Source organism: Dubosiella muris (assembly GCF_004793885.1).
Lineage (GTDB): Bacteria > Bacillota_I > Bacilli_A > Erysipelotrichales > Erysipelotrichaceae > Dubosiella > Dubosiella muris.
Genome location: NZ_SRYG01000022.1, coordinates 1 through 44,364 on the forward strand (window position 1 = coordinate 1; position 44,364 = coordinate 44,364).

The following is a 44,364-nucleotide window of genomic DNA, read 5'->3' on the forward strand; positions in this document are numbered from 1 at the left end:
CCGAGGACTTGATCAGAGCCCATGACTTGCCAAGACCAAGGGGTTGTGGAAAGAGGGAGAAGGCGTGTTTCTGGTTTTGAGAGATCGAACAAGAGAAGAGAACGAGTGGCAAGAGCGGAGAGGAAATACCTGTCAAGCATGCCGAACACAGAAGTCAAGCTCTCGAGCGCCGAAGATAGTTGGCAAGACGCCTGCGAAAATAGGACGTTGCTCGGCTCTTTTTTTTTATTTGGCAAACAAAAAAGTGAAGCAAAGTGGTGCTTCACCTTTTTATCTCTGCATCATTGGGATAAAAAAGGAATAGAGCAATACTCTATTCCGGAAGGAGGTCAAAATCTTTAGCAACATCTTTTGGATAATGCGCATCGCTTGCAGAAACGATGGCCACACCTTCTTTTTGTAAAATGGAACGAAACGTTTCATTCAAGCCAACATCGGCATGGTGATAGCGATAATGGGCTCCGGTGTTGTCTTCCATTTTTACATGGTGTTCTTTGGCCGTTTTCGCAAGATGTTGGTAAGTCGGGACGAGATCGTAGCCCGGATCGTAATTGTACATTTTGATCACGTCCGGATGACCGATTTGTGTAAACAAATCCGATTCAATCGCCGCTTGCAGTCGCTCGAAGTAACGACGGTAAATCGTGGACGGATCCTGTTTTTCCCAAAGAAGTTCTTTGGAGAACGCATCCATATCATATAAGAGACCGTCAATGGAATGCACGCTTCCAACGAGAAAATCGTACGGATAGGAGGATAAGGCACGACGAAGAAACTCTTCATTTTCCGGGCTGTAGCATACTTCCAAACCAAATTTGACCGTAATCGGAAAGTCTTCCTTTTTCATTTCCTCAATCAAGGCTTGATACTCTCGAATGGAGTTAACTTGTTTTTTTTCGAACCATTGCTTTTGGACGTCGGCACTTTGGCAGACGCCTCGATACATGTCGCGAAATTCGAAAAAGCGATGGGTATGATCTAAAATATGTAATGTTGTGATTCCCTGTTTTTGCGCACTTCGAACAAATTCCCAAACATATTCTTTTGTGAGCGGACCGTTTTCTAAATGAACATGGCCGTCTATATTATTTTTCATACACTTCCACACGATGGACGCCACTGATTTTTTTCATTTTCTCAATCGACTCTTTCGAGGCTTTGTGATCGAGATCCAAAATCGTATAGGCGATTTCTTTTTTTGACTTATTCAGCAAATTCTCAATGTTCGCATCCTCCTGCGCCAGGCAGTCTGTAATTTGCGAAATCATTTTCGGCTTGTTGTCGTGCATCACGCAAATCCGGTAGCTGCCGCTAAAAGGTGCCGACGCGTTTGGCATGTTGACCGAGTTGATAATGTTGCCGTTCATGAGATATTCCATTACTTCATCCGCCGCTTTGATCGCGCAGTTTTCTTCCGATTCGTCGGTGCTGGCACCAAGATGCGGAATCGGGACTACGTTTGGATGGCTGGCCAAAAGCGGCGAAGGGAAGTCGGTCACGTAGACAGCGACCTTTCCGCTATTGAGCGCTTCCAGCATATCTTCATCATTGGCAAGACCGCCTCTGGCAAAGTTCAAAATCTTCACGCCATCTTTCATGAGAGCCAACGTGTCTTTGTTTATGGTGTTCTTCGTCGAATCCATCAAAGGCAGATGAAGCGTGATGTAATCGGCCGTGGAGAACAATTCTTTTTCATCCTTCACATGGTTGACCCATCGCGACATGCTCCACGCGTTGTCGACAGAAATATATGGATCGTATCCTTCGACTTGCATCCCGAAACGAAGAGCCAGATTGGCGACTTGAATACCAATCGCGCCAAGGCCCACAACGCCGAGCGTTTTTCCGGTAATCTCGTTGCCGGCATATTTTTTCTTTTGTTTTTCCACATCTTTCGCCAAATTGTCGTTGTCGGCTTGCGTCTTGCACCATTCAATGCCGTGGTAAATATCGCGGCTAGCCAGAAGCAAGCCGGCAAAAACGAGCTCTTTTACGGCGTTGGAGTTGGCTCCGGGCGTGTTGAATACGACGATTCCTCGTTGGGTGCACGCATCCAAGTCGATGTTGTTCACACCCGCACCGGCTCGTGCGATCGCTTTTAGCGTATCTTTATAGTCCAAGTCGTGCAGGTTGGCGGAACGGACGATAATCGCGTCTTCCGCCTCGACATCCGTTCCGACTTCAAACTGGTCGTTAAAACGATCCAGTCCTTTTTGAGCGATATTGTTGTAAAGTTTAATTTTATACATAGCTTTTTATCCCTTCGTATTTTCGCTTTCGAATTTTTTCATAAAATCAACGAGCGCTTCCACGCCTTCGACAGGCATCGCGTTGTAAATGCTGGCGCGCATACCGCCGACGCTGCGGTGACCTTTGATATTGACAAAACCCGCTTCTTTGGCTTCTTTCACAAATTTCGCATCCAGATCCTTATCGCCGGTGACAAACGGGACGTTCATATACGAGCGGTCTTCTTTGGCGACAGGATTGGAGTACAACGTGGACTGGTCGATGTAATCGTAAAGCAAAGCCGCTTTTTGATGGTTGATTTTTTCCATCGCCTCCAAACCGCCGATTTGCTCTTCCAGCCATTCAAAGACAAGCCCGCACACGTAAATGCCGTAAGTTGGCGGCGTATTGTACATGGAGTTGTTGTCCGCGTAGGTTTTATAGTTGAGCATGCTTGGCAGCGCTTCGTTTTCCGTCAGCAAGTCTTTTCGAATGATGACCAAAGTCACGCCAGCCGGCCCGATGTTTTTTTGCGCGCCGGCAAAAATCAAATCGTACTGGCTGACATCGACAGGCTCGCTCAAAATGCAGCTCGACATATCCGCCACCAAAAGCTTTCCGTCATGCGGAGGCAGCGTTTTATATTTTGTGCCGTAGATCGTGTTGTTTTCGCAAATGTAAACGTAATCGCTGTCCGGACTCAAATCCTCTTGCTTGATTTTTGGGATGTACGTAAAATTATCTTCCGCGCTGGAGGCGACAACATGGGTATCGCCGAGCTTTTTATGTTCGGCAATCGCTTTTTTTGTCCATTGGCCTGTATTGATAATGTCCGCGCTGTGCTTCAATAAATTCATAGGAACCATTGAAAACTGCAAAGAAGCCCCGCCTTGCAAAAACAAGATTTCGTAATCTTCAGGAATGTCCATTAAACGACGCAGCCTATCTTTCGCCGTATTCAAAATGTTTTCGAATTCACTGGATCGGTGGGACATCTCCATTACGCTCATCCCGCTTGAGTGAGCATCCAGCATTTCCTGGCTGGCCTTGTTTAAGACCCACTCAGGTAAACAGGCCGGGCCTGCACTGAAATTGTAAACACGTGTCATATTTTTTCACCTTGGTGAACTGTATCCACCTTTCCTTTCATAATATTAATCATTATACGATTCTTTCGAGAGATTGCAAGGGGATTCGTTCAAAAAATATAGGCAAATGTTTCTTGTCAATAAACAATCGTGGGAGAAAATGGTGAAAATTTAAGAAAATGGAATATTTTTGTTTCAATTCATTTCAAAGGATTTTCAGGGTTGCATCGCGTTTGCTTCCTCTTTCTGTTTCCCATATGATGGGATTAGAAGAATATAAGAGTCAGCAGACTCGCATACAAGGAGGACAATCAAATGGCAGATTTTTTTAAAAAAGCAGCGGAAGACATTAAAGAAGGCTGGGAAGATTTGAAAGACGATGTAGAAAAGGAAGCGGCGAAAGTCAAAGCGGAACACGACGCCAAAGAAGCGGAACGCAATTTGAAAGACAGCGCTGAGAAAGCGAAAAAAGATTTGAAAAATGGCGTAGAAGACGCGAAAAATCAGGCGGCCGCTACACTCAATGTCGCAAAAGACAAAGCGGGCGACGCGATTCAAGCCGTCAAGGACAAAGTCAGCGAAGCAACGAAAAAATAAAGTGAAATAAAACAGAAAAAGCCGCAATGGCCGGATGTGAAACCGGACGCATCGCGGCTTTTTCGTTTCCAATGAAAAAAAGCCTTGTTTCCAAGGCTTGAATATCGAAAATCCTTTCATCAAGGACGTTATTTACTTTGGTGGAGGTGAGGAGAATCGAACTCCTGTCTAAGCAAGGCTCCACGATCCAACGTTTACAGCTTAGTCCATCTATATATCCTATGCGATCGGTGGACAGAACCAGCATAGGTTTTGATCTGCGTTTTTAGGAATAAGGAACAGATCCACACTTATTCCGATCTTCTTTGTTTGACACGTGATCCGCTATAAGAAAGCAAACTCGCGGATCCGGGCTGCAAGACAAACTTAGTCTAAATTAGGCAGCAAAAGCCATGCTTTGGTTTGCACCAAATACATTAGCAATTCTAGTTTTAGCGTTTAAAATTAAGTGGTTTTAACGTGTTCCTTCACGGCTGTGGTTGGATCCAAACACTTACTTATCGAATGCCAAAAACACCCCCGTTCCGGATATTATACAGAATTCGCTCCGGAGTGTCAATATTTATATTTCATCGCTTTTTCGATTTCCCGTTTGGCGTCTTTCGCTTTTTGAGATTCCCGCTTGTCGTGAAGGTTTTTTCCTTTTGCCAGCGCGATCTCCATCTTCGCTAAGCCATGGGCGATATACATCTTCACCGGCACGATGGTATAGCCTTTGATCTTGACCGCCTGAGCCAGTTTTAAAATCTCGTTTTTGTGCAGCAGAAGCCGGCGCTCTCTTGTTTCGTCGTGATTGAAGCGATTGCCAAACTCATACGGTGAGATGTGCATTTCCTTGATATACGCCTGCTGGTTGTGAAAGGAAATATAGCTGTCTTTCATTTGCACTTTGCCTTTGCGGATGCTTTTGATCTCGGTTCCTTTTAATTCGATGCCCGCCTCGTACCGGTCAAATAATTCATAGTCGTGCCGGGCTTTTTTGTTCTCGGCAATAGTCTTATAGGTACTCATATTCGCCTCCTGATGTTGTATGGGATAATTTTAACACATTTGGGCTTGATTTTTTTTTGATTTACGTTAAAATAATAACAGATGTGGGGTGTTAGCTCAGCTGGGAGAGCACCTGTTTTGCACGCAGGGGGTCAGGAGTTCGATCCTCCTACGCTCCACCATTTGAAAACAGATCGAACACATTCGGATGAAAGAGTGTGTTCGTTTTTTTTTGTTTAAAAATCCATTTTTTCGACTTGTTTTTCCATCTGCGCGGATCTTTTCGCGATTCGTGCTAAAATGAAAATGTAAAAAGTGGTTAACACATAGAACGATCTATGTGGGTCGAACGACAATTCAGAAGTGTTCCCCGTCAACGAAAGACGATAAAATGGGCAAGACGGATCAAAAATACGCGAGCGAAACGGTGTATGAAATCAAGGTAGAACGAACGCGGAATGACAAGTAAATGGCATGACGACCGGTAAAGCGTCAATCCAAAAGGACAGCAAAGAGATCCGATGCAGAAGGAACAAAGAGCGATGAAAATATGGTTTTGAAAAGTCGTTTGACAATAACAAAGAGGGCTTTCCGTGGTGAAAGCTCTTTCTTTTTAGACAAAAGATGGTAATATAGAGGAAATAAAGGAGAATATTCTATGTTGGAAATAGGAAGCCCGGCACCGGATTTTACTTTGAAAGATCAGGACGGAAACGAAATCAAACTATCGAATTTGCGAGGGAAAAAGGTCATTTTGTATTTTTATCCAAAAGACAATACAAGTGGCTGCACGAAGCAGGCGTGCGCGTACATGGATTTGTATCCGCAGTTTACCCAAAAAGACGCAATCGTGCTCGGCGTTTCAAAAGACAGCGTGAGCTCGCATAAAAAATTTCAGGAAAAATACGGTTTTCCGTTCCCGCTGCTGTCGGATCCGGATCACGAAGTGATCGAAGCCTATGACGTATGGAAGGAAAAGTCCATGTACGGAAAAAAGTATATGGGCGTCGTTCGCAGCACGTATTTGATTGATGAAAATGGAATCATCGAAAAAGCGTTTGAGAAAGTGAAACCGGGCGAAGATCCGCAGCGCATGTTGAAAAGCATAGAATAAAAGGGAGTATGAATAAAATTATTACAATTTCCAGAGAATTTGGAAGCGGAGGCCGTGAAATTGGAAAGCGGCTGGCCGACGAACTCGGATTCGCTTATTACGATCAGGAAATTATCAAAGAAATCTGCAAGGAAACGGGAATGCACGAAGGGTATGTCGAAGGGGTGGCGGAAAAAGCCATTTCGCTCATTTCCACGCAATTTGGACATACGTTTTACAATCAGCAGCAAATCGACGTTTTAGTGTCCCAGCAAAAGATCATTCAAGAGCTGGCATCCAAAGGAAACTGTGTCGTTGTCGGCCATGGCTGCGCGGAAATCCTGGCGGAACGCAATCCGTTCAGCATCTTCGTCTACGCCGATATGGAAGCGAAAATCAAACGTTGCCGGGCCAAAGGGCCGGAAGAGGAAAAACTCACGGAGAAAGAACTTGTCCGGAAAATCAAAGATGTGGATAAGAACCGGAAAAAAATTCATGAAATGATCGCGCCGACCCGCTGGGGCGAGAAGGAAAACTACGATTTATGCGTCAACACGACAAACGTTGAAATCAAAAAAGTGATTCCTGGTCTGGCGATGTACGCGATGGAATATTTTGGAAACGAGTAAAAAGAACGAAGAGGATGGCATTGCGCGCCATCTTCTTTTTTATCGGAGGAAAAGAGAAGGGAATCCGGAAGCGGGCGCCTGCACAAAAAAAGCAGGAAAGCCTGCTTTTAGAAGTTAATAGTTCGAGGACAAGTTTCCAATGTAGCGGGAACTTCCAAAACCAAGGATCAACGTGAATAAGAACGGGAAGAAATACAAGCCCAGAGCGAACCAGATCCCGTGTCCGAACGCTAGCGACACTTTGAACGCCAGATTACATAAAATCAAGAGCTGGATAAAACCGATGATCCAGGCGGCGTAATACATGAAACCGTTGACGCTGTTGGCGTTTGAACCCATGAAAAAGGAAATGACAGTCAATCCAAGCCAAACCCAGAAATACATGGTCTGCCACGAGAACTTGAATACGATATAAAGATTGTACACCGGAATCAAAGCTTTCCATCCGCTTTCGCCGGCTTTTTGAAACATTTTCCAGCTGCCGATCACGACAAAAACGTACCAGACGAGACCGATGATGGAATATGTGGTTGAAAAAAACATAATACTACCTCCTTTCTTCAATATACGTGGATGTGGTTTGGCCCGTCCAATTATTTGCATAAAAGTAAGGAAGGAAAACGAGAAAACTACACTTCTTTACAGCTGAATTTCCAAGCCCATTATGGTATAGTAAAACTAATGAAATCTATAGCCTGATGGAGGTTGAAGTATGGTAAAAAGAATAGGCATTTTAACTTCTGGCGGCGATTCGCCAGGGATGAATGCGGCGATCCGCGCAGTGACGCGCGTTGGATTGAACGCAGGTCTTGAAGTGTTTGGAATCTACAACGGGTACAAGGGGATGGTCGAGGGATATATCGAACCGTTGACCCGCGAGGATGTCAGCGAGATCGTCAATCGGGGAGGGACGATTCTCGGGTCTGCAAGACTTCCGGAGTTCAAAGATCTCGAAGTTCGTCAAAAAGCGATTCGGCAGCTTGAAAAAAGAGGAATCGAAGCGGTTGTCGTCATCGGCGGGGATGGTTCCTATCGCGGGGCGCTTTCTTTGACGGAAATGGGAATCAACTGCATCGGTTTGCCGGGTACGATCGACAACGACATCAACTGCACCGATTTTACGATTGGATTCCAGACCGCGCTGGAAACGGTGGTCGACGCGGTCGATAAACTGCGGGACACATCCAACTCCCACCATCGCTGCTCGATCGTGGAAGTCATGGGAAACCGCTGCGGGGATCTGGCGTTGTGGGCCGGCATCGCCTGCGGAGCGGAAATCGTCGTAACGAGCGAAACCGGATTTGACGAAAACGAGATTTTGGATCGTTTGCGGGATCTGGACTTGATCCGAAAGAAGAAACACGCGATTATCGTCATCAGTGAAAAAATCACCGATGTGCATCAACTTGCCAAGAAAATCAGTCTAAATACTGGTTTTTCCGGACGCGCCACGGTGTTGGGCCATATTCAACGTGGCGGTTCGCCTTGTCCGTTTGATCGTATGCTCGCCTCCCAAATGGGAGAAAAAGCCGTTGATTTGCTTATGCAGGGTATCGGTGGACAGTGCGTCGCGATCCACGACAACAAAATCGTATCCTACCCAATCGAAAAAGCGTTGTGTATGCCGGCAGAGTCAAGAAAACCATTGACAAATCTGTTTGAACGATTAGGATAGAATAGGCTTAAGTTTTTTAAGGAAGGAACTATTTGAGGAAAGGAACAGTATGGAAAAAAAGACAAAAATTGTTTGTACGATCGGGCCGGTTAGTGAAAATAAGGAAACACTCACGAAACTGGTCAAAGAAGGCATGAATATCGCCCGATTGAACTTCTCGCATGGAAGCTACGAAGAGCACGGGGAACGAATCAATCTGATTCGCGAAGTATCGCAGGAAACGAAAAAGCCAATCGGTATTTTATTGGATACCAAAGGGCCGGAAATTCGTCTGGGCGACTTTGAGAACGGCGGCGTCGATTTCGCGGAAGGCGACGAGGTGACAATCGTCAAAGAGGAAGTACTCGGAAACCACGACCGGTTCACTTTGCGTTGTCCGGAAGTGTTCAACGATGTGAAAAAAGGCGACTACATCTTGATGGATGACGGAAAGATGCGCGTCGATATCACGGATGTGGAACCGGGAAGCGTTATTAAAGGCGTTGTTGCGAACCCTCACTTTTTGAAGAGCCGCAAAGGATGCAACCTGCCGGGAATCATTTTGAGTATGCCATTCGTATCCGCGAAAGACGAGGCGGATATCCGGTTCGGCGCGAAAAACGATGTCGACTACATCGCCGCAAGTTTCGTGCGCCGTCGTGAAGACGTGCTGGCGATCCGGAAAATTTTGATCGACGAAAACAAAGACAATATCCAGATCATTCCGAAGATTGAAAACCAGGAAGGTTTCGATAATTTGCGAGACATCCTTGAAGTCAGCGATGGCGTTATGGTCGCCCGTGGCGATCTTGGCGTCAACGTTTCGCTCGAATATGTTCCAATCTATCAAAAACAAATGATCAAGATTGCCAACGAAATGGGGAAACCGGTAATTACCGCGACCCACATGTTGGAAAGTATGCAGGAAAACCCGCGCCCGACCCGCGCGGAAGCTAGCGACGTGGCCAACGCGATCATGGACGGAACGGACGCGATCATGTGTTCGGGAGAAACAGCCGCCGGCCACTATCCGGTGGAAGCCGTTCATACCATGACGAAGATCGCCAACGCGGTTGAGCCGATGATTCCTTACAAGGAACGCCTGAAACAAGGCATCAAGTCGAGCCGCCGCACGATGAACGACGCGATCGCGATTTCGGTAGCGGATACTTCGCTGGCCATCGACGTGAAATGCATCGTGGCCTTCACGCAAAGCGGAAACACCGCAAAGCGCCTGGCGAAATTCCGTCCGGAAGCGCCAATCGTTGCCGTATGCTTCGACGCAGTAACGGAGCGTTCTCTGCTTCCTGTATTTGGTGTATTCCCTTACGTTTCCGCGATCCAGAACTCGCAGGAAAACGATGTGCAGCTCGCGCGCAACATCGCCCAGGAATATGGATTCAACAAAGGGGACAACATCATCGTGGTCGCAGGTTATCCAGTAGGATCCGGCAGCACGAACATGATGAAAATCGTTCAAATCTAACGTTTTATTGGAAACAAAATTGGCCTCTCGCCTGAGGGGTCTTTTTTTGATACAATGAACAAAATGAGGTGAAGAAGAAATGAAGAAATATGTTGGGATTGATTTAGGCGGAACCAATGTCCGGGCCGCGCTCATCAACGCCGAAGGCGAAGTGCTGGCGCTCAACAAAAGCGCGTCCAATCCGGAAAAAGGAGCGGAACATGTCGTGAAGGTCATTGTCGATCTTGTCCGTTCGCTGCCAAACCAGGAGGAGGCAGAAGCAATCGGGATCGCGGTGCCCGGGTTGATCGACGTTGAGCAAGGAACGATCAAGGCCGCGAACAATTTGTCGAAGCTAGTCGATTATCCGCTGACGGAAAAGCTTTCCGGCGAACTGGACGGAAGACGAGTCGTGCTGGCCAATGATGGAAAGGCGGCCGCCATCGGAGAGGCGCTGGCCGGCGCAGGAAAAGGGAACGAAAGCGTGTATTACGTCACGATTTCCACAGGCATTGGCGGAGCTGCCGTCATACAGGGAAAAGTGCTGATGGGGCGTCACGGATTCGCCGGCGAAGTGGGCAATATGATTGTCAACGAGCGCGATTCCCAATACGGAATCATGAACAAGGGCGCGGTAGAGAGCGGCGCGAGCGGAACGGCAGTGACACGCAAGGGAAAAGAGCGTATCGACGCTTCGATCCAGCACGCGGGCGAGGTGTTCGAACGAGCCGCCCAGCACCATGAGGAAGCGCTTAAAATCGTCGACGAGATGACGGACGACTTATCCAATTTGCTGTCGGCGATTTCACTTGTCATAGACCCGGACGTGATCGTTTTAGGCGGCGGCGTCATGAAGGGCGCCGATGTATTCATGCCGGCTCTTCGGGAAAAATGGCGCAGCAAACTGTTCGAAGCGATGCGCGATGTGGAACTCGTTCCGGCGAAACTGGACGAGCCGGGCATCGTGGGCGCGGCCATGTACGCCATGACGTGGGAAGAAAAGTAAAATTCAAGTAGACCAATTTGGCATAATTGGTCTTTTTTTGGTCTATACCGTTTTTTCTTTGAAAGCGGTACCATTCAGAGTGGCGTTTCTTTTCAGAATATGTTTTAATACGATTGAACGATATATTCCCTTAATTCTGCGTCATTTAAAATCTATTTTCGAAAAAATGTCAAAACTCGTTGACAAAGAGTGATGTAAGCGTTTTAATATTGGTATAGACCAAGTGAAAAGCTTGGAGAAAGGAAATACAATTCTATGAATGGTTTTTTGAACTGGATGGAAGAACACTTCATGCCGGCGGCCGCCAAGATCGGTAACCAAAAGCATCTTGTTGCGATCCGTGACGCCTTCATCGCGATCATGCCGATCACGATGGTAGGAAGTATCGCCGTACTCTTGAACGTATTCTTCCGAGATCTGCCGAACTCCTGGTGGGGTGAGGGAAATTCTTTTGTGGCAACGATGACACCGCTGATCAACGTAAACGGAAACGTGTACTTTGGTTCGATCGTTATTTTATCGCTCGCCTTCGCGTTTGCGCTCGGTTATCAAATCGCGAAAACATATAATGTCAATCCAATCGCCGGCGGCGTTATCGCCTTCTCCGCGGTTGTCGTATGTATGAATCAAAGCGCAGTCTTCGATTTCACTTTGCCAGGTGTCGACGCAGCCAGCGTGGCCGCGCTCAACGATCTTGGTGTGGAAGCGGTCGCAAGCGGCGACGCAGTCAACATCAGCGTCAGCGGCTGGGGCTACATGGGTAGCGCCTATACCGGCGCGACCGGTTTGTTCACCGCGTTGATCGTCGGTCTGGCTTCTTCGATGATTTACGTGCAGCTCATGATCCACAAGATCACGATCAAAATGCCGGAAAACGTACCGCCAGCTGTTGGTAACGCGTTCGCGGCCATCATTCCAGGATGCGTAGCGATTTACGTATTCGGTATCATCACGCAGATCTGTGTGGCGACAGCGGGCATGTATCCAAACGAGCTCATCCAGCAATGGATCCAGGCGCCGTTGATGGGTCTTTCGCAAAACATGTTCAGTGCGATCCTCGTATCGTTCCTCGTTCAGCTGCTGTGGTTCTTCGGTCTGCACGGTTCCAACGTTATGGCACCGTTCATCGAAGGTGTGTATACACCAGCGTTGCTGGAAAACCTCGCTTATTTCGAACAGCACCACACGACGGAAGGCATGCCTTACATTTGGACGCGTGGTTCGCTGGATGCTTACGCCCAGATGGGTGGTTCGGGTGTCACGCTTGGTTTGCTGATCGCGATCCTGTTCTTCTCGAAGCGTCAGGATGTGCGTGAGGTCGCAAAACTCGCCGCGCCAATGGGCGTGTTCAACATCAACGAGCCGGTTATCTTCGGTTTGCCAATCGTGTTGAACCCAATCTACTTCATTCCTTGGTTGCTTGTTCCGCCAGTATGTACGCTGATCGCTTACTTGTTCACAGCGGGTGGAATCATTCCTCCAGTGTACGTGCAAGTGCCTTGGGTTATGCCAGTTGGTATTTACGCCTTCCTGGCAACCGGCGGAAGTCTGATGGCAGGTTTAGTCGCGCTGATCAACCTGGGCGTGTCGTTCCTGATCTGGACACCGTTTGTATTGCTTGCCAACCGTCAACAGGAAGTTGAATAAAAAAGATAGACCAGCAAGAAAAGGAAGGTTGAACCTTCCTTTTTTCGCCTTTTAAAAGGAGGTTTAATGAAAAATAAACAGGAAAAGCAAGCCCCGAACAAATGGGGATCGTGGGAATTGTTCGTCATCGCGATCGGAACGCTCGTCATCGTGACCGCGCCCATGTACGACAAGCCGATCATCGTCGTGATCGAAGGCTTATCCATCGTGCTGATTGGCGTGTTGTGGATGCGTCTAAGCCGCAAAAAGCATGAGCTCGGTCAACGTCGCAAGCAGACGCCGCGCCAGTATAAAAAGACAAAATAAACAAAGAGGAAAAGAAGAGGAGAATTCATCATGAGAAGACTAGGGATTTCAATTTATCCGGAACACGCCACACTGGAGGAAAACAAGAAGTACATCGAACAGGCCGCCCGCTACGGCTTCAAGCGGATCTTTACGTGTCTGTTGTCGGTTGACAAGCCCAAAGAGGAAGTGAAAGCTGAATTCAAGGAACTGATCGACTACGCGCATGAAAAAGGCATGGAAGTCATTTTGGATGTGGCGCCGTACGTGTTCGAACGTCTGGGCATCACGTACGACGACTTGTCGTTCTTTGCCGATATCCACGCCGACGGTATCCGGCTTGACGAAGGCTTCGACGGCCACAAGGAAGCGCAAATGACGTACAACCCGGATCATTTGAAAATCGAGTTCAACGCCTCCGTCGACAACAAGTACATCGAAAACGTGCTCAGCTACAAGCCGAACACCGACTACGTGCTCACCTGCCACAATTTCTATCCGCAGCGGTATTCGGGACTGGGCTACAAGATGTTCGAGGAAACATCCAAGCGCATTCGTCAGCACAATTTGCCGATTGCCGCGTTCGTTTCCAGCCAGCAGCCCGATACATTCGGTCCATGGAACGTGTACGAAGGACTTTGCACGCTGGAAATGCACCGCGATCTGCCAATCGACTTGCAGGCCCGCCACTTGTTCGCGACCGGACTGGTGGACGATGTGATCATCGCCAACTGTTTCGCCTCCGAAGAGGAAATGAAGGCCCTTTCGGAAATCGAACCAGGCAAGCTGATATTCCGCATCGAGCTGGAAGGCGAGCCAAACGAGGCTGAAGAAAAGATTTTGTTCGAGCATCCGCATTTTGCTCGTGGCGATATGAACGACTACGCGGCCCGGAGCACGATGCCGCGCATCACGTACAAAGACGCGTCCATTCCTGCGCGCAACACCCGGGATTTAAAGCGGGGGGATATCGTGATCGTCAATGAAAACTACGACCGGTATAAAGGGGAGCTTCATGTCGTCTTGAAAGATATGCCAAATGATGGTAAAAAGAATGTTGTGGCCCATTTACCGGAAGAGGAACTCATTCTTCTTGACTACTTGGATGCCTGGAAGACATTCGCGTTCAAGAAATAAGGAAAATGGGCAAGAAAGGAACTGCTTATGAGCCGACCGTTGTATCAACAAGTCAAATCGAAAATACTCCATAAGATCGCTTCTCTTTCTGCCAATTCTTCGATTCCCTCCGAGCGGGCTTTATCGCTGGAGTTTGAAGTGTCGCGGATGACTGTTCGAAAAGCCATTGACGAACTCGTCGACGAAGGCATCTTGTATCGGGACAAGACACGCGGAACGTTTGTGTCGGACAAAGAGCTCGTGCGTAAAAACACGATCGACGACGAGAAGGAAAATGAAACTTGTCATTTGCTGTATATGACCCACCGGACGTTTGAGGAAATCGCGCCGATTTTAAATGTGCCGATTTACGAAGATATCATGCGAATCGTGGGAAGCAGGCAGCGCGCCGGCGAAATTGCGAACATCGACGAGATTTATATGACTTCCGCGTATTATCGCCGGGAAGTGGAAGACATAGAGGAAGTTTTTGAGCTAATCGAACGTAAAAAGGATTTCCGCATCACCAAAACGTTTATTCCGATGCTGATTCCGGTCCAGTTTGTCAATATCATGAACATTCCGATGGATGTGCCCATCATTATGGTGAAATCCATTTACCGCTCTTTTAACGGGGAAACGATTTTGATGCGCAAGACCTATTACAATCCCTTCGTGGAAACGATCGAGATTTCCAATTAAACGATCTTGTGCTAAAATAAATGCAATTACGAAAAAAGAAATGGGAGGAAAATCCAAATGATCGAAGTGGATTTGGAACTGGAAGTCACACCGGAAGAACTGTTTGACGTCATCGTGCCATCGGTGCTGTACGACATCAAGGAAAGCACCGGGAAAAATGTTAAAGTCAACCAGCTTCATGACAACTATACATACAAGAAAAAGTTAAAATCAAAGCTGGGAAAGGAAGCGGGCGTAAAGGTGACGATCGCGAAGTTTGAATATCCGGTCGTGTACGAGGCCCGATTCGAATCGGCTTCCGGCAGCAACATGATGCGCTACGAAGTGGAGCGGCTCGAAAACGGAAACAGCGGCCTCGCTTACGTGGAGGATTTTGAGGGCGCCGGAAAAATGGCCTCGATGAATGGCTGGCTTGTCGGTTTGATTTACAACCACAAAGCGAAAAAGGATATCAAGAAACGGCTGCGCGCCATGGAGCGCTCGATTATTGAAAACCGGGCGATGGACGACGACACCTTTTTGGAAGCAGATGAAAACAATGAAAACGCGGAATGAAAATTCGGCGTTTTTTTTGGGCATCCAGCACACAATTTTCCCAAAATTCGACTATGATGAAAACAAAGAAAAGAAGATGAAAAAGAAAATGAGTAAAACGAAAAGCCGATTGATCCACAACTTGTTTTTGATGCTGTCGCCATTTGGCAGCTCGATCTTGTTTGTGCTCATCAACAACCCGCAGACCGTCGTTGGAAACGGCCTGTCCATGCCGTTAAATGGAGAAAGCGCACCGCTGGTTTATTTGTTTTTTGGGGTATGTCTGATTTTCTGGGTAAAAGTGTATGAAAACCATCCACACCGAACAATCGGATGGGTTCTTGTCGTCAGTTTGACTGTTTTTTTTATCTTAGGGTGCGCGCATGTGTTTCCTGTCGAAAACACGCTGCCGCCAATTCTCATTTGGATTGGCAGCATTATTCCAACGATCTTGTTGTCCTAGGCGGAACCGCTCCGCCTTTTTTTGCGCCAAACAAAAAAAGAAGGCCGCGATCCGACCTTCTTCCAAATTATTCCACCGCTTTTAGCGATTCCACCATTTTGATTTTCCGCAGCTTGAATTTCATGACAAAGTTGACCAGCAAAGCGAAAAAGATCGTCAGGAAAAACGCGATGGCGAACGATTGCGGCAAAATCGTACGTCCAAACATAATATCGTCCATTTCCGCCAAATTCATAATGAGATGGTGCAGGCCGATGCCGATCCCAAGACCGGCCAAAGAGCCGATGACCGCCAAAATCAGGCTTTCCCGATTGACATAGGCGTTGACTTCCTTCTCGGTAAAGCCAAGCACCTTGATCGTCGCGATTTCCCGCATCCGCTCGGAAATGTTGACATTGCTCAAATTGTACAGCACGACAAACGCCAGCGCGGCCGCCGAGAGGACAAGGACGACAACGATCATTTGAATCGAGCCAATCATATCGAGGAAGTTTTTTTCCAGCGCGGAGTAGAAGGTGACACTCTTGACATCTTTCATTTCCATCAGCTCGTTTCCAAGCGTGGTTTGCGCCTGGTCGCTCGTGTCTTTCAGCTTCAGCAAATACGTCTGCGTCGGCTTCTCCGTCGTTTTCCATTGCTCGAATTCCGTTTGCGTGACGTACATTTGATGACCGATATAGTTTTCGAACACCCCCAGCACCTTGGCGTGCAGCGTTTGGCCATCCAAGTCCTTGAACGTCAGCGTATCCCCGGATGCCAGATCCATTTTTTGCGCCATTTTTTCGGAAATGTAAATTCCGCCGTTTTGCAAGGTGATTTTTTCTTTTCCGCGCATCGTGCGCAAAGTGACAAATTCGTTAAAGCGCTTCAACTCGTCGTTCGGGATGATATGGACCGTGCCGCTCATGTCTTTGTCTTCGATATGAAGCGTTACGTTGATGGACTCTTCCGCGAAGCCATCCTCCACATCCGGATTGGCGAGAATTTCTTTCAACGTGTCCGGCGAAGCGCCGTCGAGCGTCACCGAGGCGTCCATATGGTCGATTTCCTCGTACTGCAAATGGACAATGTCGGAAATCGAGTCGTTGATCCCGAATCCCGCCACAAGCAGCGCCGAACAGCCCGCGATTCCAATCACAGTCATGAAGAACCGCTTTTTATACCGGAAGATGTTGCGAATCGTGACTTTGTGCAAAAAGGAAACTTTGCTCCAAAGCTTTGGAAACCGCTCCAGCAAAATTTTCTTCCCGGCTTTTCCGGCTTTTGGCCGCATGAGCTGGCTTGGCGCCTCCATCAACTCCTTGTAAATAGAAAGGAACGTCGCCAGCAAGGTGATGCCCGTCACGGACGCGCCGGCCAAAATCATCAAGCCCGGCTGCCACGCGTACTGGATCTTTTCCAACAGATACATCGTGTTCCAGGCGTAAAAGATAATGTACGGGAAGACGAACAAGCCAATCGCGCAGCCAATGATCGAGCCAAGGACGCTGGCCAGCAAGGCGTACATCAAGTATTTCATCGCGATTTGGCCTTTGGAGTAGCCCAGCGCCTTCAACGTGCCGATTTCGTTGCGCTGCTCGTCCACCATCCGCGTCATCGTCGTCATGCACACCAGCGCGGCGACAAGAAAGAAGAACACCGGGAAGACGGACGCGATGCCATCCATCCGGTCCGCGCACGCGCCATAGTCCCGATACGAATACAGGGAATCCCGGTCGAGCACGATCCATTCGCCTTCCAGCTCGTCGATTTTCTTTTGCCCGTCGTCAATTTCCTGCCGGGCTTTTTTTGTTTCATCGTTTAGTTTTTTCTGATTGGTTTCCACTTCGTTTTGCGCGTCCATCAACGCGCGGCGGGCGCTCTCGATTTGCGACAAACCATCGTTGTATTGCGCCTGGGAGCGGCTCAGCGTGGCGTAGGCTTCGTTGAGCTGCGGATAGGAGGCAGCGATTTGATCGCGCTGGGCAATCAGCTGCTGCTTCGTGGCGCTCGCCTGCGCCAGCTGGTCAAGACCGCTTTGAATCTGGGCGATGCCGTCGTCGATTTGCGTCAGACCCTTTGCCAGCTCGTCGCGCTGGCTTTGGTACGTGGAAAGGGCGGCTTCTTGTGTTTCAAGCTGCGCCAAACCATCGTTTACCGCTTGGAGCGCGGTTTCCAGCTCGGCTTTCTTTTGCGTAAGCGACTCGATCGCTTCCGAAGGAAGGGACGGGTCCGCCAGCTGCGCTTCGATTTGGGCGATCGCTTCCGGCAGCGCGGCCTGCTGCGCGAGAAGTTCCGGCTTTTTCTCCAGCGCGGATTCGATTTGAGTGATGCCATCATCCAGCTGCGCCTTTTGGGCCAGAAGGGTGGCTTTCTTCGCTTCTAGCTCTTCTTTTTGGTTTTGCAAGCCGGGAATTTGCTGCTCCTGCTGCTGGATGCTGGCGATGGCGTCGTCCAGCTTAGGCAGGTTGGCGTCGATGGCGGCGCGGTTTTGGGCGTATTCGGCCCAGCCCGCGTCCAGCTGCGCTTTGGCGCTGGCGAGGTTTTGCTCCTGGGCGGCCAGTTCGCGCTGTCCTTGCTCGATTTGCGCTTTGGCGTCGTTCAGCTTCGCCTGTCCGCTGTCGATTTCTTTGAGCAGTTCTTTTTTCGCGTCGTCGATTTTTGCCTGCTGCTGGTCGATTTCGGCTTGGATCTGCCCGTTGGCGATCGCTTCGATTTTTTTGACGACCGGATCGACTTGGTCAAAATAGGCGTCCGAATACGTGTTCAGCGCTTTCGCCCCCTGGACGGTGACGTCGATTTCGGTGTAGTAATCCGCTTTGATGTCGGCATCCGGGACGAAGATGAAAGAATCGACTTCACCGGAACCAATCGACGACGTGCCTTTTTCGTAGGACAGGTACCTTGGCCAGTAGCACGTGCCGACGATTTTGTATTCGTCGAATTTCAAATCGTCGGTGATGGGTGTATCGGTCCCGGAGTACAGCTTGATGGTGTCGCCGATTTTGTACCCGGCGAACAACTCGTTTTTGACATTGGGTGCTTCCAGCAGACATTCTTTGTCGTTTTCAGGCATTCGTCCTTCGACAAGGCGGACCTGGTTGATCGCGGAATCGTCTGGCAGGGAAAACACTTTGTAGACGAGTTCGCTGGCGCCCACCCTTGTCAGGGCGTCCATGGAAAACAGTGGCTGGACGTGTTCGACACCGGGAATTTTCTCGATGGCTTCCACGTCTTTTTTCCGCAGTCCAAGGGTCGAGAACACCTGGATATCCTGCGTGTTGTATTGATCGAAATAGACATCCGCGCTGTATTTCATATCGGGCGCGCTGGCTTTGATTCCGGCAAAGAACGCCACCCCAAGCGCTACGATGCACAAAATCGAGAAAAAGCGGCCCAGCGAATGCCGGATTTCGATCAAAAGATCTTTCCAGAGAATTTTCGGCATTAGTATTCGATCCGATCTACGTCCATAGGGTGAGGGTTGATTTCGACGCTTTCAATTTGACCCGAGCGCACTTTGATGACTTTATCGCCCATGGGCGTCAACGCCAGGTTGTGCGTGATGACGATCACGGTTTTGTGCTCTTTGCGGCAAGTGTCCTGAAGCACTTTGAGAACTTGCTTGCCGGTCACGTAATCCAGGGCGCCGGTCGGCTCGTCGCAAAGCAGCAGCTTCGGGTTTTTGGCCAGCGCTCTGGCGATCGCGACGCGCTGCTGTTCGCCGCCGGAAAGCTGGGCCGGAAAGTTGCTGATGCGCTCGCTCAATCCGACGGCCGCGATCGTCTTGTCGATATCGAGTGGATTTTTCGAGATTTGCGTAGCCAGCTCGACGTTTTCCTTGAGCGTGAGATTTTGAACCAGATTGTAAAACTGGAAGACGAATCCAACATCGTAGCGCCGGTACAGCGTCATCTGTTTTTCGTTGAAATCCGAAATGACGCTGCCGTCGACCTCGATTGTGCCGGCGGAAACCGTGTCCATGCCGCCAAGCAAGTTGAGAATCGTGCTTTTGCCTGCGCCGCTAGCGCCGGCGATGATGACGAACTCCCCCTGGTCGATATCGAAGGAAACGCCGTTGAGGGCGTGGATCTCGACTTCGCCCATTTTGTATGTTTTCCGGACATCTTTAAAAGAAATAAAATGTTCCATATCCAACCTCTTTTCTAACAAAAGACTATGTAAAAGACGACTATTTCTATTATAAAGGGATTTTTTTATTTGTTCTACGGGGAGCGTTTGTTTTTCGTGAAAAGAACGAGTAGAATGGAGATTTACCGGAATTTCCGGAAATGAAGTAGATGTTTGGGAAAAAACATGATACCATTCCCATGATCTAAAGATCAGAGGAGTAGCAAAATGACAATAAAAGTAGTAACAGATAGCGGTTCCGGTCTTTCTCAAAAGAAGGCGAACGCGTTAGGAATAGATTTTTTGCCGCTGCAAGTCATCGTGGACGATCACACGTATTTGGACGGGGTGGATTTGGACATCGACGATTTGTATGACCATATCGCGCAGGGAGCCAGCGTCCAGACGTCGCTGCCGCCCCTTGGCATTATGGAAGATTTGCTGGAGTCGTATGAGGAGCAAGGCGTGGATCAGGTGATTTTGATTACGCTTTCCAACGGGTTGTCGAGCACGAACAGCACGTTTCTGGCGGCGGCAAACCGGCACGGCATCCAGGTGCATACGCTGGATTTGTTCACGACGCTGGGCGTGGAGCATTATTGCGCGCTGGCGGCAGCCAGTCTGAACGACAAAAACGTGGCGCCTGAACAAATCGTTTCGACGCTGAAGGAAGCCATCGACCGTTCGGCTGGGTACTTGATCGCGGAGGATCTTGACCATTTAGCCAAAGGAGGCCGTCTGACGCCGATGGCCGCCAAGCTGGGCGGCATGCTGAAAATCAAGCCGATTTTGGAAGTTTCGAAAAACACCGGGGGAAAAGTCGATGTATGGAGCAAGGTGCGAACGATGAGCAAGGCCATCAAGACGGGCGCCGATCAAATTGGACAAAGCGTCGACGATCCATCCCAGTATGTGTTTTACGTGCTGGACGCGCGCAACGAGGAAGGGGCCCAAACCGCGATCGAGGAATTGAAAAGCGTTTTAGGGGACCAGGCGGATATCCGCCGCGAGCCGATGTACGCCGTGATCGCCTGCCATACAGGTCTTGGCGCGGTCGGCATGCAGTATGTAAAGAAAGTAAAAGGGGAATAACGTATGAAAATCGCATTTGTGACCGATTCGGGCACCGGTCGTTCCAAAGCTTATTGGGCGGAAAAGGGCATTTATTCCTTGCCGCTGCAAATCGAAGTGAATGGACACAGCTTCGATGAGGAGGAAACGATCGCGATACCGGATGTGCTCGACAATTTGCACGCGAAGCTGCCGATGAAGACGTCGCTGCCAAAGCTGGGCGAAATCGAGGATTTGTTCGAACAGTTGAAAAAAGAAGGATATGACACGATTTTCGCGGTCCCGATTTGTACCGGTTTGTCTTCGACGATGAACGCGATGGAAATGGCGGCCCGGATGCTGGAAATAGAATTTATCGGCGTGGACTGCTATTCGACGGCGGTCGTGCAAGCCGACATGATCCTGACAGCCAAAAAAATGTGGGATGAAGGAAAAACGATGGAGGAAATCATTCGCGAACTCAATCGAATCGCGGCGTCGTGCGACACGATTTTGCTCGTCGACGATTTGAACCATTTGAAAAAAGGAGGTCGTCTGACGCCAATGGCGGCCGCGCTGGGCGGACTGTTGAAAATCAAGCCGATTTTGCATCTCAACATGGAAACCGAGGGGCGCATCGACGTCCTCGACAAAGTCCGGACGATGAACCGGGCGCAGGACTATGTGATTTCCCGCCTGAAAAATCTGGGCGTCGACCAGGATTACACGGTGATCGTCGCGCATGTCGACGCGGCGGAAGCGGCGCAAAAATACGGGGAGAAAATCAAGAACGCCATCGAAGGCGTGAAGATCCGCTATATTGACTTGGTGAGCGCGGTCAGCGTGCACACCGGACTGGGCTGCCTGGCTGTACAGGCGTTCCGTCCGCGCTTTTCCTAGCGCGTGGCACCATCCATTGGGTGGTGCTTTTTTGTTGCCAAAAGCAAAAAAAGAAGAGGCGAACCTCTTCTCGTTAGTCGTTGTCCAGCTTGGCCGCTTTCGAGAACAGCACGTAGCCGATGATGAACATGAATGTCAGGGCGGCGACACCGATGTTTTGATGACCGGTATACTGGGTGACCAGACCGACGACGAGCAAACCCAAAAAGCTGGCGCCCTTGCCGCAAATATCGAACAAGCCAAAATACTCGCCGCTCGCGTTTTCCGGAATGATCTTGGCGTAATAGGAACGGGAAAGCGCCTGAATGCCTCCCTGGAAGCATCCAACCGCGCCGGCCAAAAGCCAGAACTCCCACAGCTTGTCAAGCTGGATCGCGAACAAGGCGATCAGGAAGTAGGCGGCAATACAAATCTTGATGAGCCTGGCGGTATCGTATCGTTTCGACAGGCTGGCAAAGGTCAGACTGGCTGGAAACGCCACGATTTGCGTAAACAGCAACGCGAGCAGCAAACCGGTCGTATCCAGACCCAGGCTCGTTCCATACGCGGTCGCCAAGTCGATGATCGTGTACACCCCGTCGATGAAAAAGAAGAACGACAGCAAAAACAAGAACACTTTCCGTTCCTTTCGAATCGAGGAGAGCGTTTTCTTCAACCGCGAAAACGTATCCACGACAACGTGGCGCTGCGGTTCAATGTAGTGCTTTTGACGATAGGCTTTGGCAAGCGGCAGCGTGAAGGCGATCCACCAGCCGGCGTTGATCAAAAACGCGATCATCATCGCGGTGTGCATCGTGATGCCCAGCTTGTCGTAAAGCAGGACGAACACGAGCGAGATGACAAACGGGATGCAGCTGCCGATATAGCCGTAGGCGTAGCCCTGGCTGGAAACCGAGTCCATGTTTTGCTCGGTCGTGATGTCGACCAGCATCGAATCGTAAAAGACAAGCGAAAGCGAGTAGCAGATCTTGGCCGCGATATACAACACCAAAAACGAAAACCAGTACGACGGGATCCAGAAGCACGCCAGCGCCAGGGCGCCAAGCAGGGCGCTCGTCAAAAAGACGCGTTTCTTGCGGCCTTTGTAGTCGGCAATCGTGCCCAGGATCGGACCAAGCAAGGCGACGATGATCGTCGAGATGCTTGTGGCGTAGGACCAGTAACTGAGATAGTCGCTTTCCGCGACGCCTGCCGCCGATGAAAGCGAGTTGAAATAGATTGGCAGGATCGTGGAAACGAGCAAAATAAACGCCGAGTTTCCAATATCGTAACAAATCCACTTGAGTTCAAGCTTTGTGAGTTTCTTCATGAATGTTTTCCTCATTTCTTTTAATACAAAACTATGATACACGAATTTTTAAATTTTCAAACACATTTTCGAGTTGGTTGGAAAACTTTACCTGAAAAGCGTGCGTGAAAGCGTTTGAAAGGAAGTATGGTAAAATAAAAAACAAACACAAAGAAAGCAGAGGAGAACTATTTATGACGTATTGGCTCGATGCCTACTTTTATTTTATCGTATACAGCGTGGCGGGCTGGCTGTGCGAAGACGTGTATGTCGGAATCGGAAAGAAGAAGCTTGTCAACCGCGGATTTCTTTACGGACCGTATTGTCCGATTTACGGATTTGGCGCGCTCATCGTCCTTTATCCTCTCATGATGCTGGGCGACCATCCCGTGCTTGTGTTTTTCGGGGGCATGGTGCTGACGAGCGTGCTCGAGTACTTTACGAGCTGGATCATGGAAAAGCTGTTTCACGAGCGCTGGTGGGACTACAGCACGTACCGGTTCAATATCAACGGCCGGGTGTGCTTGCTGAATTCGGTCTTGTTCGGCTTGATGTCGCTGGTCGTCGTCTTTTTGATCCAGCCGCACGTCGAGGCGTGGGCGCACTCGATTCCGCTGCCGGCGATGGAAACGTTTTTGACGATTTTTACGATTGGCTTTTTCGCGGATCTTATCGTGACGTGCGTGCATTTGGTGAAGCGGCGCAACGTTTTGCAAAAGCTGCACAAGCAAATCGAGGCTTTGCAGACGCAGTTCGAGGAGGAAACCTCGATTCGTATCCGTTCGATGCACGACCAGCTTACCGAAGTGTCGACACGGATTGGCGAATGGGTCGAAAACCGTCCCGAGCTGGCCGACCGGCTGGACGAGCTGAACAAAACGATGGAAAAGATCCAGAAAATCCGGACGCAGCGGTTGTCCAAGGCGTTTCCTTCCCGTTTCATTACCGGACCGATGCAGGATTCGCACGTGATCGCCAAATATTTGCATCAGCGCGGACAAGAACAAAAAGAGGAAAATCAGGAACATTGACGGATGTTCCTTTTCTTTTTGAGGTATAATGGAAGCGATGAAAAATCCGAATCGAATCCGTTACACAAAATACATTCTTTTGCAGCGTATGGGCTGGATCTTCGCCGCGCTGACCGTTGTCGTGTCCATCGAGTACCGAACGTGGTTTGGCGTCTTGTGGATCGCGCTTTTCCTGTTTTTCTCATGGCGCTGCCGGATCCGGGCGAAAATGGCGCGGTGCGGCCTGGCGGGTGAGGAACAGACACAAAGCCTGCTGGAAGGACTGCCGAAAGGCTACACCGTCTTAAACAACGTCGAGCTGGAAGTGGGAGGCCGTCGTAGCGAAATTGATTTGCTCGTGGTCAGCGAATCCGGCTTGTTCGTGGTCGAGGTCAAAAACCACAGCGGCAGGATCTTCGGGCGCAAAGGACAAAACACGTGGCGCCAGGACAAGCGGCAGGAAACAAAATATATGAAAAATCCGCTGCACCAGCTGGAGCGGGAAATGAGGCTTCTGCGGCAGACGCTGGCTTCTTTTGGCGTGGCGGCACCGATTCGCGGGTGCGTGTTTTTCTCGAACGCCCGGGCCATCGACGTGGACTCGGGCGCGGTGCTGACCAACGGCAAAGCGCTGCTGGCAAGGATCCAGTCGTTTTCCGAACCGGTTTTGCGCAAGAGCGAGATCCGGAAAATTGTGCGAATTTTACGTTGATTTTCCCAAAGGGATTGTGCTAAGATATTGGAGCAAGTTTGCGCTTGCTCTCTGTTTCATTTTTTGAAACCAAATCAGTCCAAAGGGAGGTGTACGCATGAAAAAATATGAAATCATGATTATCGTGAACGCGTCTTTAGACGATGCTCAATTCGAAGCACTGGAAAAAAGACTTTTCGCTCCGATCCTGGAAAACGGAGGTTCGATCGACAATGTCGACAACTGGGGCGTTCGTGAGTTCGCGTATGAAATCGACCACATGAAAAAAGGTCATTACGTCGTTGTCAATGCGACGGCCGACAATGCGGGAATCGAGGAATTCCAGCGTCTGTGCCGTATCAACAACTCGGTGATCCGCATCATGGTCGTGAAAACTGAAAGCGAAAAATAATAGAGGAAAAACAATATGATCAATCGAGTGGTATTAGTAGGACGTCTTACAAAAGATCCTGAGCTTCGCAAGACGCAAAGCGGAACGAGCGTCGTATCGTATACGATCGCCGTCAATCGCCGCTCCCAGACGCCCGGCCAGCCGGACGCGGATTTCATCAGCTGCGTGGCATGGAACAAAACGGCCGAACTGATGGCGCAGTACCTTCACAAGGGCTCGCTGATCGGTGTCGAAGGCCGCATCCAGACCCGCAATTATGAAAACCAGCAGGGACAGCGCGTGTACGTGACGGAAGTCGTGACCGACAACGTTCAGTTCCTCGAGCCAAAAAACGCGCAGCCGCAGCAAAACGCGTACAATTCGTACGGCAACTCCAATTCGTACAATTCGTATTCGCAGCCGCAGCCCGCGCCGGTGAATCCTTACGCCCAGCCGGTGGATGACGGATTCAGCTCTGCTTTCGATGCGAATGACACGCTGGATATCGCCAGCGATGATTTACCATTCTAGAAAGGAACAAGAGATGGCTTTTAAAAAACAACGTATGGGTCGTAAAAAGGTTTGCTATTTTACGAAAAATAAAATCAAGGAAATCGACTACAAAGATGTAGAACTTTTGAAACGTTTCATCAACGCGAACGGAAAAATCATTCCTAGACGCGTAACCGGAACCCGCGCGAAATACCAGAGAATGCTGGCAACCGCAATTAAGCGCGCGCGTCAAATGGCTCTGCTTCCTTACGTAGTAGACTAATCAAGCAAAAGCGACAGGCGAAAGCCTGTCTTTTTAGTTTGGGCGGGATAGGAAAAAACGCGGTTGTGTATTATAATCTCTATTATGAATTCAACAATCAAAACCCGGCAGATCACCCGTGGGGCGATGGTTTGCGCCATCTACGGCGTGATGTTGCTGGTCAATCAACAATTTGCGTTAGCGCTTGAAGAAAGCATGTCCTGGCTGTTCGCCTTTCCGATTCTCATTTACGCGGCCCAAAATCCGGTCGCGATCGTGGGGGTGTGCGCGCTCGCCATGGCTCTCGAGTCGTTTTTGTTTGGCGGCTTTACGACGTGGTTTTACAGCTGGACGTCGATTTTGATCGGCTTGTGCTATGGAATCGGCGTGTACAAACGATGGAGCAACGGACTGAAGCTTGGCGTCACGTTCGTCCTGTCCTGCGTTTCCTATGGCTTGATTTTCGCTGTTTGGGCCGGGATCTTCGGCCTGGATCTGCAAGAGGATTTTGCATGGATCCAGCGCTGGCTTCCTTTCGTCGACTGGCGGGTTTTTGTGGGCGCGGTGGTGTTTTTGCTGTCGCTGCTGCAAACCGTCTGCATCCATTTGCTGGCGGTCATGGTGTGTATCCGGATGAAAATCTGGATTCCGCCCATTCGAAAAGTGGCGCAGATCCGGCCAAGACGCTGGATTGGATTTGTCACGATTGTCTTGCTGGCTCTGTTTTCTATGAGTCAAAGTATGGTAAAATATTCCTCAGAGATTCAGGATATCGTGATGATGGCCACGTTTATTGATTTATGCGTGCTGGATTATTACGGTATCGTCTATATGATGGATCGCTGCATTCGCTACAACAAGCGCTCGCTGACGTTTTTTGCGATCCTGGGCGGGTTTGTCCCGGGGCTGAATTTGATCTGGATCGTGCTCGGCGAGCTGGATTGTTTGATTGGCTTGAGGAAAGATAGAGGAAAATGATGAAAAAATACACGAAATGGCGCAATCTCATGATTGTCTTGATGGTGATCGTCGTCGGGCTGCTGGCCTATATGATTTGGGCCCACGACTGGGTGTCCGTCGTTCTGCTTGTTTTAATCAGCGGGCTGTTTTCAGCCGTCTTTATCGGTTTTTGGCACAATTTGAAAAAAAGAGGCTTGCAGACGGAATTCGATATTTCGCGAATCCTTGGCCGGGATGCCAAAGACGCCCTTCAGGTGGGGGATGTCGGGATCTTGACGTACAACGACGAATTCGTCGTCACGTGGGCGAGCGATTTTTTTCGCGAGCATGGCATTGATATCGTCAATAAAAAGGTGACGTCGTGGATCGAGAACATCCGCGAGCTTTTCGACGAGGACGTCGATTCCGTCATTGGAAAGTACGAGCACCACGTTTACGAAGTCATTAAAAAAGAAGACGCGCAAGTGCTGTACGCGCGCGACATCACCGAGCTGTACAAACTGCGCAAGCACCAAAAACAAAACGAAGTCGTGGCCGCCTTGATGCAGCTGGACAACTACGTGGAATACCAGTCGTATGAAAACGAGGACGTAATCGCGAAAATAAACACCCACTTGCGCACGCCGCTGGTTACCTGGGCAAAAGACCACCGCATGCTCGTGCGCCGCATTCGCTCGGATCGGATCTTCGTGCTGTTCAACCGGGAGATTCTCGACCAGATCCGGCACGAGAACTTCACGATCTTGCAGATCATCAAGGACGAGGCGGCGAAAATCGACGTGTCCATTACGCTGAGCGTCGCCATCGCGTATGGAACCGACGATTTCGAGGAATTGAACACGATGCTCAACGAGCTGATGGAGCTGGCGCAAAGCCGGGGCGGCGACCAGGCCGCCATTCAATGCGCGGGGCATCGCGTCCACTACATTGGCGGAAACTCGGAAACGAGTTCCCAGCGCTCCAAGGTCCGGGTGCGGATCATGGCCCAGTCCATCCAGGAGGCGATCAAGGAAAGCGGCCGGGTTTTCATTGTCGGCCACGTCAATTCGGATTACGACTGCATGGGCGCGGCTTTGTCCATGTCCAACTGGTGCCGGGCGCTGCATCGCAACGCGTTCATCGTTTTGCAGGATGTGCCACGCGACCATCAGCTTCAGGATACGATGGACCACTATAAACAGGCGATTGGGGAGCGCCACCGGTTTGTGACGGTGCAGGAAGCGATGGAAATGATCGACCCGAAAAACGATTTGGTCATTATGGTGGATCATGGCGTCCCGATGATTTCGTCGTCGAAGCCTTTTATCGACCGGATGGAACGAATCGTCGTGATCGACCATCATCGCCGCAACGAGCACTTTGTCGTCCACCCGCTCATTACGTATGTGGAAAGCCAGGCCTCGTCGACGTGCGAGCTGATCGTCGAGCTGATTCAGTCGATCCCAAACCACATCCCGATCTTCGAGGCGGAAGCGACGATTATGTATTTGGGATTGCTTGTGGATACGAACCGCTTTAAAATGCATACGTCGGCGCGTACATTCGAAACGGCGGCGACGTTGCGGATCTGGGGCGCCAACGCGAATTTCGCCGAAAAGGCGCTGTGCGAAAACATCGGCGATTTCCGGCTGCGAACCGAGCTCGTTTCGCAAGGGGAAATGTTTTTCGATCATTTTATCATCGCGGCGATCGAGGACAAGGAGCTCGATCGGACGATGATGTCGCAAGTTTCGGACTCGCTGCTGAAAATTAAAGGATGCCAGGCGTCTTTCACGATTGCGCGAACGAAAGCCGATCCGAACTGCGTGGCGGTCAGCGCCCGCAGCGACGGCACGTTCAACGTGCAGAAAATCATGGAGAAGATGCATGGCGGCGGTCATTTCGCGGCGGCCGCGCTGGAGCGCAAAGACACGACTGTGGGCGCCATCAAGGACGAGCTTCTTAAATGTTTGAAGGAGGATTTACAAAAATCATGAAAGTTATATTGCTGAAAGATGTGAAAAACGTCGGAAAAAAAGACGAAGTCAAGGAAGTGAACGACGGCTACGCCTCCAATTTCCTGTTTAAAAACAAAATGGCCGTTCCTTATACGAAGGGAAGCCAGAAGGTGCTGGCCGCGCAACTTAGTCAAAGAGCGGCCAACGAGGCGCAGCTGGAAAAGGAAGCCAACGAGTTGAAGGAACGGTTGAAGACGATGACGTTCGAATTCAAGCTGAAAGTCGGAAAAAACGGCAACGTGTTCGGCACGGTTTCGAACAAGCAAATCGTTCAGGCACTCGACGAGGCCGGGATTCAAATCGACAAGAAGCGCCTTCACAAAGAGGAGCCCATCAACTCGCTGGGAACGACAATCATCAAAGTGGATTTATATCGCAACAAGGTGATTGGGGAAATTAAAGTGCACGTCAGCGAAAAGGAGTGATCCATGGCGAAGGAACTTCCGAATTCGCAAAAGATCGAGCAGGCTTTGCTCGGTTCTTTAATGGTGTACTCCAGCGTGATGGCGACATGCACGGAACTGGATTTGACACCCGAGGAGTTTTACTTGCCCGCGCACGCCCGGATTTATCAGTGCATGCAGGAGCTAAGCGATTCGGGCCATCCGCTCGACCTCAACAATTTGATTACCCGGTTGCAGGACAAGGAGGAGCTTGAACGCGCCGGCGGGGCGGACTACATTATCAAGCTGATGGATTCGGCCATTTCGCCAGCGAACACGCACTCGTATATCGAAACGATCAAAAACAAGGCGCAGATGCGTGAACTCATCATGGCGGCCGACCAGATCGCGCAAAACACGTACGATTCGACGGACGATATCGACACGCTGCTCGACGAGGCGGAACGGGGCATCATGAACGTGACCCGGCACCGGCGGGGAACGGAATTTGAAAGCAGCCGCCAAATCGTGGAACGCGTCATCGAGGAGCTGAACCGCTTAAAGACGATGGACGGGGTGACCGGCATTAAAACCGGCTATTCGGATCTGGACCGCTACACGAATGGATTCCAGCGGGGCGACTTGATCATTTTGGCGGCGCGTCCCGCGATGGGAAAGTCGGCGCTGGCGCTCAATTTCGCCTCCGAAGTCGCCAAGCACAACAAAGACGAGGCGGTGGCGATTTTCTCGCTGGAAATGCCAACCGACTCGCTTATGAAGCGTTTGCTTAGCGCGGAAAGCGACGTGCAAGCCACGAAGCTGCGGGACGGGTCTTTATCCAACGAGGACTGGTCGAAGCTGTACGAAGGCGGCAACCGGCTGAGCGAGCGGAAAATTTTCATCGACGACACGTCGAGCATCAAGGTTTCCCAAATCTTTTCCAAGTGCCGCAAGCTAAAAAGCGAGTACGGCGCCTTGTCTTTGATCGTGATCGACTATTTGCAGCTCATTACCGGAACGCGCGCCGACTCCAGACAACAGGAAGTGTCGGACATTTCCCGAAACCTGAAGATCCTGGCCAAGGAGCTGGATTGCCCGGTTATCGCGCTGTCGCAGCTAAGCCGTGAAGTCGAGAAGCGAACCGACCACCGGCCGCAGCTGGCGGATCTTCGGGAATCGGGGTCGATTGAGCAGGACGCCGACATCGTCATGTTTTTGTATCGTGAAAAGTACTATGAACGTGAGGAAGAGGAAGCGGATAAAAAAGACACCGAGCTTGTCGACTTGACCTTGGCCAAGCACCGAAACGGCGGCCTTGGCGACATCAAGCTCGTGTTTCAAAAGTCGATTTCCAAATTTTCCACGTGGGATCAGACAAATCGGGGAGATGATATGTATGCGAATTGATTTATTGTGCAGCGGCTCCAAAGGAAACTGCTGCCTTGTGCGCGCCAAAGACACGCAAATCGTGATCGACTGCGGCTCGACAAAGCGGTATTTGACGCAGTCACTGCAAGCGGTGGGCGCGCAAATCGGACAGACGGACGCGATCTTGCTGACGCACAGCCATTCCGACCACGTGTCGCAACGCAAGCTGTTTGCCCAGATCCCGATGTATTCGTATTGCGAGGTGGAAGGCTTCGAGCGGCACACTCATGTCGAGCCGCTGGAGCAGTTCCGGATCCGGGAATTGTCGATTCGCCTCATTCCTTTGTCGCATGACGCGCCGAAAACGGCGGGATATGTCATTTCGGACGGGGAGCAGACGCTCGTGTATATTACCGATACGGGCTATATCGCCAATTCGAACAAGCCGTATTTGAAAAACGCCGACTACTATATTTTCGAAAGCAACCACGACGTGCCGATGCTGATGGGGACGAGCCGGCCGCTGTATTTGAAGCAGCGGATCTTGTCGCCAAGCGGACACTTGAATAACGAGGATAGCGCGAAAAACCTGACGGAGCTTGTCGGCGAGAACACGACCGACATCGTGCTGGCGCATTTGTCGCAGGAGGCCAACACGCCGGAGCTGGCGCTAAAGGCGCTGCACGCTTGTTTTGCGCGCAAGCAAATTCCAACCGACGGCATGCAGATCCGGGCGGCGGAGCAATTTCAAATCGAGACGATTGAACGCGGCTCGTGTGCCTGAAAAGGACGCGAACCGTTTTTTTTTGGCGTATTTTCGCGTTTTCACATATTTCCTATATTTTGGTCCAAAGTGAAATTTGGACGGTTGAGTGGATTTTATTTTTTGAAAAGCTGCTATAAATATCTTGCAACTTTTTGGCTCCCGGATAGCTAGATGGTTTTTTTTGATATGCAGGTTTGCTATAATGGGGACGATAAAAAGGTGGTGAAACAGATGCTTAAGGTAATTGATCATCCACTGATCCGTCACAAACTGACTGTGATGAGAGATAAAGACACGGGAACCAAAGATTTTCGCGACAATCTCGATGAGATCGGGGGATTGATGGTATATGAAGTGACGCGTGACCTTCCGCTCAAGGATCTTGAGATCGAGACGCCGATTTGTCCATACGTGGCCAAGACGCTGGCGACACCGATCGTTGTGGCGCCGATTTTGCGGGCCGGTCTGGGAATGGTGAGTGGAATTCTTTCGCTCATTCCAACGGCGAAAGTTGCGCATATCGGATTGTATCGGGACGAGGAGACGCTGGAGCCCCATACGTATTTTGAGAAGTATCCAAAACACATGGACGAGTCGACGGTGATCATCGTGGATCCTATGCTGGCGACCGGCGGTTCAAGCGCGGCTGCGATCGACATGGTGAAACGCCAGGGAGCGACGAACATCAAGCTCGTATGCCTCGTTGGCGCGCCGGAAGGCGTGGAGCTGATCGAGAAGCTGCATCCGGATGTGGACATTTATTTGGCGGCGCTTGACGAACGCCTGAATGAGAATGGCTACATCGTTCCCGGACTTGGCGATGCGGGGGACCGTATTTTCGGGACGAAGTAATGAAACCGGCGCAGTTTCCCGGCTTTCTGCTTGTCAATTTGCTGGTGTGCCTTTTGATTGGCTACCTGTTGGATGACTGGCTTCACACGACGCCGGTGTTTCTGGTCGTTTTTGTTTTGTACGCATTGATTGGAAGCTTTGCGCTGCTGCTGTATAAAGGGAAAAAGAAACATGGATGATTTAAAGAGACTGTTTGTCGAAACGACGAAAGATTCGCTGTTGCTCGCTCTTCCATGTGCATGTGCCGCTTTTTTTTGCTTTGGATGGCTTAGCGGGCTTGGCGTGGTTGTCGGCGTCGTCACCGGACAGGTGGGACTGTGGATGATCATCCGGTTCGCGAAGTCGATCACGACGCATAAAAAGGCGGATCGGGCGGGACTTACCCAGTATGTTCTGCGCTATTGTATGTACGGGATCGTCATGGTCGCGTTCGCTTGCGTGCATGTGCCGGTCCTGGCGATGCTGGCTGGCTTCATGTGCAGCAAAGGCGCGCTTTTGATGTATTCCCGAAAACTGAGAAAGGAGGCAGACGATGCCTGAAGTTAGTGAGGTCGTGATCCGCCTGGGCGGTTTCACGATCGAAATCCAGCAATCCATCTTCGTCTGGCTTTGTATTTGTGTATTGGCGATGTTCTTCTTCTACTTTGCCGGGAAGAAGATCGAAAAAGCGGATCCTTCCAAGCCCACCCAAGGGCTTGTGTACGTCTGCGAGGAAATGTACAACTTGATCCTGTACGTCGTGCAGGGCAATTTGAAGGAGACGACGACACATTACATTCCAATGTTTGGAACGCTGATCCTGCTGATGGTGGTAGCCAATCTGACAGGACTGATCGGGCTTCAGAACCCGACTTCGAACGTGAGTTTCAACGCGACGCTGGCTTTGACGCTGTGGCTGATGATCCAGGGCAACGCGATCAAAAAAGCGGGACTCAAAGCCCGTTTAAAGGAACTGACGGAGCCGATGTGGCTGCTGACGCCGCTGAACATCATCGGCGAGCTCGCATTGCCGATTTCATTGACGATGCGTTTATTTGGTAATATTTTGGCGGGAAGTATCATTACGCTGCTTGTGTACACGCTGATCAAAAACATCGCGCCTTGGGGTTATCTCGGCTTGACGCTGACCCCGTTCCTGCATATGTATTTTGATATCTTCTCGGGTGTGATTCAGACTTACATCTTCTTCACGCTGGGCTCGTTCTTCCTAGGACAGCAAGTCAGCAAGCAGGAAGATTAAGATAAATTTTAACAGGAGGAAACAACATGGGATTTAACGAATTTTTCGTACAAGGTATGGCATTGTTAGGTGCCGGCATCGCGATGGTTGCCGGACTTGGTCAAGGTATCGGGCAAGGTTTTGCCGCTGGTAAAGGTGCTGAAAGCGTTGGACGCAATCCGGAAGCAGCCGGAAAGATCCAGTCCATCATGGTCCTTGGTATCGCGCTTGCCGAAACGACCGGTATCTACTCGCTTGTCATCGCGATCTTATTGATCTTCATCAAAGGTTAAGATTGCAGGGTGATCGGTGATGATAGATTTTAACATTGATAACTATCTGCGAATTTCACTGACCGATGTAATATTAGTATGTATTTCCACCGCGCTGATCGTTTTGTTCGCCAAGCATTTTTTCTGGAATAAGATCATTGCTCTCGTGAAAAAAAGACAAGATCTCATTCAGGAAAACATCAATGCGTCCATCGAACTGAAAGAGGAGGCGCTTGAAACGAAAGCCGCGTACGACGAGAAGATGAAGGGCATCGGAAAAGAGGCGCACGCCATCATCGAGTCCGCCAAGCAACAGGCGAACCAGGAGAAGGCGCAAATCCTTTCCGAAGCGAACGCCCAAGCCACTCGAATCAAAGACGCGGCCCATGAAGACATAGAACGGGATAAACGCAAGGCGGAAGCGGCCATGAAGAGCGCCATTAGCGATGTGGCGATCGAAGTGGCCAAAAACATCGTTCAAAAAGAAATGGATGAAAAAACACAGCAAGCCTACGTCGATGCGTTTATCGAACAGGCAGGGAATAACGAATGGTAGCCAGTTACAAACCGTACGCCAGTGCGCTTTTTGAAATCGCGCAGGAACAAGGGAAGGAACAAGCGTATCTGGACGAGTTGAGAAACCTCGAGCAGATCTGGAAGTCCAACGCGGACTTCGCCCTCGCCCTCTCGCATCCAAAAATCGCGAAAGCGGAAAAAAGAGAATGGCTCCGACAGGTCTTCGCCTCGGGCGTCGATCCGGTCGTGCTCAATTTCCTGTATGTGCTAAACGAGCATGGAATCGCGGCGCATGTGCCCGAGATCGCGGACGAGTACGCGGATTTGTATCGCAAGAGCGAGCAGATCGAGGAAGTGCATGTGCAAAGCGCGACGGCGTTGAGCGAAGCGCAGATAGAAGCTCTTTCCAAAATGCTGAAAGAGAAACTGAATAAAAACGTTGAACTGACGGTCGACGTCGATCCCGACTTGATCGCCGGTCTGAAAGTCAAAGCGAAAGACATCGTGCTGGACAACACGGTGAAGACGCGCCTTGACAATCTAAAAGAGAAATTGAATGAAAAGTAGGTGAAACAATGAGTTTAAATCCGGTAGAAATCAGTAAACTGATCAAAGCCCAGATTCAAAACATCGACCAGGACCTCGAAATGAGCGAAACAGGTACGGTGCTTTCCGTCGGGGATGGAATCGCAACGGTTTACGGATTAAAAGACGCCATGATGTCTGAACTTCTTTTGTTTCCGCATGATGTATATGGTATGGTCATGAACCTGGAGGAAGACTCCGTCGGAGTCGTTTTGATGGGGGAAAACTATGACATCAAAGAAGGAGACCTCGTAAAGAGAACAGGCCATATCGTGGAGGTTCCGGTCGGAGACGCCATGGTCGGACGCGTTGTCAACGCGCTCGGACAGCCGATTGACGGCGACGGACCGATCGAAACGACGAAAATGCGTCCTGTGGAGCGGGTCGCTCCGGGCGTTATGACGCGGAAAAGCGTATCCGTCCCTTTACAGACAGGGTTGAAAATCATCGACTCCATGATCCCGATCGGACGTGGACAGCGTGAGTTGATCATCGGAGACAGACAAACAGGAAAAACGGCAATCGCCATCGACACGATCTTGAACCAAAAAGGAAAAGACGTTCTTTGTATTTACGTGGCGATTGGTCAAAAAGCGAGTACAGTCGCGCAAATCGTGGAAAAGCTGAAACAGCACGACGCGATGAAATACACGACGATCGTCGTGGCGACGGCTTCCGAGCCGGCGCCTCTCCAGTACATCGCGCCATACGCGGGATGCGCCATTGGCGAGGAATGGATGGAAAACGGCAAAGACGTGCTCATCGTCTATGACGATTTAAGCAAGCACGCGGTGGCGTATCGAACGATGTCGCTGCTGCTGCGTCGTCCACCTGGACGCGAGGCGTATCCGGGCGACGTCTTCTATTTGCATTCCAGATTGCTGGAACGGGCGGCCCGTCTGAACGAGAACTATGGAAATGGTTCTTTGACCGCGCTGCCAATCATTGAAACGCAGGCCGGCGATATTTCGGCGTACATTCCAACCAACGTCATTTCCATCACGGACGGGCAAATCTTCTTGAAGACCGACATGTTCAACGCCGGTATCCGTCCGGCGGTCGACTCCGGTTTGAGCGTGTCCCGTGTTGGATCGGCGGCGCAAATCAAGGCGATGAAGCAAGTGTCCAATTCGCTAAAGCTGGAACTGGCGCAATACCACGAAATGGAAAGCTTCGCGAAATTCGGATCCGATTTGGACGCGTCGACGACCGAGGTGCTCAACCATGGCGAACGGCTGACGCAGCTGCTCATTCAAAAGCAGTACGACCCGATGCCGGTGGCGCAGGAAGTGCTTTCCTTGTTCGCGGCGAAATACAAGTATCTTAAATCGGTTCCGGTCGACAAGGTTTTGAAATACGAGCACGATATGCTGGCGTTCATCGAACGCGAATACCCGTATATCCTTGATCAAATCAACAGCGAAAAAGCGCTGTCGGACGATTTGATCGCCCAAATCCGCAAGGCGCTTGACGAGTTTGCGAAGGAGTTCGCCATAACAGAAGGAACTGGCGATGGCACAAAGTAGACAGGATATTCAATCGCGGATCGCGTCGGTCGACTCGACGAAAAAGATCACGAAAGCCATGCAGCTGGTCGCCAGCAGCAAGCTGTCGAAACAGCGCGAGGCGATGGAGCGCAACCGCGAGTACGCGCACGCGTTGCAAAACCTGCTGACGCTGATCGTCAACGCCGCCGGAAAGAACGATCCGTACTTGAAGGAAAACGAAGGCAAGCCGGCGTTCGTGTTCGTCATCACATCCGACATGGGGCTGTGTGGCGGCTACAACGCCAACATTTACCGGACGGTTTTGCAGGATCTTTCCCAAAACGACCGGATCGTGATGGTCGGCAGCCGCGGGGCGCAGTGGGCGCAAGCCAAGGATCTTCATTGCGATGCCACATTGATTGATTTAAACGAAGACACGGCGTATATGGATCTGGCCAACCAGATGCAGCTGGCGCTCGATTTGTTCAATGAAAAGAAAATTTCAAAAATCGAAGTGCTGTATACGCATTATAAAAATACTTTGACATTTATTCCGGTTCTCGAGACGATCATTCCGGTCCGTATCGAAAAAGAGCAGGAAAAGCACAATCCGGTGCAGACGATTTTCGAGCCGAACAAGGCGGCGATGCTTTCGAGCATCGTGCCGATGGCGGCAAAATCCGTCCTCTATTCTTTGTATCTTGAATCCAAGACGAGCGAACAAGCTTCGCGAAGAATGGCGATGGAGTCGGCAACGGACAACGCGACCGAGCTCCAGGAACAGCTTGAACTCGCTTATAACCGGATCCGTCAGGGCGCGATCACGCAGGAAATCACCGAGATCGTCGGTGGAGCGAACGCGCTCGCATCCTAAGGAGGTAGTGGATGGAAAACGTAGGAACTGTCGCCCAAGTCATCGGGCCGGTTGTCGATGTCAAATTTGACGAAGACCACCTGCCTGACTTGCTGACGGCAATTAAAATAAAAAAACCAGACGGGGACGACCTCGTCGTGGAAGTGGCCCAGGGCATCGGCGCCGATATGGTGCGCTGCATCGCGATGGGCAGCACGGACGGTTTGGTTCGCGGCATGAAGGCGATCGACACGGGAAAACCGATTCAGGCCCCGGTCGGCCACGGCGTGCTCGGCCGGATGTTCAACGTGCTTGGACAGCCAATCGACGGGCTGGGCGCGGTCAAAACCGATACGGAAATGTCGATTCACCGCAAAGCGCCGGCTTTTGACGAGCAGGCGACTTCGAGCGCCATTTTGGAAACGGGAATCAAGGTCATCGACTTGTTGTGTCCGTACGCCAAAGGTGGAAAAATCGGCTTGTTCGGCGGCGCCGGTGTCGGAAAAACCGTATTGATCCAGGAGCTGATCCACAACATCGCCAAGGAGCATGGCGGCAAATCCGTCGTCGTTGGCGTTGGCGAGCGGACACGTGAAGGAAACGACATGTACTGGGAAATGAAAGAGTCCGGCGTATTGGATAAGACCGTCCTCGTTTACGGACAGATGAACGAGTCGCCAGGCGCCCGGATGCGGGTTGGCTTGACGGGCTTGACGATGGCGGAGTACTTCCGCGATGTCGAGCACCAGGACGTGTTGTTGTTTATCGACAACATTTTCCGATTCACCCAGGCCGGTTCGGAAGTCAGCGCCTTGCTGGGTCGGGTGCCGAGCGCCGTAGGCTACCAGCCGACGTTGGCGACCGAGATGGGACAGCTGCAAGAGCGGATCACGTCGACGAAAGACGGTTCGATCACAAGTATTCAGGCGGTTTATGTGCCGGCCGACGACTTGACGGACCCGGCGCCGGCGACCACGTTTACGCATTTGGACGCGAAAACCGTCCTTTCCCGTGATATCGCCGCCCTTGGTATTTATCCGGCGGTGGATCCGCTGGATTCCTCGTCGCGAATGCTCGATCCGCTTGTGGTCGGCGAGAAGCACTACAAGGTGGCGCGCGGAGTGCAAAGCATTTTGCAGCGCTATAAAGAGCTTCAGGATATCATCGCGATTCTTGGTATGGATGAATTGTCCGAAGAGGATAAGAAAATCGTAAACCGCGCCCGCCGTGTCCGGAACTTCCTTTCCCAGCCATTCAGCGTGGCGGAAGTGTTCTCGGGCATTCCAGGCCAATACGTGCCGGTTGACAAGACGGTCGATGATTTTGAAAAGCTTTTGAACGGCGACTACGACGATTTGCCGGAGCAGGCGTTCCTGTTGGTCGGAACGATCGAGGACGCCATCAACAAGGCGAAGAAGATCGAGGCTGAGTCATGATCAAAATCAGGGTCGTGACACCATTAGGCGAATATCTCGACCTTGACGTCAAAAGCATCCACGTGAAAAGCGTGGAAGGGGAAATGACGATTCTTCCAAAACATATGCCGATCGTGGCGGCGCTCGTTCCTTGCCGGCTGAAATTGAAAGACGGAAACGACAAGGATCTCGACTACGCGATCGCGGGAGGATTTTTGCATTTCGGAAATGATGAAGCGCTTTTGCTGACGGATGCAATCGAAGGCAAAGACGAGATTGACTTGGAACGGGCGAAAAAAGCGTACGAGCGTGCGCGCGCCCGCATCGACAAAAAAGACACCACCACGAATATGAAACGGGCGGAGCTCTCTTTGCAAAGAGCGCTCAACCGAATCAGCGTTCACGGATAGAAACGAAGAGCCATGAAAATGTGGCTCTTTTTTTGTTGAGTATCCATTTTCTTCTGAATAAGCCATTTCATCATGCGCGATGATTCCAGGCATGGTTATCCCTTGGCAAAGAAGAAAGAATGACGTGTCTGTTTTTGTGAAAATATGGGATGTGCTTGAAAACAGTCTTAAGTTATATTAAACTAACTAATTGTTAAAGGAGACTAACTCATGATTGATAAACGATTGCTTCAAGCATTCCCGGACAGCATGCCGGGCATTCGAAAAAACATATTTTGCCAATGGATCGGCTTGCTTGCCAACACCGCGTTGAGCGGCTGCATCGCGTGGCTTATCGCCCGGACGATGGCGGGCGCGCCGGTGAACGTGGGCGCCACGCTGCTGATCATGGCAGGATGCATCGTCGTGCGGTTGATCATGAACCAGCAGGCGACGATGGCGAGCTTTTCCTCAAGTACGGTTGTGAAGGAACAAATGCGCGACAAGCTCTTTTCCAAGCTCGTCCAAATCGGACCCGGCTATTTAAACCGGTGGTCGACCGCGGAAATCGTCCAGCTGTTTGGTGAAGGTGTCGACCAGCTCGAAACGTATTTTGGCAGCTACATTCCGCAGTTTTTCTACGCGCTGCTCGCGCCGCTCACGCTCTTTGTCGTGACGTTGTTTTTAGACTGGAAAGCCGCGCTCGTCCTGCTCGTGTGCGTGCCGCTCATCCCGGCTTCGATTATCGCGGTGCAAAAGTTCGCCAAAAAACTGCTTGGCAAATACTGGGGCCAGTACACGCAGCTTGGCGACAGCTTTCTGGAAAACCTGCAAGGGCTGACGACATTGAAGATTTACGAGGCGGATGGCCTTCGCCATCAGGAAATGAACGAGGAAGCGGAAAAATTCCGCAAAATCACGATGCGCGTCTTGACAATGCAGCTCAATTCGATTTCCGTCATGGACCTTGTCGCCTATGGCGGGGCGGCCGCCGGCATCCTCGTCGCCCTGGGCGCGTATCAGAGCGGGACGATCACGTTGTTTCAAACGATTTTGATCGTTTTGCTGTCGGCAGAGTTCTTCCTGCCCATGCGAACGCTGGGCTCGTACTTCCACATCGCGATGAACGGCATGGCCGCCAGCGCGAAGATGTTCGCGATTTTGGACGCGCCTGTTTCGACGCGTCGTCAAAGCGATCTTTCCGGTCTGGACACGCTGGCTTTGCGTGACGTCGACTTCGCGTATGAGGAAGATTTGACGCTGCAAAACATCGACCTCGTCATTGAAAAAGGAAAGAAAACCGCGATCGTCGGCGAGTCGGGTTCGGGAAAAAGCACGATCGCCAAGCTGCTGCTGGGCCAGATCCAGGCCAAAAAAGGAACGATCGAGTGGAACGGCACGGATTTGAATGACATCCAGCTCGCCTCCTTGTATGCGCACGTTTCGTATTTAGGACACGAATCGACGCTATTCAAAGGCACGGTGCGGGATAACTTGCGCATGGCCGACCCGACGCATTTGGACGAGGCGCTCTGGAGAGCGCTCCAGCTGGCCGGCATTGCCAAAGACTTGGAAGAGGCGCAAGGACTTGACACCCTGGTTGAGGAAGGCGGCGCCAACTTCTCCGGCGGACAAAGGCAACGCATCGCCCTGGCCAGACTGCTGCTGAAGTCTGGCGATCTGATGATTTTGGACGAGGCGACAAGCAACGTGGACGTCGAAACGGAAGACCGGATCATGCAAGTTGTGCGCTCTTTGCGCGACAAGACGATTTTGTGCATTTCGCACCGCCTCAAAAACATCGTGGACGCCGACGTCATTTACGTGCTGCAAGACGGCCGGCTCGTTCAAAAAGGAACGCACGACGAGTTAGTGCAAACAGAGGGGCGCTACGCCACGTTATGGAACACGCAGCAAGCGCTGGAACGATACAGCCAGGGAGGACAATATGCATAAATCGAATCGACAAATTTTATCGAAACTCATTGTGTTCGTGAAGCCGATGCTGCCTGTCATGGTCATCGCCATCGCGATGGGGACGATCGGCTTTCTGGCCGCGATCCTCATTCCGGTGCTGGGCGCCCAAGGCGTTGTCCACATCATGGAAGGGCGGACATTGCGGACGATCGTGATCGCGATGGCGGCCTGCGCCGTGCTGCGAGGGGTTTTGCGCTATGCCGAGCAGGCGTGCAACCACTATATCGCGTTTCGGCTGCTTGCCCACATCCGCGATCTTGTGTTTGGTAAACTGCGCGCCTTGTCGTGCGCCAAGCTGGAAGGACGCGACAAAGGCAACTTTATTTCCTTGATCACAAGCGACGTGGAACTGCTGGAAGTGTTTTACGCGCATACGATTTCCCCGGTTTGTATCGCCTTGCTCGTATCAGCGATTTGCGTGGCGTGGCAGGCTTCGATGCATGGGGTTTTGGCTTTCATTGCTTTGGCGGGCTACGCTACGGTTGGTATCGGCATTCCGTTTTGGTTGTCGAAAACGAGCGCCAAAGCGGGCAAGGCGTTTCGCGAGCAGGCGGGCGCGCAAAACGCGATGGTGCTTGAAAGCGTGCGCGGGATGAAGGAACTGTTGTGGTTTCAGGCGGCAAATCGTCGGAAGGAACAAATCCTGCAAAGCACGAAAGAGCTTGCAAGCAAGGAAAAAAAGATCAAGCAAGGCATGGCGAAGGGCGTGTCGGCGACCAACGTGTGCGTCATCGCGTTTACAGTGCTGACGCTGCTGGCTTCCATGGCGCTCGCGCGGCAGGGAATGGTCGTTTCCGATGTCGTGCTAATGGCGCCGATGCTTATGATTTCCTCGTTTGGACCGGTGATCGCGTTGTCGAATTTAGGAACGGGTCTGGCGCAAACGCTGGGGGCCGGGGAACGGCTGCTCGACTTGCTGGAAGAGGAAGCCGCGATGGAAGAGGTGGAAGACGGGGCGGATGCCGCTTTTGGCTCGATCGCGGTTGAAAACGTAGATTTCGCGTATGGCAAGGAGCGGGTGCTTCAAAATTTCTCGACGCAAATTCCAAAAAACCGCATTTTAGGCATTCAGGGAAAAAGCGGCTGCGGCAAGTCGACGCTGTTGAAGCTGCTCATGCGGATGTGGGATGTCGACGAAGGTCGAATCTTGATTGACGAAAAATCCATTCAAGGGATCAACACCCGCTCGCTTCGCCGGCATGAAAGCTATGTCGCGCAGGAAACGGTGCTGTTTCACGACTCGATCGCGCGCAATTTGCGGATCGCGAAGGCGGACGCAAGCGACGAGGAGCTGGTGGCGGCTTGCAAAAAGGCGAGCATTCACGACTTTATCATGTCGTTGCCGCAAGGCTACGACACCCCGGTCGCGGAGCTTGGAAGCAGCGTGTCGGGTGGCGAGCGGCAGCGGCTTGGTTTGGCGCGCGCGTTTTTGCACGATGGCGACGTGCTGCTGCTCGACGAGCCGACAAGCAATTTGGATAGTTTGAACGAGGGCGCCATTTTGAAGGCGGTCGATGAAAACAAAGCAGGAAAAACGATTGTGCTCGTTTCGCATCGCACGTCTTCGTTGCAGTTCGCGGACACGATTTTGAAAATGGAGAAAACATGAAAAAAGACAAAGACCAAAAAAGAAAAGACGAGATTCGGCTGGTGGGCGAAATGATTCGTCTGTACTATAAACATCATGAAGGCGACGGGCAGGCGCTGATCGACTACGCTACGTTGCGCATCAACAAATGCCCGTTTATGGAAACGAAAACGTTTTGTTCGGCTTGCAAAGTGCATTGCTATCGAAAGGAAGAGCGGGAGCAAATCCGGGCGGTGATGCGTTACGCGGGACCGCGGATGCTGTTACGCCATCCGGTTTTGGTCATCCGCCACTTACTGGTGGAATGGAAAGAGAAAAGAGAGGGAAGGTTGAAGGCGGTATGAAAATCGTATACTTGATCATTGGGTTTTTGGGGCTTGGTCTGGGCGTGCTGGGAGCGATCCTGCCGCTGCTGCCGGCGTTTCCGTTTTTATTGCTGGCCGCCTTCGGATTTGGCAAGGGGAGCGATCGGCTTCATCGCTGGTTTCTTTCCACCAATTTGTACAAGGATAACCTGGAAAGCTGGGTGAAGGAGCGGGGAATGTGCCGGCGGGCGAAGATCCGGGTCATGGCGATCATCACGTTGACGATGGCGTTTGGATTTGTCATGATGGATCAGGTGCCTGTCGGACGAATCGTTCTTGTCCTGGTGTGGATCGGTCATGTGGCTTACTTTCGGTTTGGGATGAAAACGTTGGAGAATTAACAAAAAAAAGAATTTTCCTCTTTACAAATGCTCGATTTTTCGTTATTATAATTGAGCACATGGCGGTTGTGGTGAAGTGGTTAACACAACGGATTGTGGCTCCGTCATTCGCGCGTTCGATCCGCGTCAGCCGCCCCATTTGAAAATACACTCTGAAGAGAATCTTCAGAGTTTTTTTATAAACAGGAAGAGGTAGACGATGAAAAAGAGATGGAAAAGAGATGGAAAAGAGCGTGTGTGGCTGGCTGGATGGGTTTGATGCTGGCGGGCTGCCAGCCGGCACAAGCCCCGCAAGGCGCTTGCGATAGCGACAAGGCGTGCGCGGTCGACGCGCCGCAAGCCGAAAGCGGTCTTTCGGATCCGCAGCCCTTTGAGAGGGCGCTGACTTTTTTCGAGAATGGAGAAAGCGGCGTCTTGTATTTCGGATTTGCGGATTGTCCGTGGTGCCAGGAGGCGGTGCCGGTTTTAAAGGAAGAGACCGAAAAAGCGAGACGTTCCGTCGTTTTTATTCAAACGCGGGATGAAAACCGCGAACTGGAATATACGGACGAGCAAAAAGCGCGGATCACGCCGTATATCGAAGAGTACATGTCGGAAAACGACGAAGGGGAACTGACTTTGTTTGTGCCTTGCGTGCTCGTCGTGGAAAACGGGACGGTCGTATCCGGCCATGTCGGCACGGTGGATGGACATGACGCTCATGAGCGGACTATGACGGATGCGGAAAAGGAGCAGCTGCATCAAACGTACGCGGCGATGCTACGCTAGCTATTTTTCATGGAGAAAGAGATAGCGCAGGGCGTACCATGCCAAAAGCGTAAAGGAAGGAAGAAAAAGACAGCGTTCAAACGCGATCCAGTCCCGGGCGCAAACGCTTGTCAAAACATTGGTGGCGACCGGCTGCCACTGCGGGTCGAGCGCGGTAAACGCGATGGAGCCAAACAACGAGCAGCCGGTCAGCAAGCTGGTAATCCAAAGCATGTGCCGGGTGGTGGCGGCATCGCTGAAAATCAACTTAAACATGAAAAAACCTCCAACGGATGATTATACGGGATGGAAAGGCGGCTTTCGATTCAAATGCTCGTCATTTGAAAAAAAGATAAAAAGTGGTTGCATTGGCTTTTTGTTCATGCTAATATAAGTGAGCGCTAATGATTGGCGTCGACAATTATTCTTGGAGATGTACTCAAGTGGCTGAAGAGGTGCCCCTGCTAAGGGTATAGGTCGGGAAACTGGCGCGAGAGTTCAAATCTCTCCATCTCCGCCATCTTTTTTTTGAATGTTTTGGTCCAGTGGTGTAGTGGTTAACATGCCTCCCTGTCACGGAGGAGATCGTGGG

Annotated in this window: 49 protein-coding genes, 3 tRNA genes, 1 rRNA gene and 1 other RNA gene; 44 read left to right on the forward strand and 10 right to left on the reverse strand. The window is 50.8% G+C overall.

Annotation, left to right across the window (positions count from 1 at the left end):
* The first annotated feature begins 101 nt into the window (after positions 1-101).
* Positions 102-216: ribosomal RNA gene (rrf, locus tag E5336_RS09965) — 5S ribosomal RNA — on the forward strand.
* A gap of 97 nt (positions 217-313) precedes the next feature.
* On the opposite strand, the gene E5336_RS09970 is transcribed toward rrf, so the two are convergent.
* The 3 genes from E5336_RS09970 to serC are packed head-to-tail and all read right to left on the reverse strand — an operon-like array spanning position 314 to position 3,338.
* A complete protein-coding gene (locus E5336_RS09970) occupies positions 314-1,096 on the reverse strand; it encodes a histidinol-phosphatase HisJ family protein (RefSeq protein WP_135981020.1) in 783 nt (260 codons plus the stop codon).
* A complete protein-coding gene (locus E5336_RS09975; RefSeq protein ID WP_135980974.1) occupies positions 1,086-2,249 on the reverse strand; it encodes a phosphoglycerate dehydrogenase in 1,164 nt (387 codons plus the stop codon). The genes E5336_RS09970 and E5336_RS09975 overlap by 11 nt, the downstream gene beginning before the upstream one ends.
* A 6-nt stretch (positions 2,250-2,255) precedes the next feature.
* The gene (serC, locus tag E5336_RS09980; RefSeq protein ID WP_135980975.1) at positions 2,256-3,338 is read right to left on the reverse strand and encodes a 3-phosphoserine/phosphohydroxythreonine transaminase; all 1,083 of its coding nucleotides are present in this window, start codon (positions 3,336-3,338) and stop codon (positions 2,256-2,258) included.
* 294 nt (positions 3,339-3,632) lie between these two features.
* Between serC and E5336_RS09985 the strand changes: the two genes are divergently transcribed.
* Positions 3,633-3,914: a hypothetical protein gene (locus E5336_RS09985; protein ID WP_135980976.1), complete on the forward strand. Its 282-nt coding sequence runs from the start codon at positions 3,633-3,635 to the stop codon at positions 3,912-3,914.
* A gap of 138 nt (positions 3,915-4,052) precedes the next feature.
* Here E5336_RS09985 and ssrA read toward each other — a convergent pair.
* Positions 4,053-4,435: a transfer-messenger RNA gene (gene ssrA, locus E5336_RS09990) on the reverse strand.
* Positions 4,436-4,469: 34 nt separating this feature from the next.
* Positions 4,470-4,925, reverse strand: coding sequence for an SsrA-binding protein SmpB (gene smpB, locus E5336_RS09995; RefSeq protein ID WP_135980977.1), 456 nt, complete (start codon positions 4,923-4,925; stop codon positions 4,470-4,472).
* An 85-nt stretch (positions 4,926-5,010) separates the two neighbouring features.
* Between smpB and E5336_RS10000 the strand changes: the two genes are divergently transcribed.
* The 3 genes from E5336_RS10000 to E5336_RS10010 all read left to right on the forward strand — a co-directional run bounded on the left by E5336_RS10000 (position 5,011) and on the right by E5336_RS10010 (position 6,626).
* A tRNA-Ala gene (locus tag E5336_RS10000) sits at positions 5,011-5,086 on the forward strand.
* 476 nt (positions 5,087-5,562) lie between these two features.
* Positions 5,563-6,018, forward strand: a complete 456-nt coding sequence (gene bcp / locus E5336_RS10005; protein ID WP_135980978.1) for a thioredoxin-dependent thiol peroxidase — start codon at positions 5,563-5,565, stop codon at positions 6,016-6,018.
* Between the two features lie 8 nt (positions 6,019-6,026).
* A complete protein-coding gene (locus E5336_RS10010; protein ID WP_135980979.1) occupies positions 6,027-6,626 on the forward strand; it encodes a cytidylate kinase-like family protein in 600 nt (199 codons plus the stop codon).
* Positions 6,627-6,740: 114 nt separating this feature from the next.
* Here E5336_RS10010 and E5336_RS10015 read toward each other — a convergent pair whose 3' ends face one another.
* The gene (locus tag E5336_RS10015; RefSeq protein WP_135980980.1) at positions 6,741-7,169 is read right to left on the reverse strand and encodes a DUF5684 domain-containing protein; all 429 of its coding nucleotides are present in this window, start codon (positions 7,167-7,169) and stop codon (positions 6,741-6,743) included.
* Positions 7,170-7,338: 169 nt separating this feature from the next.
* Between E5336_RS10015 and pfkA the strand changes: the two genes are divergently transcribed.
* The 9 genes from pfkA (at position 7,339) to E5336_RS10060 (ending at position 15,498) form a co-directional block, all read left to right on the forward strand.
* Positions 7,339-8,301 (forward strand): 6-phosphofructokinase, encoded by a 963-nt coding sequence (gene pfkA / locus E5336_RS10020; RefSeq protein ID WP_135980981.1) that lies wholly within the window; start codon positions 7,339-7,341, stop codon positions 8,299-8,301.
* A gap of 49 nt (positions 8,302-8,350) precedes the next feature.
* On the forward strand, positions 8,351-9,766 hold the full coding sequence (gene pyk / locus E5336_RS10025; RefSeq protein WP_135980982.1) for a pyruvate kinase: 1,416 nt from the start codon (positions 8,351-8,353) through the stop codon (positions 9,764-9,766).
* Between the two features lie 79 nt (positions 9,767-9,845).
* Positions 9,846-10,751, forward strand: coding sequence for an ROK family protein (locus E5336_RS10030; protein WP_135980983.1), 906 nt, complete (start codon positions 9,846-9,848; stop codon positions 10,749-10,751).
* 255 nt (positions 10,752-11,006) lie between these two features.
* Positions 11,007-12,398, forward strand: coding sequence for a PTS sugar transporter subunit IIC (locus E5336_RS10035; RefSeq protein WP_135980984.1), 1,392 nt, complete (start codon positions 11,007-11,009; stop codon positions 12,396-12,398).
* A 66-nt stretch (positions 12,399-12,464) separates the two neighbouring features.
* Positions 12,465-12,704 carry a glycosyl transferase family 1 gene (locus E5336_RS10040; protein ID WP_135980985.1) on the forward strand — a complete coding sequence of 80 codons (240 nt, stop codon included), beginning with the start codon at positions 12,465-12,467 and terminating at the stop codon, positions 12,702-12,704.
* Between the two features lie 30 nt (positions 12,705-12,734).
* Complete coding sequence (locus E5336_RS10045; RefSeq protein ID WP_135980986.1) at positions 12,735-13,820, forward strand: DUF871 domain-containing protein; 1,086 nt, start codon at positions 12,735-12,737, stop codon at positions 13,818-13,820.
* Positions 13,821-13,847: 27 nt separating this feature from the next.
* Positions 13,848-14,501, forward strand: a complete 654-nt coding sequence (locus E5336_RS10050) for a GntR family transcriptional regulator (RefSeq protein ID WP_135980987.1) — start codon at positions 13,848-13,850, stop codon at positions 14,499-14,501.
* A 57-nt stretch (positions 14,502-14,558) separates the two neighbouring features.
* Positions 14,559-15,056, forward strand: coding sequence for a DUF3284 domain-containing protein (locus tag E5336_RS10055; protein WP_135980988.1), 498 nt, complete (start codon positions 14,559-14,561; stop codon positions 15,054-15,056).
* Positions 15,057-15,144: 88 nt separating this feature from the next.
* Complete coding sequence (locus tag E5336_RS10060; protein WP_135980989.1) at positions 15,145-15,498, forward strand: hypothetical protein; 354 nt, start codon at positions 15,145-15,147, stop codon at positions 15,496-15,498.
* A 67-nt stretch (positions 15,499-15,565) separates the two neighbouring features.
* Here the strand turns inward: E5336_RS10060 and E5336_RS10065 are convergent, their stop codons facing one another.
* The gene (locus E5336_RS10065; RefSeq protein WP_135980990.1) at positions 15,566-18,925 is read right to left on the reverse strand and encodes an FtsX-like permease family protein; all 3,360 of its coding nucleotides are present in this window, start codon (positions 18,923-18,925) and stop codon (positions 15,566-15,568) included.
* On the reverse strand, positions 18,925-19,629 hold the full coding sequence (locus E5336_RS10070; protein ID WP_135980991.1) for an ABC transporter ATP-binding protein: 705 nt from the start codon (positions 19,627-19,629) through the stop codon (positions 18,925-18,927). Before E5336_RS10070 ends, E5336_RS10065 begins: the two co-directional genes overlap by 1 nt.
* 207 nt (positions 19,630-19,836) lie before the next feature.
* On the opposite strand from E5336_RS10070, the gene E5336_RS10075 reads away from it, so the two are divergent.
* On the forward strand, positions 19,837-20,700 hold the full coding sequence (locus E5336_RS10075; RefSeq protein WP_135980992.1) for a DegV family protein: 864 nt from the start codon (positions 19,837-19,839) through the stop codon (positions 20,698-20,700).
* A 3-nt stretch (positions 20,701-20,703) separates the two neighbouring features.
* Positions 20,704-21,558, forward strand: coding sequence for a DegV family protein (locus E5336_RS10080; RefSeq protein WP_135980993.1), 855 nt, complete (start codon positions 20,704-20,706; stop codon positions 21,556-21,558).
* Between the two features lie 73 nt (positions 21,559-21,631).
* On the opposite strand, the gene E5336_RS10085 is transcribed toward E5336_RS10080, so the two are convergent.
* Positions 21,632-22,867 carry an MFS transporter gene (locus tag E5336_RS10085; protein WP_277820851.1) on the reverse strand — a complete coding sequence of 412 codons (1,236 nt, stop codon included), beginning with the start codon at positions 22,865-22,867 and terminating at the stop codon, positions 21,632-21,634.
* A gap of 173 nt (positions 22,868-23,040) precedes the next feature.
* On the opposite strand from E5336_RS10085, the gene E5336_RS10090 reads away from it, so the two are divergent.
* From E5336_RS10090 to E5336_RS10220, 27 genes are all read left to right on the forward strand, one after another.
* A complete protein-coding gene (locus E5336_RS10090) occupies positions 23,041-23,877 on the forward strand; it encodes a putative ABC transporter permease (protein ID WP_135980995.1) in 837 nt (278 codons plus the stop codon).
* Between the two features lie 37 nt (positions 23,878-23,914).
* Positions 23,915-24,568, forward strand: coding sequence for a nuclease-related domain-containing protein (locus tag E5336_RS10095; protein WP_168353638.1), 654 nt, complete (start codon positions 23,915-23,917; stop codon positions 24,566-24,568).
* 97 nt (positions 24,569-24,665) lie between these two features.
* On the forward strand, positions 24,666-24,959 hold the full coding sequence (gene rpsF / locus E5336_RS10100) for a 30S ribosomal protein S6 (protein WP_135980997.1): 294 nt from the start codon (positions 24,666-24,668) through the stop codon (positions 24,957-24,959).
* A 15-nt stretch (positions 24,960-24,974) separates the two neighbouring features.
* Positions 24,975-25,469 (forward strand): single-stranded DNA-binding protein, encoded by a 495-nt coding sequence (gene ssb, locus E5336_RS10105; protein ID WP_135980998.1) that lies wholly within the window; start codon positions 24,975-24,977, stop codon positions 25,467-25,469.
* Positions 25,470-25,482: 13 nt separating this feature from the next.
* The gene (gene rpsR / locus E5336_RS10110; RefSeq protein WP_003864783.1) at positions 25,483-25,713 is read left to right on the forward strand and encodes a 30S ribosomal protein S18; all 231 of its coding nucleotides are present in this window, start codon (positions 25,483-25,485) and stop codon (positions 25,711-25,713) included.
* 84 nt (positions 25,714-25,797) lie between these two features.
* On the forward strand, positions 25,798-26,670 hold the full coding sequence (locus tag E5336_RS10115; RefSeq protein ID WP_135980999.1) for a YybS family protein: 873 nt from the start codon (positions 25,798-25,800) through the stop codon (positions 26,668-26,670).
* Positions 26,667-28,628: a GGDEF domain-containing protein gene (locus tag E5336_RS10120; RefSeq protein WP_277820852.1), complete on the forward strand. Its 1,962-nt coding sequence runs from the start codon at positions 26,667-26,669 to the stop codon at positions 28,626-28,628. Before E5336_RS10115 ends, E5336_RS10120 begins: the two co-directional genes overlap by 4 nt.
* Positions 28,625-29,074, forward strand: a complete 450-nt coding sequence (gene rplI / locus E5336_RS10125) for a 50S ribosomal protein L9 (protein WP_135981000.1) — start codon at positions 28,625-28,627, stop codon at positions 29,072-29,074. Before E5336_RS10120 ends, rplI begins: the two co-directional genes overlap by 4 nt.
* Positions 29,075-29,077: 3 nt before the next feature.
* A complete protein-coding gene (dnaB, locus tag E5336_RS10130) occupies positions 29,078-30,439 on the forward strand; it encodes a replicative DNA helicase (RefSeq protein WP_135981001.1) in 1,362 nt (453 codons plus the stop codon).
* Entirely contained in the window at positions 30,429-31,184 is a 756-nt protein-coding gene (locus E5336_RS10135) for an MBL fold metallo-hydrolase (protein WP_135981002.1), read from the forward strand. Before dnaB ends, E5336_RS10135 begins: the two co-directional genes overlap by 11 nt.
* Positions 31,185-31,397: 213 nt before the next feature.
* The gene (gene upp, locus E5336_RS10140) at positions 31,398-32,018 is read left to right on the forward strand and encodes a uracil phosphoribosyltransferase (protein ID WP_135981003.1); all 621 of its coding nucleotides are present in this window, start codon (positions 31,398-31,400) and stop codon (positions 32,016-32,018) included.
* Positions 32,018-32,197, forward strand: coding sequence for an AtpZ/AtpI family protein (locus E5336_RS10145; protein ID WP_135981004.1), 180 nt, complete (start codon positions 32,018-32,020; stop codon positions 32,195-32,197). Before upp ends, E5336_RS10145 begins: the two co-directional genes overlap by 1 nt.
* Positions 32,190-32,558 (forward strand): ATP synthase subunit I, encoded by a 369-nt coding sequence (locus tag E5336_RS10150; protein ID WP_135981005.1) that lies wholly within the window; start codon positions 32,190-32,192, stop codon positions 32,556-32,558. The genes E5336_RS10145 and E5336_RS10150 overlap by 8 nt, the downstream gene beginning before the upstream one ends.
* Positions 32,551-33,258, forward strand: a complete 708-nt coding sequence (locus tag E5336_RS10155; RefSeq protein WP_135981006.1) for a FoF1 ATP synthase subunit A — start codon at positions 32,551-32,553, stop codon at positions 33,256-33,258. The genes E5336_RS10150 and E5336_RS10155 overlap by 8 nt, the downstream gene beginning before the upstream one ends.
* Positions 33,259-33,284: 26 nt before the next feature.
* Complete coding sequence (atpE, locus tag E5336_RS10160; RefSeq protein ID WP_135981007.1) at positions 33,285-33,530, forward strand: ATP synthase F0 subunit C; 246 nt, start codon at positions 33,285-33,287, stop codon at positions 33,528-33,530.
* 19 nt (positions 33,531-33,549) lie between these two features.
* The gene (gene atpF / locus E5336_RS10165; protein WP_135981008.1) at positions 33,550-34,065 is read left to right on the forward strand and encodes a F0F1 ATP synthase subunit B; all 516 of its coding nucleotides are present in this window, start codon (positions 33,550-33,552) and stop codon (positions 34,063-34,065) included.
* A complete protein-coding gene (gene atpH, locus E5336_RS10170; protein ID WP_135981009.1) occupies positions 34,059-34,592 on the forward strand; it encodes an ATP synthase F1 subunit delta in 534 nt (177 codons plus the stop codon). Before atpF ends, atpH begins: the two co-directional genes overlap by 7 nt.
* Positions 34,593-34,600: 8 nt before the next feature.
* A complete protein-coding gene (gene atpA / locus E5336_RS10175) occupies positions 34,601-36,136 on the forward strand; it encodes a F0F1 ATP synthase subunit alpha (RefSeq protein WP_135981010.1) in 1,536 nt (511 codons plus the stop codon).
* Positions 36,123-36,971 (forward strand): ATP synthase F1 subunit gamma, encoded by an 849-nt coding sequence (gene atpG, locus E5336_RS10180; protein ID WP_135981011.1) that lies wholly within the window; start codon positions 36,123-36,125, stop codon positions 36,969-36,971. The genes atpA and atpG overlap by 14 nt, the downstream gene beginning before the upstream one ends.
* An 11-nt stretch (positions 36,972-36,982) precedes the next feature.
* Positions 36,983-38,386, forward strand: coding sequence for a F0F1 ATP synthase subunit beta (gene atpD, locus E5336_RS10185; protein ID WP_135981012.1), 1,404 nt, complete (start codon positions 36,983-36,985; stop codon positions 38,384-38,386).
* Positions 38,383-38,775, forward strand: a complete 393-nt coding sequence (gene atpC / locus E5336_RS10190) for an ATP synthase F1 subunit epsilon (protein WP_135981013.1) — start codon at positions 38,383-38,385, stop codon at positions 38,773-38,775. Before atpD ends, atpC begins: the two co-directional genes overlap by 4 nt.
* A gap of 210 nt (positions 38,776-38,985) precedes the next feature.
* The gene (locus tag E5336_RS10195; RefSeq protein ID WP_135981014.1) at positions 38,986-40,710 is read left to right on the forward strand and encodes an ABC transporter ATP-binding protein/permease; all 1,725 of its coding nucleotides are present in this window, start codon (positions 38,986-38,988) and stop codon (positions 40,708-40,710) included.
* A complete protein-coding gene (locus tag E5336_RS10200) occupies positions 40,703-42,340 on the forward strand; it encodes an amino acid ABC transporter ATP-binding/permease protein (protein WP_135981015.1) in 1,638 nt (545 codons plus the stop codon). Before E5336_RS10195 ends, E5336_RS10200 begins: the two co-directional genes overlap by 8 nt.
* Complete coding sequence (locus E5336_RS10205; protein ID WP_135981016.1) at positions 42,337-42,663, forward strand: nitrous oxide-stimulated promoter family protein; 327 nt, start codon at positions 42,337-42,339, stop codon at positions 42,661-42,663. The genes E5336_RS10200 and E5336_RS10205 overlap by 4 nt, the downstream gene beginning before the upstream one ends.
* A complete protein-coding gene (locus E5336_RS10210; RefSeq protein ID WP_135981017.1) occupies positions 42,660-43,025 on the forward strand; it encodes a YbaN family protein in 366 nt (121 codons plus the stop codon). Before E5336_RS10205 ends, E5336_RS10210 begins: the two co-directional genes overlap by 4 nt.
* A 62-nt stretch (positions 43,026-43,087) precedes the next feature.
* A tRNA-His gene (locus E5336_RS10215) sits at positions 43,088-43,163 on the forward strand.
* Positions 43,164-43,235: 72 nt separating this feature from the next.
* Positions 43,236-43,793: a TlpA family protein disulfide reductase gene (locus tag E5336_RS10220; RefSeq protein ID WP_135981018.1), complete on the forward strand. Its 558-nt coding sequence runs from the start codon at positions 43,236-43,238 to the stop codon at positions 43,791-43,793.
* Here the strand turns inward: E5336_RS10220 and E5336_RS10225 are convergent, their stop codons facing one another.
* Complete coding sequence (locus E5336_RS10225; RefSeq protein ID WP_135981019.1) at positions 43,794-44,048, reverse strand: hypothetical protein; 255 nt, start codon at positions 44,046-44,048, stop codon at positions 43,794-43,796.
* Positions 44,049-44,201: 153 nt separating this feature from the next.
* On the opposite strand from E5336_RS10225, the gene E5336_RS10230 reads away from it, so the two are divergent.
* Positions 44,202-44,292: transfer RNA gene (locus E5336_RS10230), tRNA-Ser, on the forward strand.
* Positions 44,293-44,364: the final 72 nt, after the last annotated feature.

Bases quoted from the DNA above. Each gene is read 5' to 3' on its own strand.
- E5336_RS10045 (WP_135980986.1), top strand. From the start codon at position 12,735: ATGAGAAGACTAGGGATTTCAATTTATCCGGAACACGCCACACTGGAG.
- serC (WP_135980975.1), bottom strand. From the start codon at position 3,338: ATGACACGTGTTTACAATTTCAGTGCAGGCCCGGCCTGTTTACCTGAG.
- pyk (WP_135980982.1), top strand. From the start codon at position 8,351: ATGGAAAAAAAGACAAAAATTGTTTGTACGATCGGGCCGGTTAGTGAA.
- atpA (WP_135981010.1), top strand. From the start codon at position 34,601: ATGAGTTTAAATCCGGTAGAAATCAGTAAACTGATCAAAGCCCAGATT.
- E5336_RS10070 (WP_135980991.1), bottom strand. From the start codon at position 19,629: ATGGAACATTTTATTTCTTTTAAAGATGTCCGGAAAACATACAAAATG.
- E5336_RS10030 (WP_135980983.1), top strand. From the start codon at position 9,846: ATGAAGAAATATGTTGGGATTGATTTAGGCGGAACCAATGTCCGGGCC.
- E5336_RS10145 (WP_135981004.1), top strand. From the start codon at position 32,018: ATGAAACCGGCGCAGTTTCCCGGCTTTCTGCTTGTCAATTTGCTGGTG.
- E5336_RS10080 (WP_135980993.1), top strand. From the start codon at position 20,704: ATGAAAATCGCATTTGTGACCGATTCGGGCACCGGTCGTTCCAAAGCT.
- atpG (WP_135981011.1), top strand. From the start codon at position 36,123: ATGGCACAAAGTAGACAGGATATTCAATCGCGGATCGCGTCGGTCGAC.
- E5336_RS10085 (WP_277820851.1), bottom strand. From the start codon at position 22,867: ATGAAGAAACTCACAAAGCTTGAACTCAAGTGGATTTGTTACGATATT.
- E5336_RS10200 (WP_135981015.1), top strand. From the start codon at position 40,703: ATGCATAAATCGAATCGACAAATTTTATCGAAACTCATTGTGTTCGTG.
- E5336_RS10035 (WP_135980984.1), top strand. From the start codon at position 11,007: ATGAATGGTTTTTTGAACTGGATGGAAGAACACTTCATGCCGGCGGCC.
- atpE (WP_135981007.1), top strand. From the start codon at position 33,285: ATGGGATTTAACGAATTTTTCGTACAAGGTATGGCATTGTTAGGTGCC.
- E5336_RS10040 (WP_135980985.1), top strand. From the start codon at position 12,465: ATGAAAAATAAACAGGAAAAGCAAGCCCCGAACAAATGGGGATCGTGG.
- E5336_RS09975 (WP_135980974.1), bottom strand. From the start codon at position 2,249: ATGTATAAAATTAAACTTTACAACAATATCGCTCAAAAAGGACTGGAT.
- E5336_RS10120 (WP_277820852.1), top strand. From the start codon at position 26,667: ATGATGAAAAAATACACGAAATGGCGCAATCTCATGATTGTCTTGATG.
- E5336_RS10150 (WP_135981005.1), top strand. From the start codon at position 32,190: ATGGATGATTTAAAGAGACTGTTTGTCGAAACGACGAAAGATTCGCTG.
- E5336_RS10225 (WP_135981019.1), bottom strand. From the start codon at position 44,048: ATGTTTAAGTTGATTTTCAGCGATGCCGCCACCACCCGGCACATGCTT.
- E5336_RS10060 (WP_135980989.1), top strand. From the start codon at position 15,145: ATGAGTAAAACGAAAAGCCGATTGATCCACAACTTGTTTTTGATGCTG.
- rpsF (WP_135980997.1), top strand. From the start codon at position 24,666: ATGAAAAAATATGAAATCATGATTATCGTGAACGCGTCTTTAGACGAT.
- E5336_RS10205 (WP_135981016.1), top strand. From the start codon at position 42,337: ATGAAAAAAGACAAAGACCAAAAAAGAAAAGACGAGATTCGGCTGGTG.
- rpsR (WP_003864783.1), top strand. From the start codon at position 25,483: ATGGCTTTTAAAAAACAACGTATGGGTCGTAAAAAGGTTTGCTATTTT.
- bcp (WP_135980978.1), top strand. From the start codon at position 5,563: ATGTTGGAAATAGGAAGCCCGGCACCGGATTTTACTTTGAAAGATCAG.
- E5336_RS10095 (WP_168353638.1), top strand. From the start codon at position 23,915: ATGAAAAATCCGAATCGAATCCGTTACACAAAATACATTCTTTTGCAG.
- E5336_RS09970 (WP_135981020.1), bottom strand. From the start codon at position 1,096: ATGAAAAATAATATAGACGGCCATGTTCATTTAGAAAACGGTCCGCTC.
- pfkA (WP_135980981.1), top strand. From the start codon at position 7,339: ATGGTAAAAAGAATAGGCATTTTAACTTCTGGCGGCGATTCGCCAGGG.
- E5336_RS10090 (WP_135980995.1), top strand. From the start codon at position 23,041: ATGACGTATTGGCTCGATGCCTACTTTTATTTTATCGTATACAGCGTG.
- E5336_RS10210 (WP_135981017.1), top strand. From the start codon at position 42,660: ATGAAAATCGTATACTTGATCATTGGGTTTTTGGGGCTTGGTCTGGGC.
- upp (WP_135981003.1), top strand. From the start codon at position 31,398: ATGCTTAAGGTAATTGATCATCCACTGATCCGTCACAAACTGACTGTG.
- E5336_RS10075 (WP_135980992.1), top strand. From the start codon at position 19,837: ATGACAATAAAAGTAGTAACAGATAGCGGTTCCGGTCTTTCTCAAAAG.
- E5336_RS10055 (WP_135980988.1), top strand. From the start codon at position 14,559: ATGATCGAAGTGGATTTGGAACTGGAAGTCACACCGGAAGAACTGTTT.
- atpD (WP_135981012.1), top strand. From the start codon at position 36,983: ATGGAAAACGTAGGAACTGTCGCCCAAGTCATCGGGCCGGTTGTCGAT.
- atpH (WP_135981009.1), top strand. From the start codon at position 34,059: ATGGTAGCCAGTTACAAACCGTACGCCAGTGCGCTTTTTGAAATCGCG.
- atpC (WP_135981013.1), top strand. From the start codon at position 38,383: ATGATCAAAATCAGGGTCGTGACACCATTAGGCGAATATCTCGACCTT.
- E5336_RS10050 (WP_135980987.1), top strand. From the start codon at position 13,848: ATGAGCCGACCGTTGTATCAACAAGTCAAATCGAAAATACTCCATAAG.
- rplI (WP_135981000.1), top strand. From the start codon at position 28,625: ATGAAAGTTATATTGCTGAAAGATGTGAAAAACGTCGGAAAAAAAGAC.
- smpB (WP_135980977.1), bottom strand. From the start codon at position 4,925: ATGAGTACCTATAAGACTATTGCCGAGAACAAAAAAGCCCGGCACGAC.
- E5336_RS09985 (WP_135980976.1), top strand. From the start codon at position 3,633: ATGGCAGATTTTTTTAAAAAAGCAGCGGAAGACATTAAAGAAGGCTGG.
- E5336_RS10195 (WP_135981014.1), top strand. From the start codon at position 38,986: ATGATTGATAAACGATTGCTTCAAGCATTCCCGGACAGCATGCCGGGC.
- E5336_RS10010 (WP_135980979.1), top strand. From the start codon at position 6,027: ATGAATAAAATTATTACAATTTCCAGAGAATTTGGAAGCGGAGGCCGT.
- E5336_RS10155 (WP_135981006.1), top strand. From the start codon at position 32,551: ATGCCTGAAGTTAGTGAGGTCGTGATCCGCCTGGGCGGTTTCACGATC.
- E5336_RS10015 (WP_135980980.1), bottom strand. From the start codon at position 7,169: ATGTTTTTTTCAACCACATATTCCATCATCGGTCTCGTCTGGTACGTT.
- E5336_RS10135 (WP_135981002.1), top strand. From the start codon at position 30,429: ATGCGAATTGATTTATTGTGCAGCGGCTCCAAAGGAAACTGCTGCCTT.
- ssb (WP_135980998.1), top strand. From the start codon at position 24,975: ATGATCAATCGAGTGGTATTAGTAGGACGTCTTACAAAAGATCCTGAG.
- atpF (WP_135981008.1), top strand. From the start codon at position 33,550: ATGATAGATTTTAACATTGATAACTATCTGCGAATTTCACTGACCGAT.
- E5336_RS10220 (WP_135981018.1), top strand. From the start codon at position 43,236: ATGGAAAAGAGATGGAAAAGAGCGTGTGTGGCTGGCTGGATGGGTTTG.
- E5336_RS10065 (WP_135980990.1), bottom strand. From the start codon at position 18,925: ATGCCGAAAATTCTCTGGAAAGATCTTTTGATCGAAATCCGGCATTCG.
- E5336_RS10115 (WP_135980999.1), top strand. From the start codon at position 25,798: ATGAATTCAACAATCAAAACCCGGCAGATCACCCGTGGGGCGATGGTT.
- dnaB (WP_135981001.1), top strand. From the start codon at position 29,078: ATGGCGAAGGAACTTCCGAATTCGCAAAAGATCGAGCAGGCTTTGCTC.